The 56,548-nt window shown below is 73.8% G+C and carries 49 protein-coding genes (2 of these 49 cut by a window edge); 21 read left to right on the top strand and 28 right to left on the bottom strand.

Going from position 1 to position 56,548, the window contains the following annotated elements; all coding sequences use genetic code 11:
- Both JAO84_RS33540 and JAO84_RS33535 read left to right on the top strand, forming a co-directional pair.
- Positions 1-349, top strand: partial view of a branched-chain amino acid aminotransferase gene (locus tag JAO84_RS33540; RefSeq protein WP_370416220.1) — the end only. The gene continues 530 nt to the left of window position 1, outside the view; 349 of the gene's 879 nt are visible here — the last part of the coding sequence; the start codon falls outside the window, past its left edge; it ends in the stop codon at positions 347-349.
- Between the two features lie 237 nt (positions 350-586).
- Entirely contained in the window at positions 587-1,045 is a 459-nt protein-coding gene (locus tag JAO84_RS33535; RefSeq protein WP_265863619.1) for a Crp/Fnr family transcriptional regulator, read from the top strand.
- Between the two features lie 32 nt (positions 1,046-1,077).
- On the opposite strand, the gene JAO84_RS33530 is transcribed toward JAO84_RS33535, so the two are convergent.
- Positions 1,078-1,515, bottom strand: coding sequence for a GNAT family N-acetyltransferase (locus tag JAO84_RS33530; RefSeq protein WP_370416219.1), 438 nt, complete (start codon positions 1,513-1,515; stop codon positions 1,078-1,080).
- Positions 1,516-1,736: 221 nt separating this feature from the next.
- Between JAO84_RS33530 and JAO84_RS33525 the strand changes: the two genes are divergently transcribed.
- From JAO84_RS33525 to JAO84_RS33515, 3 genes are read left to right on the top strand one after another with little or no spacing between them, the layout of a single operon-like run.
- Positions 1,737-3,023, top strand: coding sequence for a diacylglycerol kinase family protein (locus JAO84_RS33525; RefSeq protein WP_370416939.1), 1,287 nt, complete (start codon positions 1,737-1,739; stop codon positions 3,021-3,023).
- Positions 3,016-3,597: a phosphatase PAP2 family protein gene (locus JAO84_RS33520; RefSeq protein ID WP_370416218.1), complete on the top strand. Its 582-nt coding sequence runs from the start codon at positions 3,016-3,018 to the stop codon at positions 3,595-3,597. The genes JAO84_RS33525 and JAO84_RS33520 overlap by 8 nt, the downstream gene beginning before the upstream one ends.
- Before the next feature lie 53 nt (positions 3,598-3,650).
- Complete coding sequence (locus JAO84_RS33515) at positions 3,651-4,082, top strand: PPOX class F420-dependent oxidoreductase (RefSeq protein ID WP_370416217.1); 432 nt, start codon at positions 3,651-3,653, stop codon at positions 4,080-4,082.
- A gap of 18 nt (positions 4,083-4,100) precedes the next feature.
- Here JAO84_RS33515 and JAO84_RS33510 read toward each other — a convergent pair whose 3' ends face one another.
- The 9 genes from JAO84_RS33510 to JAO84_RS33470 form a co-directional block, all read right to left on the bottom strand.
- The gene (locus JAO84_RS33510) at positions 4,101-4,817 is read right to left on the bottom strand and encodes a GntR family transcriptional regulator (RefSeq protein WP_370416216.1); all 717 of its coding nucleotides are present in this window, start codon (positions 4,815-4,817) and stop codon (positions 4,101-4,103) included.
- 49 nt (positions 4,818-4,866) lie between these two features.
- A complete protein-coding gene (locus tag JAO84_RS33505) occupies positions 4,867-5,853 on the bottom strand; it encodes an ornithine cyclodeaminase family protein (protein ID WP_370416215.1) in 987 nt (328 codons plus the stop codon).
- A 32-nt stretch (positions 5,854-5,885) separates the two neighbouring features.
- A complete protein-coding gene (locus tag JAO84_RS33500) occupies positions 5,886-6,983 on the bottom strand; it encodes a proline racemase family protein (protein ID WP_370416214.1) in 1,098 nt (365 codons plus the stop codon).
- Positions 6,980-7,984 (bottom strand): proline racemase family protein, encoded by a 1,005-nt coding sequence (locus JAO84_RS33495; RefSeq protein WP_370416213.1) that lies wholly within the window; start codon positions 7,982-7,984, stop codon positions 6,980-6,982. Before JAO84_RS33495 ends, JAO84_RS33500 begins: the two co-directional genes overlap by 4 nt.
- Positions 7,985-8,060: 76 nt before the next feature.
- Positions 8,061-8,975, bottom strand: a complete 915-nt coding sequence (locus JAO84_RS33490) for a dihydrodipicolinate synthase family protein (protein WP_370416212.1) — start codon at positions 8,973-8,975, stop codon at positions 8,061-8,063.
- 78 nt (positions 8,976-9,053) lie between these two features.
- Positions 9,054-10,580, bottom strand: coding sequence for an FAD-dependent oxidoreductase (locus tag JAO84_RS33485; protein WP_370416211.1), 1,527 nt, complete (start codon positions 10,578-10,580; stop codon positions 9,054-9,056).
- Positions 10,561-10,902, bottom strand: coding sequence for a (2Fe-2S)-binding protein (locus tag JAO84_RS33480; RefSeq protein WP_370416938.1), 342 nt, complete (start codon positions 10,900-10,902; stop codon positions 10,561-10,563). The genes JAO84_RS33485 and JAO84_RS33480 overlap by 20 nt, the downstream gene beginning before the upstream one ends.
- Positions 10,903-11,008: 106 nt before the next feature.
- The gene (locus JAO84_RS33475; RefSeq protein ID WP_370416210.1) at positions 11,009-12,172 is read right to left on the bottom strand and encodes an NAD(P)/FAD-dependent oxidoreductase; all 1,164 of its coding nucleotides are present in this window, start codon (positions 12,170-12,172) and stop codon (positions 11,009-11,011) included.
- 69 nt (positions 12,173-12,241) lie between these two features.
- Positions 12,242-14,581, bottom strand: coding sequence for a collagenase (locus JAO84_RS33470; protein ID WP_370416209.1), 2,340 nt, complete (start codon positions 14,579-14,581; stop codon positions 12,242-12,244).
- Between the two features lie 172 nt (positions 14,582-14,753).
- On the opposite strand from JAO84_RS33470, the gene JAO84_RS33465 reads away from it, so the two are divergent.
- The 3 genes from JAO84_RS33465 (at position 14,754) to JAO84_RS33455 (ending at position 18,036) form a co-directional block, all read left to right on the top strand.
- On the top strand, positions 14,754-15,173 hold the full coding sequence (locus JAO84_RS33465) for a hypothetical protein (RefSeq protein ID WP_370416208.1): 420 nt from the start codon (positions 14,754-14,756) through the stop codon (positions 15,171-15,173).
- Between the two features lie 43 nt (positions 15,174-15,216).
- On the top strand, positions 15,217-15,810 hold the full coding sequence (locus JAO84_RS33460) for a TetR/AcrR family transcriptional regulator (RefSeq protein WP_370416207.1): 594 nt from the start codon (positions 15,217-15,219) through the stop codon (positions 15,808-15,810).
- A 153-nt stretch (positions 15,811-15,963) separates the two neighbouring features.
- Complete coding sequence (locus JAO84_RS33455; RefSeq protein WP_370416206.1) at positions 15,964-18,036, top strand: discoidin domain-containing protein; 2,073 nt, start codon at positions 15,964-15,966, stop codon at positions 18,034-18,036.
- Between the two features lie 63 nt (positions 18,037-18,099).
- Here the strand turns inward: JAO84_RS33455 and JAO84_RS33450 are convergent, their stop codons facing one another.
- Both JAO84_RS33450 and JAO84_RS33445 read right to left on the bottom strand, forming a co-directional pair.
- On the bottom strand, positions 18,100-20,025 hold the full coding sequence (locus tag JAO84_RS33450) for a glycoside hydrolase family 5 protein (RefSeq protein WP_370416205.1): 1,926 nt from the start codon (positions 20,023-20,025) through the stop codon (positions 18,100-18,102).
- A 36-nt stretch (positions 20,026-20,061) separates the two neighbouring features.
- Positions 20,062-21,381 carry a YncE family protein gene (locus tag JAO84_RS33445; RefSeq protein WP_370416204.1) on the bottom strand — a complete coding sequence of 440 codons (1,320 nt, stop codon included), beginning with the start codon at positions 21,379-21,381 and terminating at the stop codon, positions 20,062-20,064.
- Between the two features lie 283 nt (positions 21,382-21,664).
- Here JAO84_RS33445 and JAO84_RS33440 point away from each other — a divergent pair, with 283 nt between their 5' ends.
- The 3 genes from JAO84_RS33440 (at position 21,665) to JAO84_RS33430 (ending at position 26,468) form a co-directional block, all read left to right on the top strand.
- Complete coding sequence (locus tag JAO84_RS33440; protein WP_370416203.1) at positions 21,665-22,825, top strand: sensor histidine kinase; 1,161 nt, start codon at positions 21,665-21,667, stop codon at positions 22,823-22,825.
- The gene (locus JAO84_RS33435) at positions 22,813-23,463 is read left to right on the top strand and encodes a response regulator (protein WP_370416202.1); all 651 of its coding nucleotides are present in this window, start codon (positions 22,813-22,815) and stop codon (positions 23,461-23,463) included. Before JAO84_RS33440 ends, JAO84_RS33435 begins: the two co-directional genes overlap by 13 nt.
- Positions 23,464-23,603: 140 nt before the next feature.
- Positions 23,604-26,468, top strand: a complete 2,865-nt coding sequence (locus tag JAO84_RS33430) for an AAA family ATPase (protein ID WP_370416201.1) — start codon at positions 23,604-23,606, stop codon at positions 26,466-26,468.
- 200 nt (positions 26,469-26,668) lie between these two features.
- On the opposite strand, the gene JAO84_RS33425 is transcribed toward JAO84_RS33430, so the two are convergent.
- The 4 genes from JAO84_RS33425 to JAO84_RS33410 all read right to left on the bottom strand — a co-directional run bounded on the left by JAO84_RS33425 (position 26,669) and on the right by JAO84_RS33410 (position 32,217).
- Complete coding sequence (locus tag JAO84_RS33425) at positions 26,669-28,213, bottom strand: ATP-binding cassette domain-containing protein (protein ID WP_370416200.1); 1,545 nt, start codon at positions 28,211-28,213, stop codon at positions 26,669-26,671.
- On the bottom strand, positions 28,210-30,960 hold the full coding sequence (lanKC, locus tag JAO84_RS33420) for a class III lanthionine synthetase LanKC (protein WP_370416199.1): 2,751 nt from the start codon (positions 30,958-30,960) through the stop codon (positions 28,210-28,212). Before lanKC ends, JAO84_RS33425 begins: the two co-directional genes overlap by 4 nt.
- 168 nt (positions 30,961-31,128) lie before the next feature.
- Positions 31,129-31,248 carry a class III lanthipeptide gene (locus JAO84_RS33415; RefSeq protein ID WP_370416198.1) on the bottom strand — a complete coding sequence of 40 codons (120 nt, stop codon included), beginning with the start codon at positions 31,246-31,248 and terminating at the stop codon, positions 31,129-31,131.
- 222 nt (positions 31,249-31,470) lie between these two features.
- Positions 31,471-32,217 (bottom strand): HNH endonuclease family protein, encoded by a 747-nt coding sequence (locus JAO84_RS33410; protein WP_370416197.1) that lies wholly within the window; start codon positions 32,215-32,217, stop codon positions 31,471-31,473.
- 191 nt (positions 32,218-32,408) lie between these two features.
- Between JAO84_RS33410 and JAO84_RS33405 the strand changes: the two genes are divergently transcribed.
- From JAO84_RS33405 to JAO84_RS33395, 3 genes are all read left to right on the top strand, one after another.
- Positions 32,409-32,879, top strand: coding sequence for a cation:proton antiporter regulatory subunit (locus tag JAO84_RS33405; RefSeq protein ID WP_370416937.1), 471 nt, complete (start codon positions 32,409-32,411; stop codon positions 32,877-32,879).
- A gap of 3 nt (positions 32,880-32,882) precedes the next feature.
- A complete protein-coding gene (locus JAO84_RS33400; RefSeq protein WP_370416196.1) occupies positions 32,883-34,136 on the top strand; it encodes a cation:proton antiporter in 1,254 nt (417 codons plus the stop codon).
- 233 nt (positions 34,137-34,369) lie between these two features.
- Positions 34,370-34,972 (top strand): isochorismatase family protein, encoded by a 603-nt coding sequence (locus JAO84_RS33395; protein WP_370416195.1) that lies wholly within the window; start codon positions 34,370-34,372, stop codon positions 34,970-34,972.
- A 96-nt stretch (positions 34,973-35,068) separates the two neighbouring features.
- On the opposite strand, the gene lexA is transcribed toward JAO84_RS33395, so the two are convergent.
- Positions 35,069-35,761, bottom strand: coding sequence for a transcriptional repressor LexA (gene lexA, locus JAO84_RS33390; protein ID WP_370416194.1), 693 nt, complete (start codon positions 35,759-35,761; stop codon positions 35,069-35,071).
- 221 nt (positions 35,762-35,982) lie between these two features.
- Positions 35,983-36,603: an L-threonylcarbamoyladenylate synthase gene (locus tag JAO84_RS33385; protein ID WP_370416193.1), complete on the bottom strand. Its 621-nt coding sequence runs from the start codon at positions 36,601-36,603 to the stop codon at positions 35,983-35,985.
- A gap of 156 nt (positions 36,604-36,759) precedes the next feature.
- Here JAO84_RS33385 and JAO84_RS33380 point away from each other — a divergent pair, with 156 nt between their 5' ends.
- The 3 genes from JAO84_RS33380 to JAO84_RS33370 are packed head-to-tail and all read left to right on the top strand — an operon-like array spanning position 36,760 to position 40,349.
- A complete protein-coding gene (locus JAO84_RS33380) occupies positions 36,760-38,478 on the top strand; it encodes a thiamine pyrophosphate-dependent enzyme (protein ID WP_370416192.1) in 1,719 nt (572 codons plus the stop codon).
- A complete protein-coding gene (locus JAO84_RS33375; protein ID WP_370416191.1) occupies positions 38,475-39,677 on the top strand; it encodes a Glu/Leu/Phe/Val dehydrogenase dimerization domain-containing protein in 1,203 nt (400 codons plus the stop codon). Before JAO84_RS33380 ends, JAO84_RS33375 begins: the two co-directional genes overlap by 4 nt.
- A gap of 51 nt (positions 39,678-39,728) precedes the next feature.
- Entirely contained in the window at positions 39,729-40,349 is a 621-nt protein-coding gene (locus JAO84_RS33370) for a TetR/AcrR family transcriptional regulator (RefSeq protein ID WP_370416190.1), read from the top strand.
- 26 nt (positions 40,350-40,375) lie between these two features.
- Here JAO84_RS33370 and JAO84_RS33365 read toward each other — a convergent pair whose 3' ends face one another.
- A complete protein-coding gene (locus tag JAO84_RS33365) occupies positions 40,376-40,639 on the bottom strand; it encodes a hypothetical protein (RefSeq protein ID WP_265863652.1) in 264 nt (87 codons plus the stop codon).
- Between the two features lie 102 nt (positions 40,640-40,741).
- Positions 40,742-41,413, bottom strand: coding sequence for a hypothetical protein (locus JAO84_RS33360; protein WP_370416189.1), 672 nt, complete (start codon positions 41,411-41,413; stop codon positions 40,742-40,744).
- A 172-nt stretch (positions 41,414-41,585) separates the two neighbouring features.
- Between JAO84_RS33360 and JAO84_RS33355 the strand changes: the two genes are divergently transcribed.
- Positions 41,586-42,401, top strand: a complete 816-nt coding sequence (locus JAO84_RS33355; RefSeq protein WP_370416188.1) for a VOC family protein — start codon at positions 41,586-41,588, stop codon at positions 42,399-42,401.
- A gap of 34 nt (positions 42,402-42,435) precedes the next feature.
- Here JAO84_RS33355 and JAO84_RS33350 read toward each other — a convergent pair whose 3' ends face one another.
- From JAO84_RS33350 to JAO84_RS33335, 4 genes are all read right to left on the bottom strand, one after another.
- A complete protein-coding gene (locus JAO84_RS33350) occupies positions 42,436-44,430 on the bottom strand; it encodes a helix-turn-helix domain-containing protein (protein WP_370416187.1) in 1,995 nt (664 codons plus the stop codon).
- 107 nt (positions 44,431-44,537) lie between these two features.
- Entirely contained in the window at positions 44,538-45,938 is a 1,401-nt protein-coding gene (locus JAO84_RS33345) for an MFS transporter (protein ID WP_370416186.1), read from the bottom strand.
- A 107-nt stretch (positions 45,939-46,045) separates the two neighbouring features.
- Positions 46,046-46,840 (bottom strand): 3-hydroxybutyrate dehydrogenase, encoded by a 795-nt coding sequence (locus JAO84_RS33340; protein WP_370416185.1) that lies wholly within the window; start codon positions 46,838-46,840, stop codon positions 46,046-46,048.
- Positions 46,841-46,939: 99 nt separating this feature from the next.
- Entirely contained in the window at positions 46,940-48,376 is a 1,437-nt protein-coding gene (locus JAO84_RS33335; RefSeq protein WP_370416184.1) for a 3-hydroxybutyrate oligomer hydrolase family protein, read from the bottom strand.
- A gap of 351 nt (positions 48,377-48,727) precedes the next feature.
- Between JAO84_RS33335 and JAO84_RS33330 the strand changes: the two genes are divergently transcribed.
- From JAO84_RS33330 to JAO84_RS33320, 3 genes are all read left to right on the top strand, one after another.
- Complete coding sequence (locus JAO84_RS33330; RefSeq protein WP_370416183.1) at positions 48,728-50,221, top strand: PHB depolymerase family esterase; 1,494 nt, start codon at positions 48,728-48,730, stop codon at positions 50,219-50,221.
- A 217-nt stretch (positions 50,222-50,438) separates the two neighbouring features.
- A complete protein-coding gene (locus JAO84_RS33325; RefSeq protein WP_370416182.1) occupies positions 50,439-51,215 on the top strand; it encodes a CoA transferase subunit A in 777 nt (258 codons plus the stop codon).
- A 1-nt stretch (position 51,216) separates the two neighbouring features.
- Complete coding sequence (locus JAO84_RS33320; protein WP_370416181.1) at positions 51,217-51,888, top strand: CoA transferase subunit B; 672 nt, start codon at positions 51,217-51,219, stop codon at positions 51,886-51,888.
- On the opposite strand, the gene araD is transcribed toward JAO84_RS33320, so the two are convergent.
- From araD to JAO84_RS33300, 4 genes are all read right to left on the bottom strand, one after another.
- The gene (gene araD / locus JAO84_RS33315) at positions 51,812-52,549 is read right to left on the bottom strand and encodes an L-ribulose-5-phosphate 4-epimerase AraD (protein ID WP_370416180.1); all 738 of its coding nucleotides are present in this window, start codon (positions 52,547-52,549) and stop codon (positions 51,812-51,814) included. The two genes, JAO84_RS33320 and araD, sit on opposite strands and share 77 nt — an antisense overlap.
- A 32-nt stretch (positions 52,550-52,581) precedes the next feature.
- Entirely contained in the window at positions 52,582-54,093 is a 1,512-nt protein-coding gene (gene araA, locus JAO84_RS33310; protein ID WP_370416179.1) for an L-arabinose isomerase, read from the bottom strand.
- A gap of 77 nt (positions 54,094-54,170) precedes the next feature.
- Positions 54,171-55,880: a ribulokinase gene (gene araB, locus JAO84_RS33305; protein ID WP_370416178.1), complete on the bottom strand. Its 1,710-nt coding sequence runs from the start codon at positions 55,878-55,880 to the stop codon at positions 54,171-54,173.
- A gap of 213 nt (positions 55,881-56,093) precedes the next feature.
- A protein-coding gene (locus JAO84_RS33300) for a LacI family DNA-binding transcriptional regulator (protein WP_370416936.1) crosses the window boundary here: on the bottom strand, positions 56,094-56,548 show its end. The gene runs 556 nt beyond the window's last position; the window shows 455 of its 1,011 coding nt (coding positions 557-1,011); the start codon falls outside the window, past its right edge — the gene reads right to left on this strand; its stop codon occupies positions 56,094-56,096.

Below are 56,548 nucleotides of genomic sequence, written 5' to 3'. Positions count from 1 at the left end.
CGGCTTCGACGACGCGCTGCTCCTGGACCACCGGGGCCGGCTCGCCGAGGCGACCGGCGCCAATCTCTTCCTGGTGATCGACGGCGAGCTGCACACCCCGGTCCCGGACGGCTTCCTCGACGGCATCACCCGGCAGACCGTGATCGCCCTGGCCGGTGAACTCGGCCTGACGGTACGGGTACGGGGCATCGACCCGGCCGAACTCGCCCTGGCCGACGAGGTGTTCCTCACCGGCACGGCGTACGAGGTGCAGCCGGTGCGCACGGTCGACGACCGCGCGTTCACGGTCGGCAAGACGACGCTGCGCCTCGCGGAGGCGTACGGAGAGCTGGTGCGCCGGACGGACTGACGCGGGACCCCGGCTCCCGGCGTGCGACGGCCCGCCCCGTTCGGCCGACGGAGCGGGCCGCGTCCCGTGGCCTCACCGTATGCGGGCGGTGACCGGTCCGCCACCGGCCGTTCGGGGGGCGTCGCGACGCGTGTACGGCGTCCGTGTGACGGCCCGGGTGCGGTGTCTGCGCACGGGGCGCGGGCGGCGGACACTGGAGGCGGGACGCACGCCGCCACCGCGCAGAGGAGGCCCGCCATGAGCGCCGCCGCACCCAAGGTCAGCACGCTCCCGCCCGAGCACCGGGAACGTCTGATGGCCTTCGCCGAGGACGTGTACTTCGAGGCGGGCGACCGGTTGTTCGAGGAACAGGACCGCGCCGACCGCTTCTGGATCGTGAAGACGGGCGCGGTCACCCTGGACGCCAGGGTGCCGGGGCGCGGGGCGCCCGTCATCGAGACGCTGCGGCACGGCGAGCTGGTGGGCCTGTCGTGGCTGTTCCCGCCGTATCTGTGCCAGTCGGGCGCGGAGGCGATGACGCCGGTCAGGGCCTACGAGTTCGACGGTGCGGCGGTGCGGTCGATGTGCCGGACTGATCCGGAGTTCGGTTCGTCGGTGATGTTCTGGGTCGGCCAGATCCTCGCCCACCGGCTCCAGGTGACCCGGGTCCGGCTGCTCGACCTGTACGCCCCGCACGGCAGCGGGATCCTGGCCTGACCCCCGTACGGCATCTCCCCGTACGGCCTGGTTCAGCCCTCCGGTGTGCGGAGCTCCTTGACGTGCCAGTCGAGCAGGGCGCCGTCGGCGCGGCTGATCTGGCCGCGCCGGGCGAAGCCGGCCCGGCGGGCCACGGCCCCGGGACCGGCACCGGCGGCGGCACCGGGTGCTTCGCCCGCCGCCCGGGCGTGGTCGCAGGCGAGCAGCACGGCCCGCGTCGCGAGGCCGCGGCCGCGGGCCTCGGGCCGGAGGGAGACGCACAGGTCGACGTCGCCGCGGGCGAACCCGGCGGCCGCCGGGCGCAGCTCGACGGTGCCGACGAGCCGTCCGGCGCGGATGCCGAGGATCCGTACGGGGCCGTGGGCGCGCCACGGTTCCCAGGGGTGGGGGGCAGAGGTCCGGCCCGGGTCGTCGGGGCCGAGGGGCGACAGGGTGACGACCCCGTCCGAGAGCTTCGCTTCTTCACGCACCTGAGCGATCTTGTCGCCTATCCGCCCGTGCCACAATCGGTATCCGGACGGACACGCGGAGGCATCATGCCAAGCCGTCACCCGAACGGGCGCCCGGGGCGGTGCGCTCCCCCGGCGGACCGCAGGCTGGGAGCGTCGACACGGGGAGGCCGAGGGTGAGTACGGACGATCCCGCGCGGGCACGGGCGGCGGCCCGGTCCCGGCTGCTCGCGCGCTGCGCGATGCTGGCGGCCGTCGTCGCCGTGCTCACGCTGTTCCTGCCGTTCGGCGACGGCGGCGTCCTGATCGTGCTCAGCGGCCTCGCCGGGCTCGCGCTGTCCGCGGCGGGCGTCTGGTGGTTCCTGGCACACCGCGGCCCGGTGCGGTTCCTCGGCGCGCTGCTCGCGGCCGGCACACCGGTCGGCGTCATGCTCCTGTACGTGGCGGGCGGGCTGTGGCCGTCGGCGCTGACCGCCCTGGCGCTGTGGGGCGTCGCCCTGTTCTGCGCCCGCCGGGCCCTGCACCGGCCGAGCCTCGGGCACCGGGCGCGGCCCGCCGCGCGGCCCGCGCGGCCGGTGCTCCTGATGAACCCGAAGTCCGGCGGCGGGAAGGTCGAGAAGTTCGACCTGGTCGGGAAGGCCGAGCGGTTGGGCGCGAAGGTGCTGCTGCTCGCCCCTGCCGAGCCGGGCGGCGCGTTCCCGGACGCGGCCGAACTGGCCCGCTCCGCCGTCGCCGGCGGGGCGGACCTGCTGGGGGTGGCGGGCGGCGACGGCACCCAGGCCCTGGTGGCGGCCGTGGCGGCCGAGCACGACCTGCCGTTCCTGGTGATCAGCGCGGGCACCCGCAACCACTTCGCGATGGACCTCGGCCTGGACCGCGCCGACCCGTCGCGCTGTCTGGACGCGCTCACCGACGGCGAGGAGCTGCGGGTGGACCTCGGGGACGTGGCCGGGCGGCCGTTCGTCAACACCGTGTCCTTCGGGGTGTACGCGGACGTGGTGCAGCGCCCGGAGTACCGGAACGCGAAGGCGGAGACGGCGCTGAGCATGATGCCCGACCTGCTCGCCGCCGGCTCGGGGCGGCGCCTCGACGCACGGGCCGACGCCACCGAGCTGCCCGACCAGCAGGCGCTGCTCGTCTCCAACAACCCGTACAACTCGCCCGATCCCTTCGGCGGCGGCAAGCGGCCCCGGCTCGACGGCGGCGCGCTCGGCGTGGTCGGCATCCGGGTGGACGGCGCCGCGCAGGCGGCGGACCTCGCGGTGCGCGGGGCGCAGTCGGCCGGTCTGAACGTGCTGACGGCCCGCCGGGTCGAGGTCGGCTCCGCGTCCACCGAACTGGCGGTGGCCGTCGACGGCGAGGCCCTGACCCTGCCGGCGCCGGTCGTCTGCACGCTGCGGCCGAGGGCCCTGCGGGTCCTGGTGCCGCGCGACCGGCCGGGCACCCTGCCCGCCGCTCCGCCGCTGAGCTGGCGCCGGGTCGTCGCGCTCGCCTTCGGCCCGCGCCGAGGAAGGACCTCCCATGACTGAGCTCGCTCCCCCGGACACCGTCCGCGCCGTGCTCGCCGATCTGCGGGCGATCGACGGCGCGCTGTACGCGGCGGTCGCCGCCACGCCCACCCCGACCCTGGACCGGGCGCTGCGACTCCTTTCGGCCGCCGCCGACCACTCCAAGATCTCGTTCACGGTGGCCGGGGCGCTCGCTCTCGCGGGCGGCCGGGCGCGGCGGGCGGCGGTCGCCGGGGCCGGCGCGATCGCGATCGCCTCGGTCTCGGCGAACCTGCTCGGCAAACGTCTCGTACGGCGCCGGCGGCCGGACCGGGAGGCGGCCCGGGTGATCGTGGCGCGGCATGTGCCGATGCCCTCGTCGGCCTCGTTCCCGTCGGGGCACACGGCGTCGGCAATCGCCTTCGCCACGGCCGTGGGCGTGGTGCTGCCGCCGATGGCGGTCCCGCTGGGGATCCTGGCGAGCGCCGTGGGCTACTCACGGGTCCACACGGGTGTCCACTACCCGGGTGATGTCGCCGCCGGCGCCGTCCTCGGCCTGGCCGCCGCGGTGACCTCGCTGGCCGCGACCGAGGCGCTGCTGCCGGAACGGTACTGACCCCCCCGCGCCGGCGGGAACAACCGGGCTCCTCAAGGGACTTGAAGAAGGACATGACGACCTCCTCGTTCGACACCCGCACCCTGCTCGCCGAGAGCCGCCTCGGCGTCCTGGCCACCCTGAAGGCGGACGGACGGCCGCAGCTGTCCCCCGTGATGCCGTTCTACGACCCGAAGACCGAGACGCTGTACGTGTCGATGACCGAGGGCCGGGCCAAGACGGCCAATCTGCGCCGGGACCCGCGCGCCGCCCTGGAGGTGACCGCCCAGGACGGCCGGGCGTGGGCGACCGCCGAGGGCACGGTCACGCTGACCGGGCCGGGCACCGACCCGTACGGCCCCGAGGTCGAGGCACTCGTCGAGTACTACCGGCTGGCCGCCGGGGAGCACCCCGACTGGGAGGAGTACCGGGCGGTGATGGTCGCCGACCGGCGGGTGCTGATGCGGATGTCCGTCGACCACGTCTACGGACAGTCCCTGCGCTGAGTCCGGCGTGCGGCCCGGTCAGCTCTTGCGGACCGGGCCGAGGCGGCCGGCCGGGCGCTCGACCGGCTCGTCGCGGGCCTCGGCCCACAGCGAGCGCACATGGCCGAGGTGGCGCATCATGCACTCCTCGGCGCCCTGCCGGTCGCCGGCGATCATCAGGTCGAGGAGCTCCACGTGTTCCTCCGCCGACGACACCAGCTTGCCCGCCTCGTCGAGGCCGGTCAGTCCGTACAGCCGGGAGCGCTTGCGCAGGTCGTTCACGGTCTCGACGAGGCGGTCGTTCCCGGCCAGACCGAGCAGGGTGAGGTGGAAGCGGCGGTCCGCCTCCAGATAGCCGATGAGGTTGTGCTCGCGCGCGTTGGTGACGATCTCCTCGGCGAGCGGGCGCAGCGCCTCCAGCTGCTCCTCGGTGGCGGTCTCGGTGACCCGGCCGACCGTGGGGACCTCGATCAGGGTGCGCAGTTCGGTGCACTGGTCGAGCTCGCGCTCGCTGACCTCGGTGATGCGGAAGCCCTTGTTGCGGACGGGTTCGACGAGGCCCTCGCGGGCCAGGTCGAGCATCGCCTCGCGCACCGGGGTGGCCGACACGCCGAGTTCGGCGGCGAGTCCGGGCGCCGAGTAGATGCTGCCCGGGCGGAGTTCGCCCGCTATCAGGGCGGCGCGCAAGGCGTGGCCGACCTGGTCGCGGAGCCGCTCCTGGGCCTTGATGAGACTGTGCTGCTTCAGGTCACCCACGCTGATCCTCCGAGAACTCGCCGGAGGACAGCGTACAATGTCACGTTTCTCAGCCGGACCTGCCGTAGTCGGTACGGGCCGCGCCGTACACGGCGACGGCCACGGCGAGGTCCTCCCAGGCCATGCCGACACTCTTGAAGAGACGGGGAACGGCGGGGCCGGGCGGGGCCGCCCGGCCACTGACCAGTTCGGCCAGCGTGCCGGCCCGGTGGCCGGGGCCGATCACCCCCTCCGCCTCCGGGATCAGCAGATCACCGGCCTCGCGGGCCGCGGCGGCCCGCGACTCCACGTAGACGGCGGACCGCCGCACCAGCTCCGAGTCGGTCTCGCGCGCGTCCGGTTCGTGCGAGCCGACGGCGACGACCGTGGCGCCGGGCGCGACGAGCCGCCCGTCGAAGAGCGGGGTACGGGCGGTGGTGCAGCACACCACGAGGTCCGCGTCCGGCACGTCCCCGGCCGTGCCCGTACGGGCCTTCGGCACGCCGAGCTCCCGGGCGTGCGCGGCGAGCCGGGCCGCCCGGCCGGGGTCGCGGGCCACCACCACGACCTCGGTGACCTCGCGTTCGGCGAGCACCGCCGCCAGATGCCCGTACGCCTGCGGCCCCGAGCCGAAGAGCAGCAGCCGCACCGGGCGGCCGGGCGCCGTGAGGTGACGGATCGCCAGGGCGGACACCGCTGGGGTACGCAGGGTGGTGAGCGCGGCGCCGTCGAGGACGGCCACCGGGCGCAGGGTCGGCCCGTCCAGGAGCAGATAGCTGCCGGTGATCCGGGGCAGGCCGCGGGCCGGGTTGCCCGGCGCCACTCCGGCGACCTTCACCCCGGCCCAGGACGCGGAGGCGGCGGGCATCAGCAGGAGTTCACCGGCCGGCACCGGCACCGCGCTGCGCGGCGCGGCGGACTCCGGGTCGAGCCCGTCGCGGAGGGCCGCGGCGAGCGCGTCGGCGGCCGCGGCCGGGGGCAGCAGCCGGGTCACGGCTGCCGCGTCGAGGACGAGGGGGGTGGGGTTCTCGGAGGCCTCGGGGACCGCGTGGTTCACAGGCGCATCGGGGGCCTCAGGGGTATCGGGGGTCACAGGGTGAATCCCGTGCCGAGGGCGTCGTCCGGGTCGAGCACGAAGCGGTGCTCGCCGGTGCGGTGGGCGGTGCCGGTCACCTCCGTGACCCTACCGGTGGCGCCCGGCCGCGCCGGCAGGACACGGCCGGTGAAGACCGTGCCGACGATCGACGTGTGGGTCAGCTCCTCACCCTCCGTCAGGCGGCCCTCGTCGGCGAGCAGGGCGAGCCGGGCGGAGGTGCCGGAGCCGCAGGGCGAGCGGTCGATCTGGCCGTCGGCGAAGACGGTGACATTGCGCTGGTGCGGGCCGCGCGGGGTGTCGGGCAGCTCCTCGTACAGGATCACGCCGTACACCCCGGAGAGCCGCGGGTCCGCCGGATCACGGGTCGCCGGGTGGCCCGCGAGCGCCGTACGGATCTCCTGACCGGCGCGGGTCAGGGCGGCGAGCCCGGCCGGCTCGACGCCGAGGCCGAGCGCGGCGGCGGGCAGCGCCGCGTAGCAGGCGCCGGCGTGCGCGAGGTCCACCTCGACCGTGCCGAGGCTCGTGGCGACCGGCACCTTGCGGGCCGCGACCCGCGCGGGCACGTTGCGGAAGGTGACCCCGGTGGTGCGGCCGCCCGCGCGGTGCACGGTCGCGGTCACCCGGCCGGACGGCACGTCGATGCGGACCTGGACGTCGCCGTCGGCGGGCGCGGCGACCCGGCCGGAGTCGACCGCCCATGCGCCGAGCGCGATGGTGCCGTGCCCGCAGGCCGTGGACCAGCCGTCCTTGTGCCAGAACAGGACGCCCAGATGGGCGCCGTCGTCGTCCGGCGGGACGACGAGCCCGCCGTACATCCCGGCATGGCCGCGCGGCTCCCGGACGAGCAGCCGGCGCAGGTCGTCGTGCGGGCCGGGGCGCGGGTCGGTGCCCCCGCCGTGACCGGCGTCGCTGCCGGGCCGGGGCGGGGTGAGGAGGGTGGCGCGGCGTTCGGCGACGGTGTCGCCGGGCACCGGCGGGAGGCCGGAGCCGGTGAGGTCCGCGAGGTCGACGATGCGGAAGGGCTCGCCGGCCGTGTGGTAGTCGGTGGTGCGCACCCCGGTGAAGGGTGCGGGGAAAGGGGTGACGGTCACAGGAGGAATCCCGCGGGGAAGGGGTCGGTGGGGTCGAGGAAGTACTGGGCGGTGCCGGTGATCCAGGCGCGTCCGGTGACGGTGGGGACGACGGCGGGCCGGCCGGCGACCGTGGTCTCGCGGACGAGCCGGCCGGTGAACTCGGTGCCGATGAAGGACTCGTTGACGAAGTCCGTGTCGAGCGGCAGGAGTCCGCGCGCGTGCAACTGCGCCATCCGGGCACTGGTGCCCGTACCGCACGGGGAACGGTCGAACCAGCCGGGGTGGATGGCCATCGCGTGCCGGGAGCGGCGGGCGTCGGAGCCGGGGGCGGCGAGGTAGACGTGCTTGAGGCCGGACACCGCCGGGTCCTCCGGGTGCACCGGGCGGTCCGGGCCCGCGTTCACCACGTCCATCAGGGCGAGCCCGGCGGCGAGCAGGTCCTCCTTGCGGTCCCGGTCGAAGGGCAGGCCGAGCGCGTCGAGTTCCACGAAGGCGTAGAAGTTGCCGCCGTAGGCCAGGTCGTAGGTGACCGTGCCGAAGCCGGGGACCTCGGCCTTGAGGTCCAGGCCGACCGAGAAGGCGGGCACGTTGGTGAGGGTCACGGCGGTCGCCGCGCCGTCCTCCACACGGACGTCCACGCTGACCAGTCCGGCCGGGGTGTCGAGCCGGACCGTGGTCACGGGCTCCGTGACCGGCACCATGCCGGTCTCGACGAGGACGGTGGCGACGCCGATCGTGCCGTGGCCGCACATCGGGAGCAGCCCGGACACCTCGATGAACAGCACGCCGTAGTCGGCGTCGGGGCGGGTGGGCGGCTGCAGGATCGCGCCGCTCATGGCCGCGTGGCCGCGCGGCTCGTACATGAGGAGCGTGCGCAGATGGTCCAGGTGCTCGATGAAGTGCAGCCGCTTCTCGGCCATGGTGGCGCCGGGGATCACCCCGACGCCGCCGGTGATCACCCGGGTGGGCATGCCCTCGGTGTGCGAGTCCACCGCGTGGAAGACGTGACGGGTGCGCATGGGTCGGTTCCCTCCGGTCAGTGGTGACGCCGTCTCAGTGATGGCCGGTCAGTGACGGCCGGTCGGTGGTGGCACCTCAGTGGTGGCCGTCGGCCAGGGCCTTTTCGGTGGCGGCGCGCACGGCGCTCGCCGTGGCCCCGGTCAGCGGGAGGCGCGGCGCCCGGGTCGGGCCGCCGTGGCGGCCGGCGAGGTCCATCGAGGCCTTGATGGCCTGGACGAACTCCGTCTTGGAGTCCCAGCGGAGCAGCGGGTGCAGCGCCCGGTAGAGCGGCAGGGCGGTGGCGAGGTCGCCCGCGGTGGCGGCGCGGTAGAGGGTGGCGCAGGAGGCCGGCAGCGCGTTCGGGTATCCGGCGATCCAGCCCACCGCACCGGCCAGGGCCAGTTCCAGCAGGACGTCGTCCGCACCGATCAACAGGTCGAGGTCCGGGGCGAGTTCGGCGATCTCGTAAGCCCGGCGCACATCGCCGCTGAACTCCTTCACCGCCACGATGTGTCCGGCCGCGTGCAGCCGGGCGAGGAGCGGCGGGGTCAGGTCGACCTTGGTGTCGATGGGATTGTTGTACGCGACGACCGGCAGGCCCACGCCCGCGACCTCCGCGTAGTGCGCGAGCACCGCCGACTCGTCGGCCCGGTACGCGTTCGGCGGCAGGAGCAGGACGGATCCGGCGCCGGCCTCGGCGGCCTGCTCCGCCCAGCGGCGGGACTCGGCGCTGCCGTACGCGGCGACCCCGGGCATCACCCGCGCCCCGTCGCCGGCCGCCTCCACAGCCGTACGGACCACCCGGGCCCGCTCCTCCGGCGTGAGGGTCTGGTACTCCCCCAGCGAGCCGTTGGGGACGACACCGTCGCAGCCGTTGTCGATCAGCCAGCGCACATGCTCGGCATAGGCGTCGTAGTCGACGGAGAGATCGGGGCGGAGGGGAAGGGTGGTGGCGACCATGATGCCGCGCCAGGGGCGGGTGGGGGTCCAGTGCGAGGTGGTGACGCTCATCAACAGCTCCTTAGTAGTGTGTGACATTTTATTGGTGGGTGCGGGTCGGCCACAAGAGGGCCGGCGGGCCGGACGTGATCAATCCGCTGCGGGCAGCGGGAGTTGGGCGAGGTCGCGGAGCGGGACGGGGCAGGCGAGGGGGCGGCGGTCGGGGGCGGGCGCCGTCTCCTCTGCGCCGGTGTCTGTGCCGGTGTCTGTGCCGGTGTCTGTGCCGGTGTCTGTGCCGGTGTCTGTGCCGGCGCCCGCGCCTGCCGCCGCGCAGAGCGCCGCCACCGCCGGGCCGCACATGCGGCCCTGGCACCAGCCCATGCCCGCACGGGTCAGCAGTTTGACGGTCCGTGCGTCGCGCGCGCCCAGCTCCGCCAGGGACTCGCGGATCCGGCCCGCCGGGACCTCCTCGCAGCGGCACACGTCCGTCGCGTCGGGCAGCCAGTGCTGCCAGCCGGCGCCGGGGCGGTGGGCGGCGCCCATCACGTCGGCGAAGGCGCGCAGGCGGGTGCGGGTGCGGCGGAGGCGGGTCGGGGCGGGTGCCTGCGCGATGGAGTGGGCCGCCAAGGCGCCCTCGGCGACAGCGAGTTGAGCGCCGCCGATGCCGCCGGTCTCCCCCGCCGACCAGACGCCCGGGACCGAGGTGCGCAGGTCCGCGTCGAGCGCGAGGGCGACCGTGCCGTCCGGGGCCGTACGGGTGGCGCAGCCCAGGGCGGTGGCCAGGGACAGTTCGGGGACCAGGCCGTGGCCGACGGCCAGCGCGTCGCACGGGATGCGGCGGGATGTGCCGGGCACCGGGCGCCAGTCACGGTCCAGGCGGGCGACCGTGACGGCCTCCACCCGGTCGGTGCCGTGCGCCTCGACGACGGCGTGGCGGGTGAGGAGGCGGGTGTGCGCCCGCAGGAGCGCGGCGCCGTGGCGGGCGCCCTCGGCGAGCTTCGCCGGGTTGCGGAGGAGCGCGGCGGTGGCGGCCGCGCCGCCGGTCGCGTAGCCGGTGTACGCGGCGGCCTCCACGACCGCCGGAACCCGGGCTCCGGCGCCGGCCAGCGAGCCGGCGACGGCCAGGAGGAGCGGGCCGCTGCCGGCCACCACGATCCGGCGGCCCGGGAGCACCAGGCCGCCCTTCAGCATCGCCTGCGCGCCGCCCGCGCCGACCACGCCCGGGAGGGTCCAGCCGGGGAAGGGGAGGTGGCGCTCGTACGAGCCGGTGGCGAGGAGCACGGCGGGGGCGGTGACGGCGAGTGGAGCCGTGACGGAGGTGGGGGCCGATTCGGTGGTGCGGGTGTGGAGGGTCCAGGTGGGGTCGGTACGGGTGGGGTCGGCACGGGTGACCGACCAGACGTGGTGGTGCGGAACGTACGCGATGCGGCCCGCCGCTTGGTGGGCTCGGAGGCGGCTCAGCAAGGTGGTGAAGGTGCGGCGGTCGTGGTGCGGGGCCGCCGCCTGCGGGTGGGTCGCGGCGAGCGCGGGCGCGGGGTGGCGGTAGTACTGGCCGCCCGGGCGGGCACCCGCGTCGAGCAGCGTGACGGTCAGGCCGAGGTCCGCGGCCGTGACGGCGGCGGCGAGTCCGGCCGGGCCGGCTCCGACGACGGCCAGTTCAGTCTTCGAGCGCGGCACGGCCCGTTCCTTCCTGGGTGGTGACGGTGTCGCCGGGGCGGGCGGGCAGCAGACAGGCGCGCTGGTTCGGGCGTCCGTTGACGGTGACGAGGCAGTCGTAGCACTGACCGATGCCGCAGAAGGCGCCGCGCGGCGCGCCGTTGGTGCGGGTGGTGCGCCAGGCGAGGATGCCGGCCGACCAGAGGGCGGCGGCGACGGACTGGCCCTCCTGGGCCGGGAGTTCACGGCCGTCGAAGGTCAGCTTGTAGGACACGGGGTGCTCCGGTGTGGGTGGGTGGGTGCGTGGTGGCCGCTCCGGTGGCCGCGTCCGGGACTGCATGATTTACGGCGCGGTCGGGCCCTGGTGAGATCGAGGCTCCTGGATCCGCGCCACAAATCACGCTTTACGTCCCGAACGCGGCCCCCTGCACGGCCCCCACTTCCGTCCCTCATTCCGCTTCCCCGCCGTGTCCGCTGAAGTCCCGGTGTGGTGCGAAGGGTGCCAGGGGGAGGTGTGGTTCGGAGTCCGTGAGGGCCGCCGCGATCAGTGCCGCCGTCGCCGGGGCCAGGCCGATGCCCGCTCCCTCGTGGCCGCACGCGTGGAACAGGCCCGGCACCCGGTGGTCCGGGCCGATGGCCGGGAGATGGTCCGGGAGGTAGGGGCGGAAGCCGTGGTACGCCCGGATGACATCCACGTCGGCCAGGACCGGGAAGAGTGCGGCCGCCTGGGCGGCCAGACGCTGGAGGGCCTGCGGGGAGAGCGTGCGGTCGAAGCCCACGCGTTCGCGGGTCGCGCCGATGAGGACCGGGCCCGCCGGGGTGCCCTCGACCACCGCCGAGGACTGGAGGTTCGCGGAGTCGCTGGCCACGTCGGCGACGTAGTCGGCCGCGTACACCTTGTGGCGGACGAGGGGCGGCAGCGGTTCCGTGACCAGTACGAAGCCCCGGCGGGGCAGTACGGGCAGGTGCGCGCCGGCGAGTGCGGCGATCTCGCCGCCCCATGTGCCCGCGGCGTTCACCACGGCGGGTGCGAGGAGTTCGCGGCGGGGTGTGCGGACGCCGGTGACGGTGCCGGAGGGGGTACGGAGGATCTCGGTGACCTCCTCACCCAGGTAGGTCGTGGCGCCAGAGGCCGCGAGCAGGTGGGCCGCCGCCTTGGCCGGCTGGACCTGGGCGTCTTGAGGGTAGAGGAAGCCGCCCGCTTGGGAGGGGGCCAGGTGGGGTTCGAGTGCGGGCAGGTCCTGGGCCTGGATTTCGTCGGCCTGGACGCCGGACTCGCGTTGGGACTCGGCGAAGGCGCGGAGGGCCTTCAGGGTGGGCTCGTCGTGCGCCACGACGAGCCCGCCCTTCGGCTCGTACTCGATGTCCGGCGGGAGTGCGTCGGACAGGTCGCGCCAGAGTCTCGTGGACAGCAGCGCGAGGTCGAGCTCGGGGCCCGTCCCCTTGTCGGAGACGAGCAGGTTGCCTTCCCCGGCACCGGTGGTGCCGCCCGCGACGGGACCGCGGTCGACGACGGCGACGGAGAGGCCGGAGCGGGCCGCGAAGTAGGCGCAGGCGGCTCCGATCACGCCGGCACCGATGATCACGGCGTCCAGGGAGTGTCTCTTGGGCACGGCAGTAATATGTCACATTCTTCAGGCGGTGCCCAGGGGCTGCTGCCCCTGGGCACGATTGACGGTCGGTCAGCTGCGGAGCGGGCCCTCGCAGCGGTAGCTCGACGTGCCCGCGACCTTGTTGGACCAGATCTCGATCGGTCCGAAGCTGCAGTTCATGTCGGCCAGGTTGTTCAGCGCGGACTCACGGGCGCGGTCGAGGATGAAGTAGTCGACGGTCTCGGACATGTCCTTGAAGTTCTGGTCGTCGCTGCTCCAGTTGCTCAGGTTCGCCGTGATCCTTCCGGTGCAGATGAAGCGCCGCTTGCCGGTGTCGCCGTTCTCGACGCAGTCCGGGTTGCTGTACGTGGCCCCTTGGAAGGCGGTCTTCACTCCGACGACGGTCGAGTAGGTGAGCCGGTCGTTGGGGGTGAACGTGGTGTTGGGCACGTAGAGGTCGTCGACCTTGGCGATCTGCGTGTCCAGGAAGCGGTCGTACGCGGCCTGGAGGCCGGGGTCGGCGCTGAGGCGTTCGCGCCAGGCGTCGTAGCCGGCGACGTCGTTGGCGCGCAGGCGCCCGTACATCTCGCGGAGCAGGCTCGGGCGCTCGGTCCACAGGAACTCGAAGAAGGTGCCCGCGTAGTTGTAGAAGCGGAAGCCGTCGCCGTCGTAGGTGGCGTGCAGGAGCTGGCGCACGCTCATGCGGGGGCCGCCGCCGGCCGTGTCGTTGATGATGCCGCGGACCAGGGACTTGCGGACGGCGATGCCGTTGTCGCGGGTGGCGCCGTCGAAGAACTCGGCGGTGCCCTCGTCCATGGCGGTGGTGCGGTCGCCCTGGTACCAGGGGCCCTCGCCGAAGAAGCCGGGGACGGCGAACCGGCCGTTGAGGTAGTGGGTGTACTCGTGCCGGAAGAGCTCTTCGAGCGTCAGCGAGGAGTCCTGCGGGACGCGCCGCTGGTAGGTGTAGAAGGTGGCGCCGTTCTCGATGTAGATGCCGCCGTTGTTGGTGTCGTACCCGGTGAGCAGCGGGTGGTAGTTCTCGTAGTCGGCGCGCGAGGCGTACAGCACGATGTTCAGGGTGCTGTTGGGGTCGCCGGTGAGGGGTGTGTCGGTGCCGATGACGCGGTGGAACTGGGCCTTGACCTGCTTGCTCGCGTAGTAGAGCTGGTCGACGGTGGCCCGGTCGAGGGCGGTGCGGACCTTGATGCCGCCGTTGTCGTAGCTGTACGTGTAGGGGAAGAGGCGCTTCTCGATGTCGGCCTTGCAGACGTTGTAGGGCGCGCAGGCGTCGTAGGTGTTGAGCCAGCTGACGATCTTGGCCCAGGGCTGGCTGCCGTAGCCGAAGCCGGACTCGACGGGGCCGAGGAGGGCGCCGAGGTCGGCGACGATGGCGGGCTGGAGGCCGGATATCTGGCCGAAGCGGCCGTACTCGGAGAGGGCGTCGCGGGCCACCCAGGCGTTGGCGGTGCCCTTGAGGTGGGTGTAGCCGGAGAAGGCCTTGAAGGCGGCGCGGTAGGCCGGGTCGGCCTTGGCGGCGGCGTGGAAGGCGGTGTCCTGGTTGCCGGGGTAGATGCCCAGGTAGTTGACGGAGAGCGCGGAGAGGGCGGCGCCCGCCCAGGTGGGGTCCTGGTTGGTCGCGGGGTGCGCGCCGTCCATCGTGGCGAGGACCTTCACGATCAGGCCGAGCTGGTGCTGGCGCAGGCCGGGGGCGCTGCCGATGTAGAGGGCCTCGCGCAGGGTGGCGGCGTTGGTCGCGGTGACGTCGAAGGTGTGAGCGGCGTTGCCGAAGTCGGCGATGGCGCGGCGGACGGCGTCGACGGTCGGGGCGTCGGTGATGTCGATCTCGGTGCGGGAGAAGTCGTGGTAGGCCACCGCGTGGAGGTAGGTGAACATCTCCTCCAGGTGGGTGGAGTTGCGTCCGTCGTGGGTGGCGGCGAGGGACGAGATGCGTCGCGAGACGGCCTGGACGTGGGCGTCGGACATCACCGGCGCGAGTCGGGCGTCCCAGGTCCAGATGAGGTTCCGCAGACAGCCGTCGGCGGTGACGGCCGGGTCGGCGAGGAAGTCGGCGAACTGCTCGGGCGAGAGGCCGGTGACGCCGTCGAGGGTGCAGGGCACGCCGGCGGCGAAGGCGGTGCGGGCCTTCGCGCCCTTGGCCTTGGGCGCGGGGCCGGGGATCCGGGCCTTGGCCCCGGCGCCGCCGGGGGCGGTGGGCGGAGTGGGCTTGGCGGTGCGGGGGTTGGCGAGGTGCGCGACCTCGTCGAAGGGGTTCTGCCCGGGCGCGCCGAACGTGGCGGGGAGCTGGGCGGGCGCGGGGGCCGGGGCGGCCGCGGGTTCGGCGGCCTGGGTCGTGGCCTGGCCCGCGGCGAGGAGGGTCACCGCGACGGCGGTGGCGAGCAGGGAGGTACGCACGAGTCTGCGCTGGGACACCTGGGCTCCTGAGGAGGGTGTGGGGGATGGCGGCATGCGCGGTGAACCCCCCTGGCTCATACGGGAGTTGACGGATGTCGGGTTCACCGGCTGAGCAGTAAAATAGTAATGTGAAATTGCACTGACAAGACTTGTGCACCCATCAGTTCGCGGCACCCGCTACCTTGACCCGATGCCCGCGCTGCACTCACTCGCCCTCGGCCCCCTCGACGACCCGCCACTGCCCCCGATCCCGGAGGCCGCGGCCGAGCTCCTGATCCGGCTGTCCGGCCCCGGTGCGGCCCACGAGCGCACAGGTCGCGAACTGCTGCTCGCCGAGGGCGTATCCGCCCGGCTCGCTCGCTTCGCCGCGACCCACGCGTCTTGGGACGCCCCCGGGGTGGGCCTCGACGACCTGCTGGTGAGCCTCGCCGACAAGGCGTGGAAGAACAAGCGGGTGCCCGCGCTGGAAGACCTGGTGGTGGCGCGGCTCGCCGAGGCGTCGGGGCGGGAGCGGTGGGAGGTGTTCCTGGAGCTCGACGGCGTCCTCGACGCGATCGGCGCCGGCGCGGACGCGCGGCTCGCGTTCCAGGGGGCGTACCCGGTGATGTGACCGGCGGTGCGGTTACCCTGGCGCCTCGACGCGAGGAGGCAGCATGGGGCGGATGCCGTCGGCGGAACGGCGCCGGCAGTTGGTGGAGGCGGCGGTCCGGGTCATGGCCAGGGACGGGGTGGGGCGGGCGACGACGCGGGCGATCTGCGCCGAGGCGGAGGTGTCGCTGAGCGTCTTCCACTACTGCTTCGACTCCAAGCAGGAGCTCCTGGAGGCGGCCATCGGGTCGATCACCGGGAACTACGTGGCCCGGGTGATGTCGGCGGTGGAGCCGCGGGCGACGCTGCGAGAGACCGTGCGGGGCGCACTCGGGACGTACTGGGAGCATGTGCGGGCCCATCCGGCCGAGCACATGCTGACGTACGAGCTGACCCAGTACGCGCTGCGCGAGGAGGGCTTCGAGCATCTGGCGCGGGCGCAGTACGAGCAGTACGTGGCGTCCGCCGCGGTCCTGGTGGGGCAGGTGTGCGCGGTGCTCGGGGTGACGCCGAAGGTGCCGGTGGAGCTGGTCGCGCGGGTGCTCGCGGCGACGATCGACGGGCTGACGCTGCAGTATCTGGTGCTCGGCGACGTGCAGGCGGCGGAGGCGCTCCTGGATGCGACGGCGGATCAGCTGGTGGCGCTGATCGGCGGCTGAGGGCGGCTCTCGATCGTCAACAGGTCATTTGACCCGGACTCTTGACTCACTGGTGGTTCACCGCGATCCTCGGCGCGAGCCCACTGTTACCGCCAGAAACACCCAGGACGGCTCGCAGCCCGGTATCCCCCATGACCGAAGGCATCGCTGACCATGATTCGACCATCCACACGCGGGCCGGGCGGCCGATTCGCCCTCGTGGCCCTGTTCATCGCCCTGGCCACCGTCGTCTTCGGCGCCGGCCCGGTCCCCGCCGCCGACACCGGCGGCCAGTGGTGGGAGCCCACCGCACGGCCGGCGCCCGATTCGCAGATCAACGTCACCGGCGCCCCGTTCAAGGGGACGGACGCCTCCGGCAACGTGCGCGGCTTCGTCGACGCGCACAACCACCTGATGTCCAACGAGGGCTTCGGCGGCCGCATGATCTGCGGCCAGACCTTCTCCACCGCCGGGATCGCCGAGGCGCTCAAGGACTGTCCCGAGCACTACCCCGACGGCTCGGGCGCCCTCTTCGAGCACCTCACCGGCGGTGACAACGGCAAGCACGACCCGGTCGGCTGGCCCACCTTCAAGGACTGGCCCGCCAACAACTCGCTCAGCCACCAGCAGAACTACTACGCCTGGGTCGAGCGCGCCTGGCGCGGCGGCCAGCGGGTCCTGGTCAACGACCTGGTGACCAACGGGCTGATCTGCTCGATCCTGCCGCGCGACCGCGGCTGCGACGAGATGGACGCGATCCGCCTGGAGGCGCGCAAGTCCTACGAACTGCAGGACTACGTCGACTCGATGTACGGCGGCCCGGGCAAGGGCTGGTTCCGGATCGTCACGGACGCGGCGCAGGCCCGTTCGGTGATCGAGCAGGGCAAGCTCGCGGTCGTGCTCGGCGTGGAGACCTCGGAGCCGTTCGGCTGCAAGATGATCCTCGACGTCCCGCAGTGCAGCCAGGCCGACATCGACAAGGGCCTGGACGAGCTGTACGGCCTCGGCGTGCGCAGCATGTTCCTGTGCCACAAGTTCGACAACGCGCTGTGCGGTGTGCGCTTCGACAGCGGCACCACCGGCGTCGCGGTGAACATCGGCCAGTTCCTGTCCACCGGCACCTTCTGGGCGACCGAGAAGTGCAAGGGCCCGCAGCACGACAACCCGATCGGGCTGGCGGCGGCGCCCCCCGCGATGGCCGAGAAGCTGCCGGCGGGCGTGACCGTGCCCTCGTACGCCTCGGACGCGCAGTGCAACACCCGCGGCCTCACCCGGCTCGGCGAGCACGCCCTGAAGGGCATGATGCAGCGCGGGATGATGCTGGAGCTCGACCACATGAGCGTGAAGGCGGCGGGCCGGGCGCTCGACATGCTCGAGGCCGAGGAGTACCCGGGTGTCATCTCCAGCCACAGCTGGATGGACCTGGACTGGACCGAGCGGGTCTACCGTCTCGGCGGTTTCGTCGCCGAGTACATGCACGGCGCCGAGGGCTTCATCGGCGAGGCCGCGCAGAAGGCGGACCTGCGCAAGAAGTACGGCGTCGGCCTCGGCTACGGCACCGACATGAACGGTGTCGGCGGCTGGCCGGGCGCGCTCGGCGAGGACGCGCCGAACGCGGTGAAGTACCCGTTCAAGAGCTTCGACGGCGGTTCGACGCTCGACCGGCAGGTGACGGGTGAGCGCACCTGGGACCTGAACAAGGACGGCGCCGCGCACAACGGTCTGGTCCCGGACTGGGTCGAGCAGATCCGGCTCACCCCGGGCGGCCCGGGTGTGGTGGACGAGCTGGCGAAGGGCGCGGAGTCGTATCTGCGCACCTGGAAGGCGACCGAGAAGCACGAGATGGGCGTCAACCTGGCGTCCGGTCAGCCGACTTCGGCCTCCACGAGCGAGTGGTGGAACCCGTTCGTGAACTACTCGCCGGGCCGCGCCGTGGACGGCGACACCGGCTCGCGCTGGGCCAGCGAGTGGAACGACGCCCAGTGGTGGCAGGTGGACCTGGGCGAGTCGCGCCGGGTCGGCCGGGTCACCCTCGACTGGGAGTCCGCCTATGCCAAGGCCTACCGGATCGAGCTGTCGGACGACGGCACCGACTGGCGCTCGGTGTGGTCCACGGACGCCGGTGACGGCGGTTACGACACGGCCGAGTTCGCCTCGCAGCAGGCCCGCTACGTACGGGTGTACGGCGAGAAGCGGGGCACCGGCTGGGGCTATTCGCTGTACGAGGTGAAGGTCACCCGGAGCTGATCCGCTGACCGTACGCACACGGGGCCCGCCGGCGCTTGTCCGGCGGGCCCCTTCATGTGCGGGTCAGAGGGTGCGGCAGAGCAGGGCGTCCGGGGTCTTGCCCTTCAGCCACGCGCCGGTGAAGGCGATCCCGGCGACGTACTCGGTGGTGGCGCACTGGCCCTTGTAGTTGCCCTCGGCGAACTCGCCGCCGGGGGCGCCCGAGGCCCCGGCGGGGCGGTTGTCGCCGCGGTCGAACCACAGGGTGCGGCCGGTGAGCGGCAGGGCGCGGCTCGCTCCGGTGCAGAGCAGGGCGGAGACGGCCTGGCCGCGGACGCTGTAGCCGGTCGCGAACTGGCCCTGCGGGCACTGGAGTTTGGTGTAGCCGCCGGCCCAGTCGCCCTCCTTCGCGTAGCGCTCGTCGCGGACCACGGTGACCGGTCCGGTGGGCGCGGTGAGTCCGCGCGCCCCGGCGTCGGTGCACAGGCCGCGTCCGTCCCGGTGGGCCAGGCCGATGAGCCGCTGCCCGTCGGGGCAGACGCCCTTGCGGGCGCCGGAGTCCCAGTCGCCGCCGGCCCGGGTGCGCAGGGACTGGACGGCGTCGGCGTGGTCCAGGTCGAGCATGTCCCAGGTGTCGGTGACCGGGACGGGCCCGGTCGTGGCGGGGGCGGTGACGAGGCGCTGCCAGTCGGGGGCCCGCCAGTCGGTGCCGTCGAGGAGGCCGGAGCGCCGGCCCTCGGGGTCGTAGTCGAGGAGCTTCCAGCGTCCGTGGCCGGTGAAGCCGACGAGCGGCCAGTAGGCGAAGTCGGCGTCGGTGGCGATCAGATAGTCGACGAAGTTGGTGAACCAGGCGCGGGCCTGGGGGTTGGTCTCGTCGGCGCCGATGCCGAACTCACTGATCCAGACGGGGGCGGTGTAGTGCCGTTCGGTGTCGGCGGTGACGAAGAAGGCCTGGCGGTGCAGGGTCGCGAAGAGTTCGTCGCGGGAGAGTTCCTGGTAGCGCCAGTCGTGGGTCTCGCCGGCGCCGGTGGCGCCGGTGTGGTTCGGCCCGGTGTAGCCGTAGAAGTGGGCCGAGTAGACCAGTTTGTTCGAGGCCACGAGGGTGTGGGAGAGGGTGCGGGCGGGTTCCAGGGTGGGGCGCCAGTGGAAGAGGCCGTCGGCGGGGATGCCCTGCCAGTTGATGCCCTCGACGATGATCAGGAGGTCGGGGTTGGCCTCGGTGAGGAGGCGGTCGCCCAGGCGCTGGGTGGCGGCCCACCAGTCGTGGTCGTCGCCCCAGCCCCAGTTGGCGTCGTCCATGATCGTGCGGCGGACCTCGTTGTAGAGGTCGGCGCCGACGACCCGCTTGTTGGCCTTGTAGCGCTGGGCGAGGAACAGCCAGTCGTTCTCCCACTGGGCGGTGGACTGGCTGGTGTTCCAGCGTTCGTTGCCGTCGAGTCCGCAGCACCAGCGGGAGGTGTTGGTGTGGTTGTTGAGGACGACGGCGAAGCCTTCGGCGGTGGTCGCGGCGATCACCGCGTCGAAGACCTGCAGCGGGGTGCGGCCGCGCAGCTCGGGGTTGGCGGCGACGGCGGCGTCCGGGACCGGCCGGGTGTCGTGCAGCATCTCGTTGGAGAAGGGCAGCCGGAGGCTGTTGAGGCCGAGGGCGTGGAAGTCGGCCAGAATTCCGGCGAGGGGTTTGCGGTCGAGGCCGAGGGGAAGCTGGTCGGACTTCTCGGCGTCGTGATGGGCGGCCGGGTCGGCGGGGTCGCCGGAGCCGTTCCAGGAGCCCTGGGCGCCGTGCCAGTTGCCGGACTTGAGCTTGAAGCGGTTGCCGTTCGCGTCGACGACATAGCGGCCGCGGGTGCTCAGCGGGGGCTGCCAGCTGTCGGCGAGGGAGGTGCCGGCGTCGGTGTCGGTGACGGTCGCGGTCACGGATTCCGTGACGGAGGCGTGCGCGGGTGCGGCGGCCGGTGTCCCGGCAGCCAGGAGGGCCGCGGCGAGCGCGGCCCCCAGGAGTGTTCTCTTCAACGGTGTCCTTCGGGTGAGGAGCGGGGAGCGAGGGGTTCAGGGGGCCGTGGGGCCGGTCCAGTCGGCGGGGACGTGGGCGAGCCGGACCCGCTGGGGGTGGTCGCCGACCTGGACGGAGGCGACCCGCTGCCCGGTCTTGAAGTCGATGGCGCTGACCCGGTCGGCGCCGCTCTCGGAGACCACGCAGGAGCGGCCGTCGCCGCTGACGGTGGCCCAGTAGGGCTTGGCGGTCTCGACCAGCGGGCCCTCCTGGAGGGTGGCGCGGTCGACGACGGTCGTGTAGTCGTCCATGGTCCCGGCCACGCACAGCTTGGTGCCGTCGGGGCTCATCGACAGGCCGTGGTGGCGGGAGTCGTTGACCCAGGAGGTGCGGTCGGGGTTCAGGTCCGGGTTGCCGGGCAGGTTCTTCAGGCGGGTGATGCGGTCGGTGGCGACGTCGTATTCGAGGAAGCCGTTGAAGAAGGACACCTGGAAGTAGATCTTCTTCTCGTCGGGGGTGAAGACGAGCGGGCGCACGGCGTCGGAGAGGTCGCCGCGGCCGAAGGCGTCGAGGCGTTCGCGCATGTCGATGACGCGCACGGTCTTGAAGGTGTTGGCGTCCACGACGGTGATCCTGCGGTCGCCCTTGGTCCAGTCGAGCCAGGGCGCGTCGAGCGCGGTGGTGACCTCGCCGATGGACATGTTCCACAGCAGTCCGTCGGAGGTGAAGACGTTCTCGTGGGGCTTGTCGCCGGTCTTGAAGGAGCCGACCTGGCGGCCGGTGACGATGTCGAGGACGTGCACGGTGTTGGCGGTGGAGGCGGAGACCGCGACCCGGGTGCCGTCGGGCGAGACGGCCATGTGGTCGGAGCGGTAACCGGCCACCGGGAACCGCCAGTTGATCCTCCCGGTGCGCAGGTCGACGGAGACGACGTCGGCGAAGCTTGGCCGGGAGACCACCATGGCGGAGCCGTCGGGGGTGGCGTACATGTCGTCGACGAACTGGTCGTGGCCCTCGCCCGGCCCGCTGCGCACGCCGAGGAAGAAGGCCAGCTTGATCGGGTCGAGGTAGATCTCCCGCATCCGCTCCTCGCGGTCGGGGATGACGTTCACCCGGCCGATCCGGCGCAACTCGCCCGCGGACTCGATGACATCGGCGGTGCCGTCCCAGTTGTTGCCGACGAACATCACCTCGCGCAGTCCGTCGGCGGCGGTACGGGCGGGGGCGGGCGCCGCGGCGGCCGGGGAGGCGACGGCACCGGAGCCGGCGACGGCGGCGAGCAGGGCGAGCGCGGCGGCGAGGGAGCCGACGGGACGCCGGCGGGCCCGGCCGCGCAGGGACCCGGGGCGGGGACGAGGCTCACGGGGAGAGGGCATGGGGGTTCCTTCTTCCGGCTCCGGACAAGGCATTACCCGCGGTAAGCAGGCTGGTCCCCCCGAGGGAAGCACGGACCTGCCACCCTCAACAAGCCCTCGGCACGGGCCTGTTACCCCTGAGTACGAGCGGTCGCCACAGCTCGCGCACACCGCCTTCACACCGTCCGCAAAACGGCTGGTAGCGGCCCTGTCGGCGGATGCCCGCTCGGGCACAATGCGGGGCGACGGGGGCAGTCGGGCACGGTGGTACGGGAGGCACGTCTTGCCGGTGGGGTCCTTATCGATGGGGTGGACGCGCGCGCTGCGCCGGCCGGAGGGAGTGGGCTCGGCCCTCCAGCGGGCCCGGTCCTTCATGATGCTCACCACCCTGCTGTACCGCGCGAGCCATCTCACCGTCGGCGTGCTCGCCGTCGCCCAGCGCCGCGACGGGCACCCCGTCCCGTACCTGGGCATCGCCGCCGCCCTCGGTCTCAGCCTGCTCACGTACGGCAGCGGGCTGCGGCGCGGCTGGTTCGACCCGCGGCACGTGCGGGCCGACGTCCTGGTCACCGGCTGCGCGCTGCCCCTCGCCCTCTACGCCTGGGGCGGGGTCCGGGAGACCCCGGCGATCGGCTGGGCGATGCTCCTCGGCGGCTCGGCCAGCGCCGTCGCCGCCGTCGCCCTCCCCCGCGCCCAGGCCCTGGCCGGCCTCGGGCTGCTCGTCGCGACCCATCTCGCCGGCTACCACCTCGTCGGCGCCGGCCGGGCCGTGCTCGGCGGACACCTCAACTCGCTGCTCTCCTCGGCCGCGATGGCCTGGGTGATGTGGTGGTACCTGCGCCGGCAGGGCCGGCTGCTCGACGAGGCCAACGCCCGGGCGCTCGCCGCCGAGGCCCAGAAGGCCCGCTACGCCGAACGGCTCGACCACCACCGCGCCCTGCACGACACCGTGCTCGCCACCCTCACCACCCTCGCGGCCGGCGGCGTCGACGCCAACGCCCCCGAGGTGCGCGAGCGGTGCGGCCGCGAGGCCGCCTATCTGCGGCGGCTCGTCCAGCAGACCGCCGAGGAGGTCCACCACCCCGGCCTGGGCACCGCCCTGGAAGAGGCCGTCAGCTCCGTGGAGAGCCTGCGGCTGCGGGTCACCGCCCAGTACCACCGGCTCCCCGAGGTGCCGCCGGCCGTCGCCGGGGCCTTCGCCGACGCAGCCCGCGAGGCGCTGAACAACGTACGCCGGCACGCCGGCACCGGACACGCCTGGCTCACCGCGACCGGCGACACCGACGGCCCCGGCGCGGTGATCACCGTCGTCGACCGCGGCCCCGGCTTCGACCCCGAGGACCATGTGCCCGGCTTCGGGCTGCGCGGCTCGATCCACTCCCGGATGACCGAGGTCGGCGGCCGGGCCGTCGTCGACACCGCACCCGGCGAGGGCGTACGGGTGGAGCTGCGATGGCCGGCGTGATCAGCGTGGCCGTGGTCGACGACGACCGGATGCTGCTCGACGGCATGCGGTCCTGGCTCGGCGGCGTGCCCGGGCTCCGGGTGGTCGCCACGGCGGCCACCGTCGGCGAACTCCTGGCCGGCGCACCGGGCCCGGACGCCGGGCCGCCGGCCGACATCGTGCTGCTCGACCTGCTGCTGCGCGACGGCTCCACGCCCACCGACAACATCCGGCGGCTGGTCGCCACCGGCACCCGGGTGCTGATGATCAGCACGGTGCCCGACCGCACCCGGATCATCGAGTCCGTACGGGCCGGCGCCGACGGCTATCTCACCAAGGACAACGAGCTGCCCACCCTGGTCGCCGCCGTCCAGGACATCGTGGCGGGCCACGGCTCCCACTCCCCCGAACTCGCCTTCGCCTGCGCGCACGACAGCAGCCCCTCCCGCCCCAGCCTCTCGCCGCGCGAGCGGCAGATCCTGCTCGACTACGCCTCGGGCCTGACCCTGAAGTCCGCCGCCCGGCGCGCCGGGATCACCGTGCACACCGCGAAGGACTACCTCGACCGGGTCAAGGCCAAGTACCGCCAGGCCGGCCGCCCCGCCTACACCAAGATCGACCTGGCCCGGCGGGTCCGCGAGGACAGCCTGGAGGCCTGACCCCGCGACGGGGACAGTCTCCCCGCCGGGTGCCCCCCGAACGCAAGCCCCCCAAACGGACGGCTGCAGGGGGCACCCCGGTCCTTCCTATCGTCGTCCCCGGCACGCGCCGCCGGGCGGGGCCGGAGGGGAGGGCGCAGATGACGGAGCCGTACGCCTGTACCGATCCGGGACCCGGCGGACTCGTGGGCCGGGGCGACCGGATGAGCCGGGTCGCCGGGGCCCTCGGGGACGCCCGTTCGGGACGGGGCGCGGTGGTGGTCGTCAGCGGTGAACCGGGCGTGGGGAAGACCCGGTTCGCCGCCTCGGCCGTCGCCGCGGCGCGGGCCGCGGGGATGGGCGCGGCCCACGGCAGGACGGGGACCGTGGGCCCGGCCGTCCCCTACCGGCCGCTGGCCGAGGCGCTGCTGGCGCTGGCGAGGACCGAGGGGCTGCCCGCACCGGGGGGAACGGGCGGCCACCGGCGGATCCTGGCCCGGCTCCTCGGGGGGAGGAGCGGCGTGCCGCCCCTGGCGGCGGCCGAGGCGGTCCTCCGCACCGTCGCCTCGGCCGCCGGACGGCGGGGGTTCCTGCTCGTGCTCGACGATCTGCACGAGGCCGATCCGGGAACCCTCGCCGTCGTCGACTATCTCCTCGACCAGCTGCCGTCGCTGCCGGTGGTGCTGCTCGCCACCGTCTCCCCCGGCCCGGGCCCGGCGACCGACCTCGCCGCCCGCGCCCACCACCGTCTCGACCTGCCGCCGCTCGGCCCGCGGGACGTCCGGCGCCTGGCCGCGGCCGAGTACGGCGGGACGCCGCTGCCGGCGGAGCTGCTGCGCCGGTTGCGCGAGGAGTCCGCCGGACTGCCCTTTCTCGTACGAGAGTTGGTACGCGAGTACGGACGTGAGGGCGGCCCGGCGGACGTTCCGGAGGCGGTCGCGGCGGATGTACGGCGGCGGGCCGAGCGGTTGGGCCCTGGCGCGGTGCGACTCCTCGCCGTGGCCGGGCTTTTCGGGGAGCGGTGTGCGGTGTACGAGGTGGCGCGCGCGGCAGGCGTCGAGGAGGTACGGGCGGGCGCGCTGCTGCGGGCGGCGGCCGACGCGCATCTGCTCACGCCCGATCCGGACGACCCCTCGGCCTACGTCTTCCGGCATCCCCTGGCCGCCCGGGCCCTCGCCGCCGCCCTTCCCCCGGCCGACCGGGTACGGGCCGCCCGGCGCGCCGCACTCGCCGTGGCGGAGCTGCACCCGGGGCTGCCGGGCCCCTGGTGTGCCCGAGCGGCGGCGCTGCACGCGAGCGCGGGCGACCCGGCGGAGGCGCTGCGGCGGTATGTGGAGGGGGCACGGCGGGCCGGCGCCGAGGGGGCCCCGGAACGGGCGCTGACGCTGCTCACCACCGCGCACGGGCTGCTGTCCCCGGCGGTTCCGGCGGAGCTGCGGGCGGAGGTGTGGGAGGGGCTGCTCGACGCGGTCCTGCTGACCGGGCGTCTGGACGCCCTCCCCCGGGAGGCCCTGGAGCTGCCGGCCGACGGGCCCGGGCTCGCGGCGGCCCGCCGGGCCGGGTTGCACGCACGGATCGCACAGGTGCACGCGGTGGCCGGGCGGCCCGAGGAGGCGCTGCGGCGCCTGGATCTGGCGCGCTGGACGCTGGGTGAGGCCGGCGGCGACCACGGGGCCACCGCCCTGGTCGAGCTGGCCGCGGCGCGGGTCGAGCCGGGCCGGCTCGCGCCCGAGCGGCTTCGCACGGCCACGGGGGCGGCCCGCCGGGCGGTCGACGCCGCGCATGCCGCGGGCCTGCCCGGGGCCACCGGGTGGGCGCTGCTCGCGCTCGGGCGGCTCACCCAGGACCAGGACGGGCAGGGCGCGGCGGAACGGTTCACCAGGGCGCGGGCGCTTGCCGCGCTCACGCCGGGCGACGGGGCGCTGCGGATCGCCGCCGACGGGTGCCTGGCGCGGCTCGCGATGCGGCGGGACGGCCTCGCGGCGGCCGTGGAGGAGAGCCGGCGGGCGGCCGAGCGGGCGGGGCTCGCGCCGCAGGCGCACGAGACGGGGTTCGCGCTCGCGCTCGACGGGGTGCGGCGCGGGGCGTTCGGGGCGGCCGGGGAGCTGATCCGGGACGGGGAGGAGGACGCGGCGCGCCGGGGCTTGGGGCGGGCGGTGGCGCTCTGGCGGCTCGCGGAGGCGGTGCGGGTCGCGCACCGGGGGCGGCGCGACGAGCTGCGGGAGGCCCTCGCACGGCTCGCGCCCGTGGCGGACGCGGCGCCGGGGCTTCGGGCGATGGAGTTCGGGCTCGCGCGGGGGTTCTGCTCGCTCCTGGAGGAGGATCACGAGGCGGCCGAGCGGGAGTTCGCGCAGGCCCTCGCGTACGACGCGGAGAATCCGGCGACGGGTGACTTCGGCCGGCACGGGGTGGCCCTGCTGTGCGGGGTGCTCGCGGGGCGGGCCGGGCGGCGGCACCACGACCGGGCGCTCGCGGCGGGGGCCGCGGCGGCCCGCTGGAACCGGCCGTTCGCGGGGCTCGCCGACGCGGTGCTGCTCGGCCGCGAGGGCCGGGCGGCGGAGGCGACGGCGGCGGCCGGGGCGGCGCTGGCCGACGCGGCGCCCTATCCGCTGGCGGGGCGGCTCGGGATGCGTCTTGTGGCGGCCGCCGCGTACGAGGACGGCTGGGGCGCCCCGGCCGACTGGGCGCGCGAGGCGGAGGAGTTCTTCCACGCCGCCGCCCTGCCGGCCGTGGCCGGTGCCTGCCGCGGACTGCTGCGCGCCATGGGCGCCCCGGTGCGGCAGCGCCGCTCCGGCACCGACCGGGTGCCCGCGCCGCTGCGCCGGTGCGGGATCACGGTGCGGGAGTTCGAGGTGGCACGGCTGCTCGCGGAGCGCTTCGGCAACCGTGACATCGCGGGCCGGCTGCACATCTCGCCGCGCACGGTGGAGAAGCATGTGTCGAGCCTCCTGCAGAAGACGGGGCACCCGAACCGGGCGGCGTTCGCGTCGGCCGCCCGGGATCTGGTGACGGGTTCGGCTCCCTAGGGCCCGTCCGGAAAGTAGCGTCGTCTGCCCGCAGGGCAGGGCTCGCGGTGTCTGGTGCGTGCGATCGCAAGGCGGAGGAGGGAGACATGGCTTGCCATGGCGACCGACGACAACGCGGCGAGCGTGCGTGCCAGACACCGCGAGCCAGGCGGGACTTTCCGGACAGGCCCTAGGGCGTGGGGTGTGCCGGTGACCCGGGGTCAGGGCGTGGGGGTGCCCGCCTTCGCCGGCGCTCCGGCCCGTACGACCCGGTCGAAGGTGTCGTCGAGGGCCTCGTCCCCGTGGTGGACGACCAGGAGGGCGCGGCCCGCGGTGCGGTCGTGGAGGAGCTGGAGGGCGCGGGCGCGGCTGTGGTCGTCGAGGTTGGCGAAGGGTTCGTCGGCGAGGTAGGCGTCGGCGTCCTCGGAGAGCAGGGCGCCGATGCCGGCGCGCTGGCGCTGGCCCGAGGAGAGGTCGGCGGGGAGCCGGTCGGCGAGGTCGTCGAGGTCGAGGGCGGTGCGCAGGGCGGGGTCGGTGACGAGGGCGCGTACGGGCAGCGGGGGCAGGTCGACGGGGGCGGTGAGGGCGGCGACCCGGGCCGGCCGGGTGACGTGGCCGGTGTCGGCGGCGAGGGTGCCGGCGACGACCTGGAGCAGGGTGGTCTTGCCGCAGCCGTTGGCGCCGCGGAGCAGCACGTGCTCGCCGGGCCGCTGGACGAGTTCGGGCAGGGCCAGTTCGGCCGGGCGCTCGTCCCCTTCCCCGTACCGGATGCGGGCGTCGTGCACCCGGATCAGCGGGCTCTCCTCGGGCAGCGGGCCGGCGGGGGCCGCGCGGAGGGCTTCGATGCGCAGCAGGACGGCGGTGCTGCGGCGGGTCTGCGGGATCATGTTGACGAGGTCGAAGATGCCGGTGACGGCCCGCCAGAGGGAGTTGACGAAGGCGAGGAAGCTGCCGAAGGTCATCCGGCCGGAGAGGACGAAGAACGCGCCTATGACCATGGACGCGGTGTCCGAGAGGTTCATCACCAGGTCGCTGAGCGTACGTTGACGCTGCGTCAGGCGGTGGTTGGTGTAGGTGATGCCGAGGAAGCCGCCGAGCGCCTCGCGGTTGGCGGCGCGGGTGCCGGGCAGCAGGGCGGGCAGTCCGCGCAGGGCGTGGAAGGCGGCGAGGGTGCGGGTGAGGACGTGGACGTAGGTCGCCTCGGCCTCGCGTTCGGCGTCGGTGTTCTCGGCGATGCGCTTGGCGAGCCGGTTGCTGGCGAGTACCAGCGGGGGCACGATCACCAGGAGGATGAGGCTGGCCTGCCAGGAGAGGTAGAGCAGGACGCCGAGGAAGACGGTGGAGGCGACGGCCTGGCGGGCGATGCGGAGGGCGACGTCGACGGCCGGCAGGACGCCCTCGCGCACATCGTTGTGGATCCGGCTGACAAACGAGGCGCTGCCGGGGCCGGCGAGCCTGCGGCCCTCCAACTTCAGGGTGCGGGCGAGGAGTTCGGTCTCCAGGGCGAGCACGAAGGCGTTCTCGAAGCGCTTGCGCCACAGCGTGGTGCCGTAGCCGGCGAGGTTCAGGGTGAGGCCGAGGAGCAGATAGCAGCCGCCGAGGAGCAGGAAGCGCTGGAAGTCGGCCGTCAGGATGGCCTGGTCGAAGAGGGCCTTGAGGAGCAGCGGGTGCAGCAGGGCCTCGGTGCCGCCGGTGAGCGCCTCGGCGGCGAGGATGGCGGTGAAGGGGCCGCGGTGTCCGCGCAGGGTGTGCCAGAGCTGGTTCACCGGGCCACCTCGTCGAGGAGGAAGTCGGCGGGGCCGCCGTGCCGGAGCCGGTGCAGGACGCGCAGGACGCCGGCCGAGCCGGTGAGGTAGTCGGTGGCGCAGCGGAGCAGTCCTTCGCCGGGGACGCCGAGCGGGGCGGGTCCGGCGGGGTCGCGGGGGACGCCGAAGCGCTCCTCGGGTTCGAAGAGGAACACCTGGCGTACGTGGTCGAGTTGGCGCAGCGCGGTCGCGCGGTGGCGGGCGTCGCCGGTGAACTCGGCGGCGTCCAGGAGGGCGTCGGCGATGCCGCTCATGCCGAAGGAGTAGCCGGGCAGGACGGAGTGGGCGACGTCGAGGCCGCGCAGCACGGTCCGGGCGGCGTCCAGGTCTCCGTAGCGGAGGAGGACGCGCAGCACGCCGGCGGAGCCCACCTCCAGATACGGCTCCATGGTGCCCTCGTGCTCGAACATCAGCGGGCCGCCGTGTTCGTCGAGGGGCCGGGCGCGTGCCATCTCCCAGTCGAGGGCGGCCCGGCCGAGCCGCAGGTGCCGCTCCTCGCCGGTGATCTGGTGCATGCGCAGCAGGAAGAGGGCGGGTCCGGCCTGGCCGAAGCCGAGTCCGGTGAGCGGCTTTTCGGGCGAGGAGGCGTTCAGCCAGTAGGCGTGCGCGCCGTCGTGGTGGGCGGTGGCGTGCAGGGCCTCGGCGCAGGCGCGGGCGGCGTCGAGGGCGGCGGGGACGGGCTCGGAGCCGTACAGGTGGAAGCGGAGGTTGGTCATGCCGAGCCCGGCGAGGCCGTAGTAGAAGGTGTGGTCGGCGGCCTCGTGGCCGGCGGCGCGGGTGCGCCGATTGGCCTGGTCGAGGAGGTCGCGGGCCTCGGTGTGCAGGCCGAGGGTGTCGGCGGACCAGGCGAGTCCGGCGAGGCCGCTCATCAGTCCGTCGGGGTAGGCCCGGGGATCGATGTCGGCCACTCGCTCGCGCAGCCACTCCCGCCACTCGGGGCGTATCGCGTGTCCGGAGGCGTGCAGCGCCCAGAGGACGCCGCTCGCGCCGAAGCCGAGGCTGAGCGGGTTGGTGACATGGGCGAAGGGGTCGGTGGGGAAGAGGGTGGCGCGGCCGGGGTCGGCGGCGGCGGTGATGAAGGCGGCGACGCCGTCCGTGGCGCCGGCGAGCGGCGCCGGGTCGACGGTGCGGGGCGCGGGTTCGCGGACCTGCCCGATCAGGGTCTCGGGGTCGGCGAGGGCGTCGAGGACCTCGGGGATGCCGATCCGGGCGGCGGCCAGATCGGTGATGAGGGTGTGCAGGGCCGGGGGCCAGCCGAGGTCGTCGAGGTACAGCCGGTAGCTGTCGAGGACGTTCGCGCGGAGGTACGACATGGCGGCGATCGGGAAGACGAAGTAGGCCATGGTGGTGGCGAGGGCGAAGAGATCGCCCTCGAAGCCGAAGGTCCGGTAGATGTGCCGGGACAGGCTGAAGCCGGGCGTGAAGAGCTCGACGGGCTGGGCGAGTCCGTGTTTCGCGGCGTCCGTGCCCTGGTCCGGGGCGTCCGCGTCGGCGTCGGGTGCGTCGTCGGCGAGCCGGCAGGCCTCCAGGTCGACGACCGTCACCTCGTGGGTGTCGGGGTCGATGAGGAGGTTGGCGGCGGTGAGGTCGCCGAGCACGACATGGCGCTCGTGGGCGGCCCGCACGGCGCGGGCGAGGCTGTGGAAGACGGTGAGGAAGATCCGCAGGAACTCCTTGGACTGCTCGACGTCGAAGCCGGGGCGGGCCAGCGGATTGCGTTCCAGGAGCACCGAGCGGATGTCGGAGCCCTCGACGAACGACTCGGCGATGAAGTGGTGTTCCCAGTGGGTGAACTTCGCCAGCGGCGCGGGGAAGAAGCCGGTGCCGTCGAGGCGGTTGAGGAAGGTCCACTCCCGGGCGAGGATGTCGAGGGCGTCGTGGTCCCGGCGCGGGTTGGGGTTGGTGTACGGGCGGGCCTCCTTGAGGACCACCTTGCGGTCGCCGTCGGCGGTGTCCTCGGCGGTGTAGACGCCGCCGCTGTTGGAGAACTGGATGGCGCCGGTCACCCGGAAGCGCCCGCCGAGCAGCCCGTCCCCGGACTCGTCGTCCTCGTAGTCCTCGGGCTTCCAGTCGTCGAACGGCCAGGGCACCCACGCGGGGTGGGCCGCGCCGGGCCGCCGGTCGTCGGGTACGGGTGCGCCGTCGGGTCCGGTGATGTGCGGGACGTGGCGGCCGAGCACGTCGACGGTGTGGGTGTCGAGGAACTGGCCGTAGCGGAAGTAGAGCGCCTTGCTGTCCCGGTAGCGCAGGTCGGACAGGACGTACGGGCCTTCGGCGCCTTCCAGGAGGCGGGCGAGGTCGGCGAGGCAGCTGCGGAAGCGCTCCTCGTCGCGCGGGTAGACGGTGACGAGTTTGCCGCCGCTGCCCCGTGACATGCCCTTGGAGTTGAGCATCTCGAAGATGTTGAGGTCGAGCGCGATCTTGAAGTCGTGGCCGTGGGCGGTGAGATAGCCGATCACGGTCGCGGCGACCTCCCGCACGTTGCGGTGGTTGGCCGAGACGTGGATCTTCCAGCCCTGGGCGGGCAGTTCGGGGTCGTGGCGGTGGCTCCACCAGATGCCGCTGCGGACGAAGCGGTCCCGGGTCCGCCGGTCGAGGCCGGCGAGGAAGTGGTCCTCGCGCGGGATGTAGTCGACGTCGAGCGGATCGAAGAACAGCGTGTCGTTCCAGGCGAAGAGGAACCGGTTGACCCATCGTTCGTTGCGCATCTCAGCCTCAGCTCAGCCTCTGCGTTCGTCCGGAGGCCGCCGCCCGCCGACGGCCGGGAGTACCGGGAATACCGGGAATACCGGTCGGTACCGGGTACCGCGAAGGAACGGCGCGGGATCCGCGCGGAGGTGCCCCGTGCACCCCCGCGCGGATCACCGGCCGCTTCGTCAGACGGCCTCGGGCTTCGTGGAGCAGCAGCTGCTGCTGGAGCTGGTCAGGCTGACGACGGCGGCGCTGGTGTTGGCGGTCGTGGGCTCGAGGTTCTGGAGCTTGAGAACGCTGCTCATGCGGATCGTCTCCTCTGTCGCGGGTGCACCTGGGGGCGCACGCAGTGGATGGTGTCCGTACCGGCCGGCCGTTCGGCATGCGCCAGTCAACGCCATCCGCCGCCCCCGCACATGGGAGCTCCGCCCCCATAATCCGGCGGCCCCCACCCGCCGCGAATGGTGGGGGCGGGGGCGCGCACGCGGTGCGGGGGCGGGCGTGGGGCAGGGGGGGGGACGCGCCGGTCAGGAGCCGCAGGTGTCCAGCATGGTGCCGAGTTCGGTCTTCTCCGCGCGGGTGACCGTCAGGCCGTAGGTCGCCTTCACCGAGGTCCACGCGCGGGCGTAGACGCACCAGTACGCGCGGGACGGCGGCTGCCACTCCTCGGGACCCTGGTCACCCTTGGAGCGGTTGGTCACGGCGGAGACGGCGAGGAGCTGGGGGTGGGTGAGGTCGTTGGCGAAGGCCTTCCGCTTCTCCTGGGTCCAGGTGTTCGCGCCGGAGCGCCAGGCGTTGGCGAGCGGCACCATGTGGTCGATGTCGAGGCCGGAGGCCTTGGTGACGGTCTTTCCGTCGTAGACGCTGAGCCAGTTGCCGGAGACGGCGCGGCACTGGGAGTCGCGGCGGACGCCGGTGCCGTCGCGTTCGAGCACGGTCTCGCGGGTGTTGCAGTTCTCGCCCTGCTCGGCCCAGTGCGGGAACTTGTCGCGGCTGTAGCCGGTCATCGAGCCCTGCGGCGCGACCTTGAGCGCGGCGAGCCGGGTGCGGGCCTCGGCGGCGCCGGGCAGCCCGGGCAGGGTGCCGGCGCCGGCGGGCGGGCCGCCGGGCGCGCCGCGGGTGGGCTCGGCGGTCCGCTTGGCGGTCGGCTTGGCGGTCGGTCCCTTTCCGTTCGGGCCGGAGTCGGCCTGGCCGGCGCAGCCCGTGACGGTGACGAGCAGCAGCGCCGCGGCGGCCGTCAATCCCGATATGTGCTTCTGCTTCTGACGCCCCATGAGCCGAATCGTTCCCTCCGCTTGCCGCTCGTACGCGCGGAAGCGTACCGGTTCGTCCCGCTCCCGACCCCCTCGGGCCTTTTTGCTGCCTGGGTAAAGTAATTACCAAGACGCCCGCCTCCCGGGACGTCCTCTTCCGCATGCCCGCTTCACGCCTCCCCCGCCAGGAGTTCCCCGTGCCCTCCACCCGTATGAGCCGCACCCCGCTGCCCGGAATCGGCGTCCGCTACGACCTGACGACCCGTGAGGACCGTCGGCTCTCGGTGGTCGCCGGCCGCGACGGCTCCCGGGTGCTGAGCGCGTACCAGCGCGACGACCCCGATGAATGCTCCTTGTCCGTCCGGCTGACCGCCGGTGAGTCGGAGGCCCTCATCGACGCGCTGATGCCCGCGCACCACAGCCCCAGCCTGCTCTCCACCACCGACCTCGGCCTGGTCGCCGAGCGGATCGAACTGTCCGCCGCGTCCCACTGGAACGGCCGGCACCTCGGCGAGACCCGGATGCGGACCGAGACCGGCGTCTCCATCGTGGCCGTGCTGCGCCGCGCCGACGCCATCCCCTCCCCCGGCCCCGACTTCCGCCTCGCCGGGGGCGACACCCTCATCGTGATCGGCACCCGCGAAGGGGCCGACGCCGCCGCCCTGATACTCGAAAGGGAGTGATCCATGCACTCGTCCGCCGTCTTCCTCATCGAGTTCGGAGCGATCATCCTCGGCCTCGGCCTCCTCGGCCGGCTCGCCGGACGGCTGAAGTTCTCCCCGATACCCCTCTATCTGCTCGCCGGTCTCGCCTTCGGCGAGGGCGGGCTCCTTCCGCTCGGCGCCAGCGAGGAGTTCGTCGCCATCGGCGCCGAGATCGGCGTCATCCTGCTGCTGTTGATGCTGGGCCTCGAATACACCGCGACGGACCTGGTCACCAACCTCAAGACCCAGTACCCCGCGGGGCTCGTCGACGCGGCCCTGAACGCCCTGCCCGGCGCCGCCATGGCGCTGCTGCTCGGCTGGGGCCCGGTCGCGGCCGTCGTGCTCGCCGGCGTCACCTGGATCTCGTCCTCCGGCGTCATCGCCAAGGTGCTCGGCGACCTGGGCCGGCTCGGCAACCGGGAGACCCCGGTGGTCCTGAGCATCCTGGTCCTGGAAGACCTGGCCATGGCCGTCTACCTGCCGATCGTCACCGCCCTGCTGGCCGGCGTCGGCCTGGCGGCGGGCAGTCTGACCCTGGCCGTCGCGCTCGGCGTGGCGGGTCTCGTGCTCTTCCTCGCCCTCCGCTACGGGCGGCTCATCTCCCGCTTCGTCTCCAGCGACGACCCGGAGAAGCTGCTGCTCGTCGTCCTCGGTCTGACCCTGCTGGTGGCCGGTGTGGCGCAGCAGCTCCAGGTCTCCGCCGCCGTCGGCGCGTTCCTGGTCGGCATCGCCCTGTCCGGCGAGGTCGCCGAGGGCGCGCACAACCTGCTCAGCCCGCTGCGCGACCTCTTCGCCGCCGTGTTCTTCGTCTTCTTCGGGCTTCACACGGACCCCGCGAGCATTCCACCGGTGCTGCTCCCGGCGCTCGCACTCGCCGTCGTCACGGCCGGTACGAAGATCGCCACGGGTTACTGGGCGGCGCGCCGCGCCGGGATCTCCGCGCGCGGGCGCTGGCGGGCCGGCGGCACCCTGGTGGCGCGCGGCGAGTTCTCCATCGTCATCGCGGGACTCGCGGTCACCGCGGGCATCGAGCCCTCGCTCGGGCCGCTCGCCACCGCCTATGTGCTCATCCTGGTGATCCTCGGCCCGCTGACGGCCCGCTACACCGAGCCGGTCGCCACCCGCCTCGCCGGCCTGCGCCGCCGCCCGGCCGGACCGGCGGCGCCCTCCGAGACGGCCGGCGGCCCTCAGGAGGAGCGGCTCGACCCGGTCGGGGAGGGTGCCGGCGGGCGCTGAGCCCGCCGGGCGGCGCACGAGAAGCGCAGCTCACGGCCCTTGGCCGTACCGCACCGCACCGCACCACCCCTGAGCGATGACCCCGCCCGGCCGGCGGCGATGTCCGGATCTGCAACTCACATGACATTGCCGCCATCCGGGTGGGGTTCGTAGCGTGGAGGCACAGTCACCGGGCCGCGTGCGCGGCCGTGTTCCGACTGCATCACACCCTCGACCCTGAGAAGGGGCACGCGATGTCCACCACCACGCCGTCGGCCAGCCTGCGCGAGCTCAGCGGCTTCGACCAGACCCCGGCCTCGCTCGCCGGATCGACCCTGGTCCTGATCGACTACCAGAACACCTACACCCGCGGCGCGATGGAGCTGGCGGGCTGGGAGGGCGCGCTCGACGCCGCCGCCGGGCTGCTCGCCGCGGCCCGCGCCGCCGGGGCGAAGGTCGTCCACGTCATCAACGACGGGGGCGAGGGCACCCCGTACGACATCCGTGCCGAGATCGGGCAGATCCATCCGCGGGTGGCGCCGGTCGACGGCGAGCCGGTCGTGGTGAAGACCGTCCCCGACGCCTTCGTCGGCACCGACCTGGCCGAGCGCATCGACGAGGCCGGTCACAAGGACCTCGTCGTCGCCGGCTTCATGACCCACATGTGCGTGGCCTTCACGACCGCCGGCGCCTTCCTGCGCGGCAACCGTCCGACGGTCGTGGCCGACGCCTGCGCCACCCGCGCCCTGGCCACCACGGGCGGCGCGGTCTCCGCCGAGCAGCTGCACCTGGGCGCGCTTGCCACCATCGACGACCTGTACGGCGTCGTCGTGCCGGACGCCGCCGCGCTGAGCTGAGCCCCGGGCCGGCCGCACCGGCCGACGGAACGCGTTCGGGACGGCGCGGGGGGCCGCCCCGGGCGGCTTCAGCGGTTCAGAGAGGAGGCACGCGGCTCAGAGGCGGCGCAGGACGGACACCACCTTGCCGAGGACGACCGCCTCGTCGCCGGGTATCGGCTCGTAGTTCGCGTTGGCGGGCTTCAGCCAGACGTGCGGGCCGTCGTGGGAGAGGCGCTTCACAGTGGCCTCGCCGTCCAGCATGGCGGCCACGATGTCGCCGTCGTCGGCGGTGTCCTGCGCGCGCACGACGACCACGTCGCCGTCCTCGATGTGGGCGTCGCGCATGGAGTCGCCGACGACGGTCACGGCGAACAGCCGGCCCGCGCCGACCACCTGGGCGGGCAGCACCAGGGTGTCCTCGACCATCTCCTCGGCGGTGATGGGGACACCGGCGGCGATCCGGCCGACCAGCGGCACGGTCACGGCCTGCCGCTCGCCCTCCTGCTCGAGCCGCCGCTCGCGGGCACCCTCGGCCGACTCGTCCCCGGGCCGCTCGGCGATCACATAGGCGCGCGGCCGCTGCGGGTCCTGGCGCAGGAAGCCCTTCTTCTCCAGGGCCCGGATCTGGTGCGAGACGCTGGAGGTGCTGAGCAGTCCGGCACCGGCGGCGATCTCCCGCATGGAGGGCGGGAAGCCGTGCCGCCGGGTGTGGGTGCGGATGATGTCGAGGATCTGCTGCTGGCGCTGGGTCAGCCCGTCGTGGTTGATCCGGGTGCCCGGCGGCCGGCCGGCACGGGGTCTGCCCACGGTCGGCCTCCGTTCTTCCGTTTCGCCGGCGCCTGCCGCGGCGCCTGGTGTCGGCTTGTCGTCTCGTCGCGTTGTCGGTTTGTCGTTACCACGTGTCCTGCGAAGGCACACTAACCCGACCCACTGACAACGCAGCAGGTCGGGTGTACGGGGACCGGGGACAAGGGACAGGGGACCAGGCAAACCGGGGCGGCGCGGGGGGCGCCGCCGGCCGGGTCGGGTCACTCGAAGCGGGAGGGGTCGCCCGCCCCGTACCGCACGATCTCGGCCTCGCCGCCGGAGAAGTCGACGACCGTCGTCGGCTCCGTGCCGCAGTCGCCCGAGTCCACGACGGCGTCGACCAGGTGGTCGAGCCGGTCCTTGATCTCCCAGCCCTGGGTCATCGGCTCGTCCTCGTCGGGCAGCAGCAGGGTGCTCGACAGGAGCGGCTCGCCGAGCTCGGCCAGCAGCGCGCGGGCCACCGGGTGGTCCGGGATGCGGACGCCGACGGTCTTCTTCTTGGGGTGCAGCAGGCGGCGCGGGACCTCGCGGGTGGCCGGGAGGATGAAGGTGTAGTTGCCGGGGGTCGCCGACTTGACCGCGCGGAAGACGTTGTTGTCGACCTGGACGAACTGCCCGAGCTGGGCGAAATTCTCGCAGACCAGGGTGAAGTGGTGCCGGTCGTCGAGCTTGCGGATGCTCTTGATCCGCTCGACGCCCTCGTGGTTGTCGATCTGGCAGCCCAGCGCGAAGCAGGAGTCCGTGGGGTAGGCGATGAGGGCTCCGGCCCGGAGGCTCTCGACCACGGTGCCGATGGTGCGCGGCTGCGGGGACTGCGGGTGCACATCGAAGTACTTGGCCATTTTCCGACCCTACGGGATCGGTGGCGCCGTCGTTCGCGCCCCGCCCCGCGCGGCTCGGTGCACGCGCCGCACGATGCGTTGACAGCGCCGCCCGCAGCTCCCGATACTGACTGATGATTCAGTCAGTAAACATGCCCCACCCCGCCCGGAGGAACCGTGCCCGACCTCGCCCTCGAGCAGGCCCGCCTCCCCGGGCAGCCCGGCCCCGCACCCGGCCCCGCTCCCGGCGCCGCCTCCGTGCTCACCGGCGGCGAGGCGGTCGTCCGGGCGCTCGCCGCGCACGGCGTGACGGACGCCTTCGGCATCCCGGGCACGCACAACCTGGAGATCTACCGGCATCTGCGGCCCTACGGCATCCGGCATGTGACGCCACGCCACGAGCAGGGCGCGGGGTACGCGGCCGACGCGTACGCCCGGGTGTCCGGGCGGCCCGGGGTCGCGATCACCACGACCGGACCCGCGCTCCTGAACATCGCGGCGGCGGTCGGCCAGGCGTACTCCGACAGCGTGCCACTGCTCGTGGTGTCGCCGGGCATGCCGCTGCGCCACCCGCGCCAGTCGACCGGTCTGCTGCACGAGATGCGCAGCCAGACGGAGGCGCTGCGCGGGGTGGCGGCGGTCAGTCACCGGGTGGCGTCGGTCGAAGAGATCGGCGTGGCGGTGGCCCGGGCGTTCACCCTGTTCCGTACGGGCCGGCCGCGGCCGGTCCACATCGAGGTGCCGCTCGACCTCCTGGAGGCCGTCGAACCGGCGGGACCGCCGCGGCTCGCACCGCCCGCCGCTCCCCCGGCGCCGGACCCGGAGGCGGTGCGCGCGGCGGCGCGGGTCCTGGGCTCGGCCCGGCGGCCGGCCCTTGTGCTCGGCGGCGGCGCGCGCACGGCGGCGGCCGAGTGCCGGGCGCTCGCCGGGCTGCTCGGCGCGCCGGTCGTCACCACCGCCAACGGCAAGGGCGTCGTCGACGAGCGGCACCCGCTGTCGCTCGGCGTGTCCCTGCACAGTCCGGCCGTCCGGAGCTGGCTCGCGGACCGCGACGCGGTGCTCGCCGTCGGCACCGAGCTCGCCGAGTCCGACGTGTGGGGGCCGCTGCCGGCCCTCGCCGGCCGGCTGATCCGGGTCGATGTGGACCCGGCGCAGATGTACGCGGGGCTCCCTGCGGACGTCCCGCTGGTCGGTGACGCGCCCACCGTGCTCGGCGCGCTGCTCGACGCGCTGACCGGGGCCCCGACCGGGGCCCTGACCGGCACGCCTCCGGGGTCCGCCGGCCCGCGCGACGACGGAGCGGACCTGGCGGCGGACGTGACGGCCCTGCGGAGCTCGCGCGACGACGAGACCCGGGAGCGCGACGCCCGCTGGGTGCCGTATCTGCGGGCGATCCGGCGGGTGCTCGCCGAGGACGCGGTGATCACCTCCGACAGCGCCCAGTGCTGCTACTACGGGGCGCTGCCCCATCTGCCCGTCGGCCCGGAGGGCCGTTATCTGCACCCGACCGGCTTCGGCACCCTCGGCTACGCGCTGCCCGCCGCCGTCGGCGCGAAGACGGCGTGCCCGGAGCGGCAGGTGGTGGCCCTGAGCGGGGACGGCGGTCTGCAGTTCTCGGTGCAGGAGCTCGCCACCGCCGCGCAGACCGGCCTGCCGCTGCCGGTCGTGGTCTTCGACAACGGCGGGTACGGCGAGATCCGCGAGGAGATGGCGGCGCGCGGGGACCGGCCCGTGGCCGTCGACCTGCCGGCCGTGGACCTGCCCGCGCTCGCCCGCGCGTACGGCGGGCGGGGCAGCGTCGTCCGTACCCCCGGAGAACTGTCCGCCGCGCTCGCCGAGGCGCTGCTCACCCCCGGTCCCACCGTCGTCACCGTTCCCGAGGAGGATCCCCGATGACTTCCCCTTCTCCCACCACTCCGCACGCGCCGTTGGTCTCGGTCACCTGGACCGACCATGTGACGGGCCGTCAGGGTCATCTGGTGATCGACCGGTTGGTGCGCGGCGTGGCCAGCGGCGGGCTGCGGATGCGCGCGGGCTGCACGCTCGACGAGGTCGCCGGACTCGCCCGCGGCATGACGATGAAGGAGGCGCTGCACTACGACCCGAGCGCGCGGTACGTGCCGCTGGGCGGCGCCAAGGGCGGCATCGACTGCGACCCGCGCGACCCCGAGGCGTACGGCGTCCTGGTCCGCTATCTGCGGGCCGTGCGCCCGTACGTCGAGCGGTTCTGGACCACCGGCGAGGACCTGGGGCTCACCCAGGACCTGGTCGACCGGGCGGCCGCGGAGGCCGGTCTGGTGTCGTCGGTGCAGGCCGTGTACCCGCTGCTCGACGACGAGGCGGAGGCGCGGCGGCGGCTCGCCGACGCGTTCGCGGTGGAGGTCGACGGGATCGGTCTTGACGAGCTGGCGGGCGGCTGCGGGGTCGCCGAGTCCGTGCTCGCCGCGCTGGACCGGGCGGGCGTGCCGCACGCGGGGACGCGGGTGGCGGTGCAGGGCTTCGGCACGATGGGCGGGGCGACCGCGCGCTTCCTGGCCCGGGCCGGGCTCCGGGTGGTGGCCGTGGCCGATGTGAAGGGCACGATGGCCCACCCGGAGGGCCTGGACGTCGAGGCGCTGCTCGCCGCCCGGGACGCGTTCGGCACGGTGGACCGGGCCGCGCTCCGGCCCGGTGACGCCGAACTGGCCGGCGACGCCTGGCTGTCGGCGGACGCCGACGTGCTGGTGCCGGCGGCCGTCTCGTACGCGATCGACGCGGACAACCAGGGCCGGATCACGGCCCGTTGGGTCGTCGAGGCGGCCAACATGCCGGTGCTGCCGGAGGCGGAGGAGCTGCTCGCGGCGCGCGGGATCGCGGTGCTGCCGGACGTGGTGGTCAACTCGGCCACCAACGCGTGGTGGTGGTGGACGCTGTTCGGCGACATCGGCGCGGACCCGGACGAGGCCTTCGCGCACATCCGGCGTTCCATGCGGGCCCTGGTCGAGCAGGTGCTGGCCCGGGCCGAGCCGGACGGGACCACGGCGCGCGCGGCGGCGCACCGGCTCGTCGCCGACCGGCTGCCGGAGATCGCGGAGCGCTTCGGCTGGTACGCGTGAGCCGCTCTGCCGGCCACCAGGAGGCTTCCGGCGGCTGTGTAGGGTGAGGCCGTGGCCAGAGTCCGGTTGAGCGTGGAGGAGAGACGCGCGGAGATCCTGCGCGTCGCCGTCGAGCAGATCGAGGCCCGTGGCGTGGGCAACGTGCGGATCGCGGACGTCGCCAAGGAGCTCGGTGTCAGCAGCTCCCTGGTGCTCTATCACTTCTCCACGAAGGAACTCCTGGTCGCCGAGTCCTTCGCCCACGCCGCCCGCGGCGACCTCGCCCGGCTCCGCGAACTCCTCGGCAAGCCCCGCAGCAGCGCCACCCGGCGGCTGCGCGCGGCGGTCCGCTGGTACGCGCCGACGGGGCAGGCCAAGGGCTGGCGGCTGTGGATCGAGGGCTGGGCGGCGGCGCTGCGGGAGCCCGTGCTGCGCGAGGTCACGCACGACCTCGACCGGCAGTGGAAGGCCGCGATCGCCGAGGTCGTCGCGGAGGGCGTCGCCGCCGGCGAGTTCCACTGCGAGCGGCCAGAGGACACGGCCTGGCGGCTCACCGCCCTGCTCGACGGGCTGGCTGTGCAGATGACCTCGTACACCGGCTCGCTCTCCCGCACCACGATGCTGGAGTGGGTGGACGACGCGCTCGTCCGCGAACTGGGCATCGACCACGAGCGGCTGCGCACCGCGCGCTGACCGGCCCGCGCCGGGGCGCCGCCCCGCTATCTCCCGGTCACCCGGATCCGCAGCTCGTACGGCGCGCCGCTGCTGATCGCCCGCGCCTGGTCCAGCAGATCGGCCCCGGTGAACCCGAGCAGCGCCCGCTCCGCCGCCTCCTTCAGGAGCGGCACGATCACCTCGACCGGCCGCCCCCGGTACGACACGGCGAGCCCGGCGAACGCCTCCTGGTACGGCACGGCGTACCCGCTGCGGCTGTCCGCGAGCAGACGGTCGAGCTGCCGCCGGTCCACACTGATCTCACCCATGCCCACTCCCTCGCTCCCGGGGTCCGGCCGCTGCCGGACCCATCGCTCTCGACGGTACGAGGGGGGTCTGACAGTCAGGCCGGATCGCTCAGGCCGGGACGCTCAGGCCTGACCGGCGGCCCCGTCGTCCCGGACCGAGCTGTCCCACCGCCACGCGGTGACCCTCGGGTGGCCCGGGAGCTCCGCGCGGCCGGTGGCCCAGAGGAGGGTGGGCCAGGGCGGCGTGCCGGTCGGGGCGGTGGGGAAGAGGCGGGCGAGGGCGCGGGCGCAGGGTGCGTCGGGCGGGGTCCACGGCAGGCCGAGGCCGGCGGCGAGGTCGTGGGTGTGGACCAGGGTCTCCACCAGGCCCATCGCGGCGAAGCCCTCGGGGTCGGACACGCCGTACGCGTGGTGGGCGCGGGTCTCCGGGGGCGTGGTGCGGACCATGGCGACGAGGAGGGCGCCGCACGCCTCCAGGACCTGGAGCAGTCCGGCGGGGCCGGCGGCGTGGTCGGCGTGGACGGCGTTCGCGGGTCCTCCGGGGCGCCGGGCCTGCCAGACGAACGGCACGTCGCCGTCCAGCGGCGGTGCGGCGGGGCCGAGTTGGACGGCGTACGCGAAGAGGTCGTCGGCCAGGTGCTCGACCGTCTCCCAGCAGTCCCACTCCAGGGTGCCCGCCCTGCCCTCCCAGGCGTCCGGCGGCGCCTGGCGGAGGGCGGCGACGGCGAGCCGTACGGTGTCGTGGAGGTCGTCGGCGGCGGTGTGCGCGGCGGCGCGGGCTGCGGTTCGGGGCATGGCGGGACCGTACCGCGCGGTGTCACCCGTGCGCCCCTCCCTTTCGGCGGCCGAGCGGCGCCTGTCAGTGCCGGATGCCAGGCTGTGAGGTGGTACGGATTCCACCCCGTGAGGGCCTGGGCGCACGCCGGCCACCGCTCGCGAGCGCCGGGCCCCGTGAAAGGCAAGGGCCATGATCACCACTGACTTCGCTCCCGGCACCCCCTGCTGGCTCGACCTCGGCGCGCCCGACGTCGGCGCCGCCGCGGACTTCTACGGCGCCGTCCTCGGCTGGGAGTACGAGCCGATGGAAGGCGGCGAGGGCGACGAGGAGATGGAGGGCGGCATGTTCCGGAAGGACGGCAAGACCGTCGCCGGGCTCGGCAAGCTCACCGAGGAGGGCGCCCGCTCGGCCTGGATGATCTATTACACGGTCGCCGACGCGGACGCGACGACCGAGGCCGTCGAGCGCGCCGGCGGCACGGTCCGGGTGGCGCCCCGGGACCTGGGCGAGTGGGGCCGGATGGCCCAGTACAGCGATCCGCTGGGCGGCCAGTTCGCGGTCTGGCAGCCGGGCAAGGACACCGGCGTCGAGCTGGTCGACAAGGCGGGTTCGCTGAACTGGACCGAGTTGTACACGAGCGACGCCGCGGCGGCGAAGGAGTTCTACGGGAGCGTCTTCGGCTGGCGGTTCAGCGACATGCCGCTGCCGGGCGGCGGCGCCGACGGCACGTACACCCTCATCACGCCCGCCGGTCTGCCGGAGGACCGGATGCAGGGCGGCCTGATGGAGCTGTCGAAGGACGATCTCGCGCTGGCCGGCGGACGCCCGTACTGGCACCCGGTGTTCGCCGTCGACGACTGCGACGCGGCGGTCGCCGCGGCCACCGGCAACGGCGGCACGGTGCAGATGGGCCCGGAGGACGCGGAGGGCGTGGGCCGCATCGCCGTCTGTCTGGACCGTGCGAACGCCGATTTCGTCCTCCTGAAGCCGGCGGCGCAGGCCTGAGCCGGGGCCGCCGCCCCGCCCGGCCCGGCCCGGGTCACCGATGAGCGTCGCCGGGGCAGCAGAGATCACCGCGCCCGGCGCCGCCGCCGCGGGTGAGCTGGTGGAGGCGGAGGGCCAGGTGGGTCTCCAGGGCGCGGGCGGGGTTGTTCCAGTCGGGGCCGAGGAGTTGGGCGACGCGGTCGAGGCGCTGGACGACCGTGTTCACGTGCACGTGGAGGGTGTCCTTGGCACGGGAGAGGCTGGCGCCCTGCTCGTAGTAGGCGTGGAGGGTGCGCAGCAGGTCGGTGCCGCGCTCGGTGTCGTACGCGATGACCGGGCCGAGGACGCGCTCGACGTACGCGCCGACGTCGGCCCGGTCGCCGAGCAGGACACCGAGGAAGCCGAGGTCGGCGATGTCGGCGCCGTCCCCGGTGCGGTCGAGGGCGTGGAGGGCGGTGAGGCAGCGCAGGGCCTCGGCGTGCAGGGCGGCGTGCTGTTCGGGTGCGGTGCCGGGGCCCGCGGCGCCGACGGTGACGGGTGCGCCGAGGACGCGGGCGAGGTCGGTCGCGAGGCCGCGGGCGAGGTCGCCGGGCCGGTCGGCCGGTGCGAGCAGGACGACCTGGCCGTGCCGGGTGCCGGCCAGGCCGCCGAGCCGGCGGGCGGTGCGGGCGGTCTCGGCGGCGAGCCGGGGGCGCAGTGCGGGTGCGCAGTCGAGGACGGCGACGGCGTGGGGCCGGGCGAGGTCGACGCCGAGGCGCCGGGCACGCAGGGTGTGGCTGCCGCCGTCCCAGTGGGCGGAGGAGGCGGGGCCGGCGAGGAGGTCGTCGAGGAGTTCGCCGCGTACCCGGTCCTCGGTCTCGGCGACGGACCGGCGCATGAGCAGCAGCATCGCGGTGACCAGTGCGGCACGTTCGAAGAGGCGGCGGTCGGCCTCCGAGAGGTCGCCGCGTCCGGTGAGGACGATGCCGCCGAGCGGTTCGGCGCCGGCGAGGACGGCGCAGGTCCAGACGCCGTCCGTGTGCACGGCGCGCCCTTCGGTGCGGGAGGCGGCGAGGCTTGCGGCACAGAGGGTGACCGGTGCGGTGCCGGCCCGGGCGAGTTCGCTGCCGTCGGTGTCGTGGACGGCGACTCCGCCGCCGAGCAGGGCCGCGATCTCGGCTGCCATGTCGTCGATGCCCGCGCCGCGCAGCACCAGCCTGGTCAGCCGGTCGTGGGCGTCGGAGGCCCGGTGCAGGGCCTCGCTGTGGGCGCGGGCGGTGGCGTTGGCGGCTTCGAGCCGGGTGAGGGTCTCGCGGGTCTCCTCCAGGAGGCGTGCGCCGTCGATGGCGACGGCGGCGTGGTCGGCGAGCGAGGCGAGCAGGGCGATGGCGTCGGGGGTGAACTCGCGCGGGGACCGGTCGGCGGCGAACAGCACGCCGATGATCTCCTCGCCGAGCCGCAGCGGGACGCCGAGGATGCCGCGCAGCCCTTCCTCGGCCACGCCGTCGTCGATCGTCCCGGTGTGCCGGTAGCGCCGGTCGGACCGGTAGTCGGTGCTGGCGTACGGGCGAGCGGTCTGCGCGACCAGACCGCCGAGGCCCTCCCCCATGCCGAGCCGGAGCTGCTGGAAGGCGGCGGAGACGGATCCGTCGGTGACCCGCATGAAGGTGTCCTGCGCGACCGGGTCGTTGAGGGTGAGATAGGCGATGTCGGCGCCGAGGAGGGTGCGCGCCCGGCGCACGATGGCGCGCAGCACGGCGTCGAGGTCCCGCAGCGCGGCCAGGTCGCCGGCGGTGTCGAACAGCGCGACCAGTTCCGTCTCACGGCGGCGGTACTGGTCGAGCACCCGCCGCACGGCGAGGGCGGCCTCGGTGGTCTCCGCGATCCGGGCCGCCTCGGCCGGCTCGGCTCCGTCGGCGCGCGAGCGGGCCGGCTGGAGCGCGAGCTCCTCGGCGGGCGCGTCGGCGGCGAGGAGGTCCACCAGACGGCGGGCGGCTGATTCGCCGGCCGTCGGCGGCCGGGTCCGCGGCCCGTTCGGCGTCCGGGGGTGTGCGCTGCGGTCCGCGGTCATGGGGCCTCGTCTCGGGCGGGTGGCTGTGGGGGGGTGCACGGCGTCGCCCGGTCCGTCGTGCCCTCACTCACGGCGGACCGGGCGGCTCGGGTGCGCTGCGGGGCGGGTCAGGCCCGGTCGCCCGCGGCGACGGCGTCGGAGCCGGTTTCGGCGTCGGCGTCGGCCGTCGCCGGGGCGGCGTCGCCCTGGTCGTCGCGCGAGCGGGCGAGGTCACGTCCGCGGGTCTCGCGGGTGACGGCCACGGTGATGGTGGTGACCACGGCGGCCGCGCTGAGGTAGACGGCGATGGGGGTGGACGACGCGTAGTCCTTGAGGAGTTCGACGGCGATGATCGGGGCGAGCGCGCCGGCCAGGATGGAGGCGAGCTGGGAGCCCATCGAGGCGCCGGAGTAGCGGACCTTGGTGTCGAACATCTCGGAGATGAACGCGGCCTGCGGCCCGTACATCGCGCCGTGCAGCAGCAGGCCGGCGGTGACGGCCAGGGTGATGACGGCGAACGACCCGGAGTCGACGAGGCCGAAGAAGACGAACGCCCAGACGGCCATGCCCACGGAGCCGATGAGGGTGACGGGCCGCCGCCCGACGCGGTCGGACAGCGCGCCCCACAGCGGGATGGTGACGAAGTGGACGGCGGAGCCGATCAGGACGGCGTTCAGCGCGGTGCTCTTGGGGAGCTCCAGATGGGTGGTGACGTACACGAGCAGGAAGGAGGTGAGGATGTAGTACGAGATGTTCTCGCCGAACCGGGTGCCGATGGAGGAGAGCACCTCGCGCCAGCTGCGCCGGAACACCTCGACGACCGGGGCCTTCTCCTGCACACCCTGCGCGGCGGCGGCCTCGGCCTTGGCCTGCGCGGCGAGGAACACCGGGGACTCGGACACCGAGACGCGGATCCACAGTCCGATGACCACGAGGAGACCGGACAGCAGGAAGGGGACACGCCAGCCCCAGGACTGGAAGGCGGATTCCGACTGGAAAGCGGCGAGGAGGGCGAGGACTCCGGTGGCGAGCAGGTTGCCGCCGGGGGCGCCGGCCTGCGGCCAGGAGGCCCAGAAGCCGCGGTTCCTGTCGCCGCCGTGCTCGGAGACGATGAGGACGGCGCCGCCCCACTCGCCGCCGAGCGCGAAGCCCTGGACCAGGCGCAGCACGGTCAGCAGGATCGGCGCGCCGATGCCGATGGTCTCGTACGTGGGCAGCAGGCCCATGGCGAAGGTCGCGCCGCCCATCATCAGGAGGCTGACCACGAGCAGCTTCTTGCGGCCGATCTTGTCGCCGTAGTGGCCGAAGACGATCCCGCCGAGCGGGCGGGCGGCGAACCCGATGGCGTACGTGATGAAGGCGATCAGGGTGCCCACGAGCGGATCGGCGCTGGGGAAGAACAGCGTGTTGAAGACGAGGGCGGCGGCGGAGCCGTAGAGGAAGAAGTCGTACCACTCGATGGTCGTGCCGATCAGGCTGGCGGCGACGATACGGCTGATGCCGCTTCTCGGCGTGGTGGTGTCAGACATGGGTTCACCGGTTTCACGAACGGACGGGACGGGATGGTGCGGTTACGGGGTGATGCGGGGTACGGGGGCGGGCGCGGTGTGTGCGGTGTACGGGGGCGGGTGCGGGGTCAGCCCGCGGTCCAGCCGCCGTCGAGCGGGAGAGAGGCGCCGGTGAGGTAGCCGGTGTGCGGGCCGCACAGCCAGAGGACGGCGGCGGCGACCTCGTCGGACTCCAGGAGCCGCTTGACGGGCGAGCGGGCGAGCATCACGTTGCTGAGCACGTCGCCCTCGCTGATGCCGTGGGCGGCGGCCTGGTCGCGGACCTGGCCCTCGACGAGCGGGGTGCGGACATAGCCGGGGTTGACGCAGTTGCTGGTCACGCCGTGCGGGGCGCCCTCGATCGCGGCGACCTTGCTCAGCCCCTCCAGGGCGTGCTTGGCGGCGACATAGGCCGACTTGTAGGCGCTGGCCCGCAGCCCGTGGACGCTGGAGACGTTGACGATCCGGCCCCAGCCCTGGGCGTACATGTGCGGCAGGGTCCGGCGCATCAGCAGGAACGGTGCGGTGACCATCACCTTCTGGATCAGCTCGAACCGCTCGGTGGGGAACTCGGTGAGTGGTGCGACGTGCTGGAGGCCGGCGTTGTTGACCAGGATGTCGACCGCGGACGGGAGGAGGTCGACGGCTCCCCCGTCCGCGAGGTCGGTCACGTGCGCCGTGCCGCCGGCGATCTCGGCGACGGCCTTGGCCGCCGCGCCGTCCCGGTCGACCACATGGACCTGGGCGCCGGCCTGGGCCAGGGCGAGGACACAGGCCCGGCCGATGCCGCTGCCGCCGCCGGTCACCAGCGCCGTCCGCCCGCTCAGGTCGATCGCGGCGGTGGGCGGCGGCAGGGGAACCGGCGTGGGAAATGTGTTCGTCATGGCCGGAAACAGTAGGGAGAGCCCCGGGCCGCTCCCATGTGTGTGCCGACCATAAACATGTGCGTTTGAGTGGTGCTGGCCACCATGGAACGGCGAGATCTACCCGAGGGAGCAGGTGTTCGCGAGGGTGACCGGGTCCGCGCCGACGGGCTGGGCGACGGTGCCGGAGGCGGGCGGCCGCTGGCCGGTCGCGAGCCAGCGTTCCAGGGCCGTGAACGCGGTGCGGTGGCACGGCGTGAGCGGGCGCAGCCGGTCCGGGAAGGAGTCGACCAGGGAGTCGGTGTGGGTGCCGCCCTCGATCCGGTAGTACCGGAACAGGGAGCCGCGGCCGGCCTCGCGCACCATGCGGGCGTAGACGTCGGAGTCGCGGCTGATCGGCAGCAGGACGTCCAGGGTGCCGTGCAGGGTGAGCAGCGGCTTGCCGATCCGCCCGGTCAGGCCGATCCTCGCCACCGCCTGCCGGACCTCGTCGGGCCGGGCGGCGTAGTCGTAGTCGGTGTCGCAGCCCGGTGTGCCGCTCGCGCAGTACGGCGTGCCGGCCTCGGTCGCGCCGTCGAAGCCGGGGTCCAGTTCCTCGCGGTAGATGCGCTGGGTCAGGTCCCAGTAGACCTTGTGGTGGTACGGCCAGAGGAACTCCGACCCGGCGGGGAACCCGGCGGCGTGCAGGGCCTCCCGGGCCTGCTCGGCGCCCTCGCCGCCGGCGGCGTACCCGGGGTAGTGGCGCAGCGCCGGGGGCAGGAAGTCCAGCAGGTTGGGGCCGTCGGCGCGCCAGAGCGTGCCCTCCCAGTCCACTCCTCCGTCGTAGAGCTCGGGGTGGTTCTCCAGCTGCCAGCGGACCAGGTAGCCGGCGTTGGACAGGCCGGTGACCAGGGTGCGGGCCGGCGGGCGGTGGTAGCGCTGGGCGATCGTGGCGCGGGCGGCGCGGGTGAGCTGGGTGACCCGGTCGTTCCACTCGGCGATGGCGTCGCCGGGGGCGGTGCCGTCCCGGTAGAAGGCGAGGCCGGTGTTGCCCTTGTCGGTGGCGGCGTAGGCGTAGCCGCGGGCGAGCACCCAGTCGGCGATGGCCCGGTCGTTGGCGTACTGCTCGCGGTTGCCGGGGGTGCCGGCGACGACCAGGCCGCCGTTCCACCGGTCGGGCATCCGGAGGACGAACTGGGCGTCGTGGTTCCAGCCGTGGTTGGTGTTGGTGGTGGAGGTGTCGGGGAAGTAGCCGTCGATCTGGATGCCGGGCACTCCGCTGGGGACGGCCAGGTCCTTGGGGGTGAGGCCGGCCCAGTCGGCCGGGTCGGTGTGGCCGGAGGCGACGGTGCCGGCCGTGGTCAACTCGTCGAGGCAGGCGCTCTGTTGGCGGTCGGCGCCCGGTACGCGGAGCTGGGCGAGGCGGGCGCAGTGACCGCCGGGGGCGGACGGTGTCGCCGTCGCGGTCGCGGTCGCCGGGGCGGTGCCGAGGGTGAGGGTGAGGGCGGCGAGCGCGAGTGCCGCCGGAGCGCCCCGCCGCCAGCGGCGGGGTGCGGAACGGAAGGTGGGGCGGTGCATCGGTGTGCCTCCGAGGTTCATGGACAGGGACCCGCGGGAGGCTATGACGCCGTTCGTCCGTCAGATATGGGTGTGCGGCCCACCATCCGCTGACAGCTGGTGGGTTCGAACACCACCCCGGGCAGATGGCCGGACGACGCCTTGCCTCGCGCCGGCCCTTCTCTATCCGGCCGCGCGCGGGCCGGACCATGGAGCGCCGTCACACTCGTCCTCCGCCAAGGCTGGCTGTCCCGCCCATGTCGCCGCCGGTGAACGGGCCCGCATGATGCACGCCACACCGGCGGCGCGAGCCGCGTCCGCCGCCGGTGCCTCGCCATCCCCATCCCCATCCCCCATCGGAAGGCATCAGCCATGGGACAGCCGTACCCTCCGTTCCGCCCCGCACGGGGCCGTGTGTTCGGCGGCATCCGCCGCTGGCTCACCGCCGCGGCAGGCGCCCTCGCCCTCACCGGGGGTCTGATGGCCGTGGGCCCCCAGGCCACGGCCGCCGGACTGACCCAGGTCACCGGCTTCGGCTCCAACCCCGGCAATCTGACCATGCACACCTATGTGCCGGACGGCCTGGCCACGGGCGCACCGCTCGTCGTCGCCCTGCACGGCTGCACCCAGAGCGCGAACGACTACTACGCCCACTCCGGCTGGCCGAAGTTCGCCGACCAGTACGGGTTCGCCCTGGTCTTCCCGCAGACCACCAGCGCGAACAACGCCAACTCCTGCTTCAACTGGTTCGATGCGGCCGACAGCAAGCGCGGCCAGGGCGAGGCCCTGTCCATCAAGCAGATGGTCGACACCGCCGTCGCGCGCTACGGCAGCGACACAAGGCGCGTCTACATCACGGGCCTGTCGGCCGGCGCCGGCATGACCGCGAACATGCTCGCCGCCTACCCCGACGTCTTCGCCGGTGGCTCGGTCGACTCCGGCCTGCCCGCGTCCTGCGCGACCAGTGTGTCCGCCGCGTACACCTGCATGTACAGCCCGCCGGACAAGACGCCCGCCCAGTGGGGCGACCTCGTGCGCTCCGCCGCGCCCGCCGGCACCACCTCCTGGCCCCGGGTGGCGGTCTGGCAGGGCACCTCGGACACCACCGTCGCCCCGGCCAACGCCACCGAACTGCGCGACCAGTGGACGAACGTGTGGGGCATCGGCCAGACGCCCTCCCGCACCGAGAACCTCTCCGGCGGCACCACGCTGAGCGAGTACGACGACGCCGGCGGCAGGCCCGCCGTGTCGGTCTACTCGATCTCCGGCATGGCCCACGGCCTCGCCGTCGACCCGGGCAGCGGCCCCGAGCAGTGCGGCACCGCCGGCACGTACTACCTCGACACCATCTGCTCCAGCTACCACACCGCCCGCTTCTGGGGCCTCGACGGCGAGGGCGGCGGCGGGGAGGACCCGGGCTCCCTGCCCGCGCCGACCGGTCTGACGGTCGGCGGGACCACGGACGCCACGGTGTCCCTGAGCTGGAACGCGGTCCCCGGGGCCGCCTCGTACACCGTCTACCGCGGCGGTACGAAGGTGGGCACGACGACGTCGACCGCCTACACCGACACCGGTCTGGCCACCGGGACCACGTACGGCTACACGGTCGCGGCCGTCGACGCCGCCGGGGCGACGGGCGCGGTCTCCGCGCAGGTCACCGCGGTCACCACCGGCTTCACGCCCACGTGTCACACGGCGAGCAACTACGCGCACACCACGGCCGGGCGCGCCTACCAGAGCGGCGGCTACACCTACGCCAACGGCTCCCAGCAGGCCATGGGGCTGTGGAACACGTTCACCACGCACACCCTGAAGCAGACGGCACCCGGCTACTACGTCCTCGCGGACTCCGGCTGCTCGGCCTGAGGCCCCCGGCTTCCCTGGGCTTCCTCGGCTGCCTCCGCGGCGCGCCACGGCGTACCGCGGGGGCAGCGGTCACCCACACACCGGACCCGGTTGCTATGGCGACGACAGCCATGGTTGCGGCCCCGGCCCGCTGCCTAGGTTGTGTGCTCGTCGCCAGTACCGGCACCGGCTCCGACCAGCGAGGTCGTCCGGCTGCCCGAGGGAAAGGGATCCGTCCATGGGTCTGGACAAGACGGTCGCGAGCGCGGCGGAGGCGGTGGCCGACATCCCCGACGGCGCCTCGCTCGCGGTGGGCGGCTTCGGCCTCTGCGGGATACCAGGCACGTTGATCAACGCCCTGTGGCAGCGCGGGGTGAACGGCCTGGAGGTCGTCTCGAACAACTGCGGCGTCGACGACTGGGGCCTCGGCCTGCTGCTCGCCGCCGGTCAGATCGCCCGGATGACGAGCTCGTACGTGGGAGAGAACAAGGAGTTCGCCCGCCAGTATCTGAGCGGGGAGCTGGAGGTCGAACTCGTCCCCCAGGGCACCCTCGCCGAGCGGCTGCGGGCCGGCGGCGCCGGCATCCCCGCCTTCTACACGCCGGCGGGCACCGGAACCCAGGTCGGCGAGGGCGGACTGCCCTGGCGGTACGGGACTGACGGTGCGGTCGCCGTCGCCTCGCCCGCCAAGGAGACCCGGGAGTTCGGCGGACGCCCGTATCTGCTCGAACACGGCATCACCACCGACTTCGCGCTGGTCCGCGCGACCATCGGCGACCGGCACGGCAATCTCGTCTTCCGTTCGTCCGCCCGCAACTTCAACCCGCTGGCCGCGATGGCCGGCCGGGTGACCGTCGCCGAGGTGGACCATCTCGTCGAACCGGGCGAGCTCGACCCCGACGAGATCCAGCTGCCCGGCATCTTCGTCCAGCGCGTCGTCCGGGTCACCCCGGGCGACCCCACCGCGGAACGGCGCGTCGAGCGCCGGACCGTCCGACCGGAAGGCGCCGCCTGAGATGGCCCTCACCCGTGAGCAGATGGCGGCCCGCGCCGCCCGCGAACTGACCGACGGCAGCTACGTCAACCTCGGCATCGGCCTGCCGACCCTCATCCCCAACCACCTGCCGCCGGGCGTCGAGGTGGTCCTCCAGTCCGAGAACGGCATCCTCGGGGTGGGCCCGTACCCGACCGAGGACGAACTCGACCCCGACCTGATCAACGCGGGCAAGGAGACCGTCACCACCCTGCCCGGCGCCTCGTTCTTCGACTCCGCCCTGTCCTTCGGGATGATCCGCGGCGGTCACATCGACGCCGCCGTGCTCGGCGCCATGCAGGTCTCGTCCGCCGGCGACCTCGCCAACTGGATGATCCCCGGCAAGATGGTCAAGGGCATGGGCGGCGCCATGGACCTGGTGCACGGCGCCGGCCGGGTCATCGTCCTGATGGAGCACACCGCGAAGGACGGCACGCCCAAGCTCGTCGCCGAGTGCGGCCTGCCGCTCACCGGCCGGGCCGTCGTCCAGCGCGTCATCACCGACCTCGCCGTCGTCGACGTCACCGGGGACGGCTTCGTCCTGGCCGAACTCGCCCCCGGCGTCGCGGTCGACGAGGTCAGGGCCGCGACGGGCGCGGAACTGACGGTGCCGGCGGGTTTCCGTAGTACGCGTCCGGGCCGTGCTTGCGCGTGAAGTGACGGTTCAGGAGGTGCTGCGGGGGTTCGACCGGGCCGAGCACGATGGTGTGCAGGGCCATCTCGGCCACGGCCTCGCAGATCACGGCGTGCTCCAGGGACGCGGTGGCACTCGCGCCCCAGGTGAACGGGCCGTGGTGGGCGACCAGCGCGCCGGGAACCTCCCGGGCCCGGGTGTCGTCACCGTCGAGGAGGTCCACGATCACCTGGCCGGTGTGGAACTCGTAGTCCCTGGCGCACTGTTCGGGGGTGAGCGGCGCGGTGACGGGGACGGGGCCGTTGAAGGTGTCCGCGTGGGTCGTGCCGAGCACCGGGATCGGCCGCCGGGCCTGGGCGAAGGCGACGGCGTGGGTGGAGTGGGTGTGGGTCACCCCGCCGATGGAGGGAAAGGCGAGGTAGAGACTGCGGTGGGTCTCGGTGTCGGTGGACGGGCGCAGCCGGCCGTCCACGACGCTCCCGTCGGACAGGGAGACAACGACCAGGTCGTCCTCGCTCAGCGCCTCGTAGGCCACTCCCGAGGGCTTGATGACGAAGACGCCGGCCTGTCGGTCGACCCCGCTCACATTGCCCCAGGTGAGGGTGGCGAGCCCGGCTCGGGGGATGCGGAGGTTGGCCTCGAACACCTCCCGGCGCAGCTCCTCGGACACGGTCTGGCTCATGGAGGACTCCGTCCTGGTGGGAGTGGGGGTGTTCACAGGCTCTGGGCCAGTCGGTGGTAGGCCTGGTTCCAGCGCAGTTCGCGGGTGAAGCGCCGGACGGTGGTGTCCTCGTCGATGACGACGAGCTCGGTCCGCAGCATCTCGGCGAGGTCGTCGAGCTCCTCGCCGCCGAGCGCGGTGGTCAGGACGGTGTGGTGCGGTGCCCCGGCCGTCAGCCAGGCCTCGGTGGAGGTACGGAGATCCGGGCGGGGCCGCCAGACGGCGCGGGCGACGGGGAGCCGGGGCAGCGGCTCGGGCGGGGCGACGACGTCGATGTGGTTGGCGACGAGGCGGAACCGGTCGCCCAGGTCGGCGAGGCCCACGACGACCGCCGGACCGGGGTCGGCGTCGAAGACGAGACGGACCGGGTCCTCGCGTCCGCCGATGCCGAGCGGGTGGATCTCGCAGCTGGGCGTGCCCGTGGTGAGCGAGGGGCAGACCTCCAGCATGTGGGCGCCGAGGATGAGCTCCTGGCCGGGCGTGAGGTCGTAGGTGTAGTCCTCCATGAAGGAGGTGCCGCCGGGCCTGCCGTGGCCCATCGCCTTGAGGGTGCGCAGCAGGGTGGCGGTCTTCCAGTCTCCTTCGCCGCCGAAGCCGTACCCGTCGGCCATCAGGCGCTGCACGGCGAGGCCGGGCAGCTGCCGCAGGCCGCCGAGGTCCTCGAAGTTGGTGGTGAAGGCGTGGAAGCCGCCCTCCGTGAGGAAGCTCCGCAGGCCGGCCTCGATGCGGGCGGCGTAGCGCAGCGAGTCGTGGCGCTCGCCGCCGGTCCGCAGCTCGGGTGCGAGGGCGTAGCGCTCCTCGTACTCCTTGACGAGCGTGGTGACGGTGTCCTGGTCGGCGGAGTCGACGGCGGCGACCAGGTCGTTGACGCCGTAGGTGTTGACCGAGACGCCGAACCGCAGCTGGGCCTCGACCTTGTCCCCCTCGGTGACGGCGACGTCGCGCATGTTGTCGCCGAAGCGGGCGAGCTTGAGGGTGGTCAGCTCGGCGCGGCCGACGGCGGCGCGGGCCCAGCCGGCGATGCGGTCGACGACCTCGGGGGTGGTGACATGGCCGGCCACGGTCTTGCGGGGGACGCCGAGGCGGGTCTGGACGAAGCCGAACTCGCGGTCGCCGTGGGCGGCCTGGTTCAGGTTCATGAAGTCCATGTCGATGGTGGACCAGGGCAGTCGCCGGTTGGCCTGGGTGTGCAGATGGAGGAGCGGCTTGCGCAGGGCGTCGAGCCCGGCGATCCACATCTTGGCCGGGGAGAAGGTGTGCATCCAGGAGATCAGGCCGATGCAGCGGTCGTCGGCGTTGGCCTCCAGGCAGACGGCGCGGATGGCGGCCGCGTCGGTGAGCACCGGCTTCCAGACCAGGCGGACGGTCAGCTCCGGCCGGCCGGCGAGGATCGCGCAGAGGGTGCGGGACTGTTCGGCGACCTGGGCCAGGGTGTCGTCGCCGTAGAGGGCCTGGCTGCCGGTGAGGAACCAGATCTCGTGGTCGGGCTGGGCGGCGGGCGTCATGTCGGGTGTGCTCCTCGGAGGTGGTGCGGGGCGGGGAGGTGCGTACGGGCCGGGGCCGGAGGGAGGTGCCCGGCTGGTCAGTCAGTAGTGGCGGCGCGTGCGCTGTTACGGATCCGGCGCAGGCGGTGCAGCAGGAGGTCCGTACCGGTGCCGAAGTGCTCGTGCAGGGCGCGGTACTCGCCGAACAGCGCGTCATAGGCGTCCGCCCGCGCGGGGTCGGGCAGATAGGCGTGGCGCCGGACGCTGCCCATGGCGGAGGCGGCGGAGCGGACGTCGGGGTACGCGCCCGCGGCGACGGCGGCGTGGATCGCCGAGCCGAGCGCCGGCCCCTGCTCGGAGGTGCCGAGGGAGACGGGTCGGCGGAGCACGTCGGCGTGGATCTGCATGAGCAGCGCGTTCTTCTTCAGGCCGCCGGTGACGATGAACTCCTCGACGGGGATCCCGCCGTCCTCGAAGGCCTCGACGATCAGCCGGGTGCCGTAGGCGGTGGATTCGAGGAGGGCCCGGTAGACGTCCTCGGGCCGGGTGTCGAGGGTGAGACCGGCGACGACTCCGGAGAGGTGGTGGTCGACCAGCGGGGAACGGTTGCCGTTCATCCAGTCCAGGGCGACCAGGCCGTGCGCGCCGACCGGCTGGTCGGCGGCCTTGCGGGTCAGGAGCTGGTGGAGGTCCTCGCCCGAGGCCTCCGCCTCGGCGCGGTAGTGGTCCGGGACGCCCTGCCGGAGCCACCAGGCGAAGATGTCGCCGACCGCGCTCTGGCCGGCCTCGTAGCCGTAGGCGCCCTGGACGATGCCGCCGTCGACGACCCCGCAGATGCCGGGGATCTCGGCGAGGGCGGCGCCGTTGAGGACATGGCAGGTGGAGGTGCCCATGATGGCGAGCAGCCGCCCGTTCTCGACGGCGCCCGCCGCGGGCGCGGCCACGTGGGCGTCGACGTTGCCGGCGGCGACGGCGATGCCCTCGGGGAGGCCGGTCCAGCGGGCGGCCCGGGCGCTCAGGCCGCCGGCGCGGGAGCCGAGCGGGGAGAGCGGGTGCTCGAGGCGGGTGGCGGGGAAGTCGGCGAAGTCCGGGTGGAGTCCGGCGAGGAAGCCGGGCGACGGGTAGCCGCCGTCCTGGTGGATGCCCTTGTAGCCGGCGGTGCAGGTGTTGCGGGACTCGGTGCCGGTGAGCTGCCAGACGATCCAGTCGGCCGCCTCGATCCAGCGGGCGCAGGCGGCGTAGACGGCGGGGTCCTCCTCCAGGACCTGCAGGGCCTTCGCGTACTGCCATTCGGCGGAGATCTTCCCGCCGTACCGCCCGATCCACTTCTCGCCGCGGGCGTGTGCGAGGGCGTTGATGCGGTCGGCCTGGTCCTGGGCCGCGTGGTGCTTCCAGAGTTTGGGCCAGGCGTGCGGGCGGGCGGCCCACTCGGGGGTCAGGGCGAGCGGGGTGCCGTCCGGGGTGGTCGGCAGGACCGTGCAGGCGGTGAAGTCGGTGGCGATGCCGATGACGCGGGCGGGGTCGACTCCGGCCTCGGCGACCGCCGCCGGAACGGCCGTACGCAGCACGTCCCGCCAGTCCTCGGGGTGCTGCAGGGCCCAGTCGGGGGGCAGGGTCGCGCCGGTGGCGGGCAGGCGGTCCTCGATGACGGCGTGGCGGTACGCGTGGACCGCCGAACCGAGTTCGGCGCCGTCCCGGACCCTGACCACCACGGCGCGTCCGGAGAGGGTGCCGAAGTCGACGCCGACGGTGCAGGCCTCGGGATGGTGACGGGCGGCGGCGGGGTCGGGAAGGGCGTGTGCGGTCACGGTGGGTCTCTCTCGTCATGGGCAGGGCCGGGGAGGGCGGGGAGGGCACGGGGAGAGCGGGAGAAGCACCTTGATTGTTAGCGCTCACATTTGGCAGAGACAAGAGCTGCCAGGGAATTGGGCGAAAGATGGCCGAGGGCGGGGGCTGCGAAGTGAGCGCTCACTCACGCAGGGGACGAGCGAGCGACGGGCCGGCCGCAGCCGCCCGCCGTGTCAGGCGTCGCCCGAGGGGCGGGTGCTGGCGCGCATGATGAGCTGTGGTTCCACCAGGAGGTGTTCGGCCTTGCGGGCGCGGCCTTCGATGTGGTCGACGAGGAGTCCGATGCTGCGGCGTCCGATGGTGGCGAAGTCCTGGCGGACGGTGGTCAGCGGCGGGGGGAAGTACTCGGCCTCGGGGATGTCGTCGAAGCCGGCGACGGCCACCTGCGCGGGGGTGCGGATGCCGGCCTCGCGCAGCGCCCGCAGGACGCCGAGCGCCATCTGGTCGTTGGCGACGAAGACGGCGGTGACCGGCGCGGCCCCGCGGCGGGCCAGGGCGAGCCCGGCGAGCTCCTGGCCCGCCCGGTACCCGGACAACGGGCTCCAGTCACCCGCCAGCACACGCGGGGGCTCGATACCGCTCTCCTCCAGGACCGCGCGCCAGCCCGCGGTGCGGGCCTCGCTCTCCA

The sequence above is a fragment of the Streptomyces fradiae genome (assembly GCF_041270065.1).
GTDB lineage: Bacteria > Actinomycetota > Actinomycetes > Streptomycetales > Streptomycetaceae > Streptomyces.
Note: the sequence above shows the minus strand (reverse complement) of the source record. Positions and strands in the feature narration are given on the sequence as shown.

Bases quoted from the DNA above. Each gene is read 5' to 3' on its own strand.
- JAO84_RS33405 (WP_370416937.1), top strand. From the start codon at position 32,409: ATGAGCCGCACCCCGCTGCCCGGAATCGGCGTCCGCTACGACCTGACG.
- JAO84_RS33350 (WP_370416187.1), bottom strand. From the start codon at position 44,430: ATGACCGCGGACCGCAGCGCACACCCCCGGACGCCGAACGGGCCGCGG.
- JAO84_RS33410 (WP_370416197.1), bottom strand. From the start codon at position 32,217: ATGGGGCGTCAGAAGCAGAAGCACATATCGGGATTGACGGCCGCCGCG.
- JAO84_RS33345 (WP_370416186.1), bottom strand. From the start codon at position 45,938: ATGTCTGACACCACCACGCCGAGAAGCGGCATCAGCCGTATCGTCGCC.
- JAO84_RS33535 (WP_265863619.1), top strand. From the start codon at position 587: ATGAGCGCCGCCGCACCCAAGGTCAGCACGCTCCCGCCCGAGCACCGG.
- JAO84_RS33455 (WP_370416206.1), top strand. From the start codon at position 15,964: ATGATTCGACCATCCACACGCGGGCCGGGCGGCCGATTCGCCCTCGTG.
- JAO84_RS33360 (WP_370416189.1), bottom strand. From the start codon at position 41,413: ATGCCCCGAACCGCAGCCCGCGCCGCCGCGCACACCGCCGCCGACGAC.
- JAO84_RS33525 (WP_370416939.1), top strand. From the start codon at position 1,737: ATGCTGGCGGCCGTCGTCGCCGTGCTCACGCTGTTCCTGCCGTTCGGC.
- JAO84_RS33460 (WP_370416207.1), top strand. From the start codon at position 15,217: ATGGGGCGGATGCCGTCGGCGGAACGGCGCCGGCAGTTGGTGGAGGCG.
- JAO84_RS33375 (WP_370416191.1), top strand. From the start codon at position 38,475: ATGACTTCCCCTTCTCCCACCACTCCGCACGCGCCGTTGGTCTCGGTC.
- JAO84_RS33320 (WP_370416181.1), top strand. From the start codon at position 51,217: ATGGCCCTCACCCGTGAGCAGATGGCGGCCCGCGCCGCCCGCGAACTG.
- JAO84_RS33495 (WP_370416213.1), bottom strand. From the start codon at position 7,984: ATGCGCACCCGTCACGTCTTCCACGCGGTGGACTCGCACACCGAGGGC.
- JAO84_RS33330 (WP_370416183.1), top strand. From the start codon at position 48,728: ATGGGACAGCCGTACCCTCCGTTCCGCCCCGCACGGGGCCGTGTGTTC.
- JAO84_RS33325 (WP_370416182.1), top strand. From the start codon at position 50,439: ATGGGTCTGGACAAGACGGTCGCGAGCGCGGCGGAGGCGGTGGCCGAC.
- JAO84_RS33465 (WP_370416208.1), top strand. From the start codon at position 14,754: ATGCCCGCGCTGCACTCACTCGCCCTCGGCCCCCTCGACGACCCGCCA.
- JAO84_RS33490 (WP_370416212.1), bottom strand. From the start codon at position 8,975: ATGAGCGTCACCACCTCGCACTGGACCCCCACCCGCCCCTGGCGCGGC.
- JAO84_RS33400 (WP_370416196.1), top strand. From the start codon at position 32,883: ATGCACTCGTCCGCCGTCTTCCTCATCGAGTTCGGAGCGATCATCCTC.
- JAO84_RS33415 (WP_370416198.1), bottom strand. From the start codon at position 31,248: ATGAGCAGCGTTCTCAAGCTCCAGAACCTCGAGCCCACGACCGCCAAC.
- JAO84_RS33355 (WP_370416188.1), top strand. From the start codon at position 41,586: ATGATCACCACTGACTTCGCTCCCGGCACCCCCTGCTGGCTCGACCTC.
- JAO84_RS33440 (WP_370416203.1), top strand. From the start codon at position 21,665: ATGGGGTGGACGCGCGCGCTGCGCCGGCCGGAGGGAGTGGGCTCGGCC.
- lanKC (WP_370416199.1), bottom strand. From the start codon at position 30,960: ATGCGCAACGAACGATGGGTCAACCGGTTCCTCTTCGCCTGGAACGAC.
- JAO84_RS33335 (WP_370416184.1), bottom strand. From the start codon at position 48,376: ATGCACCGCCCCACCTTCCGTTCCGCACCCCGCCGCTGGCGGCGGGGC.
- JAO84_RS33445 (WP_370416204.1), bottom strand. From the start codon at position 21,381: ATGCCCTCTCCCCGTGAGCCTCGTCCCCGCCCCGGGTCCCTGCGCGGC.
- JAO84_RS33515 (WP_370416217.1), top strand. From the start codon at position 3,651: ATGACGACCTCCTCGTTCGACACCCGCACCCTGCTCGCCGAGAGCCGC.
- JAO84_RS33395 (WP_370416195.1), top strand. From the start codon at position 34,370: ATGTCCACCACCACGCCGTCGGCCAGCCTGCGCGAGCTCAGCGGCTTC.
- JAO84_RS33365 (WP_265863652.1), bottom strand. From the start codon at position 40,639: ATGGGTGAGATCAGTGTGGACCGGCGGCAGCTCGACCGTCTGCTCGCG.
- araD (WP_370416180.1), bottom strand. From the start codon at position 52,549: ATGAGCCAGACCGTGTCCGAGGAGCTGCGCCGGGAGGTGTTCGAGGCC.
- JAO84_RS33340 (WP_370416185.1), bottom strand. From the start codon at position 46,840: ATGACGAACACATTTCCCACGCCGGTTCCCCTGCCGCCGCCCACCGCC.
- JAO84_RS33430 (WP_370416201.1), top strand. From the start codon at position 23,604: ATGACGGAGCCGTACGCCTGTACCGATCCGGGACCCGGCGGACTCGTG.
- JAO84_RS33435 (WP_370416202.1), top strand. From the start codon at position 22,813: ATGGCCGGCGTGATCAGCGTGGCCGTGGTCGACGACGACCGGATGCTG.
- JAO84_RS33385 (WP_370416193.1), bottom strand. From the start codon at position 36,603: ATGGCCAAGTACTTCGATGTGCACCCGCAGTCCCCGCAGCCGCGCACC.
- JAO84_RS33520 (WP_370416218.1), top strand. From the start codon at position 3,016: ATGACTGAGCTCGCTCCCCCGGACACCGTCCGCGCCGTGCTCGCCGAT.
- araA (WP_370416179.1), bottom strand. From the start codon at position 54,093: ATGACGCCCGCCGCCCAGCCCGACCACGAGATCTGGTTCCTCACCGGC.